This is a genomic window from Streptomyces sp. HD (assembly GCF_028369295.1).
In the GTDB taxonomy this organism is placed as follows: Bacteria; Actinomycetota; Actinomycetes; order Streptomycetales; family Streptomycetaceae; genus Streptomyces.
In genome coordinates this window covers 114,675-172,345 of sequence record NZ_JAQMYP010000014.1, presented here as the reverse complement: position 1 = coordinate 172,345, position 57,671 = coordinate 114,675, and the positions used below count along the sequence as shown (strand labels likewise).

The following is a 57,671-nucleotide window of genomic DNA, read 5'->3' as shown; positions in this document are numbered from 1 at the left end:
TACTGACGGGCTTCTGATGGATCCGGGCGTCCGGGACGCTCAGCCGCCGTACTCGATCGCCACGCCGCCGACGCCGGTGCTCCACGGGGCGCCGCAGCCGATACCGATACTGCTGCTCGTGCCCGGCGTCACATATACCCAGTTCGAGTAAGCGTCGGCGGACCAGCCGCAGATGGCGCGTACGGAGAACGCGTGCAGCTGCGTCCCGGGGTTGTAGCAGTTGCCGTAGGCGACATTGTCCGCGATCCAGGTGTTGCACTGCAGCACGTTGCCCTCCGCGGCCGCCGCGGGTGAGGCGGTCGCGAGACCGACTCCGCCGGCGAGAGCGATCCCCGCTGTTCCGGTGACGAGTGCGCGCTTCCAGAGGCTCTTCATGGCCTGCCCTTCTTCTGCTCCGGCCCGTGCCGAGGCGTTTGGATCAGTGAAGGCCACGAGAGCTCCGGCGGGTACCTGAGACGTCCGAGGGTGCCGGTACTGAGGATGCCGGTACCGGGACCGCCCACCTGACCTGGCCCGCGCCGGTTGATGTCACCCGGTGACGTCAAAGGCCCCCAACCATGACCGGTTGGGGGCCTTCTCGATGTGGGGCTAACAGGATTTGAACCTGTGGCCTCATCCTTATCAGGGATGCGCTCTAACCAACTGAGCTATAGCCCCGCCGCGCTCTGCGGTGTGTGTCCCGCGCGCTGACTCCTGAAGATTAGCGCACGAGGTGGGCAGTCCCAAAATCGGTTGTCGGAGCTCCGTCAGGGGAGGTTTGAAACCGCCATGGGGCGGCTACGGTCACTCGTCCTCCGCGAGCGTCAGCTCGACGCCGCCCACGAAGCCGGCGGACAGGTTGTAGATGAACGCGCCGAGTGTCGCCAGCGCCGTGGCGAGGACGACGTCGATGACGGCGATGATCGACGTGAACATCAGCACGTGCGGCAGCGACAGGAAGGACTGCAGGTCGAAGCCGTTCGACTCGTTCGAGCCGGTCGCCTCGGAGATCGTGCCGCCGACCGTCGAGAAGACGCCCATCGCGTCCATGACCATCCACAGGACGGCCGAGGCGACGATGGTGCAGATGCCGAGCGCGATGGAGAGCAGGAAGCTGACCTTCATCACCGACCACGGGTCGGCCTTGGCCACCCGCAGGCGCGCCTTGCGGGTGCGGGGCGCCGTACGCGCCCCTGTGCGCGGCTTGCGCGTCGTGCTCGCCGGAGCGGGCGTCTGGTAGGCCTGCGGCGGGTGGTAGGGCCCGGCGGCCTGCTGCGACTGCCGTTCCCCGGGCAGCGGCGACGTCGACGGCGCGTGGGCCGGCGGCTGCGCCACCGCGGGCTGGGGCTGGGCGCCCGGAGCCGCGCCGGCCGCATACTGCTGGGTCTGCGAGCCTCGGGTGTCCGTCACGGTTCCCCCCTGGGATCCAGGTGCGTCGGGCGAGGGCGAGTTCTTCGCAGGCGGCTTGACCGCTTTCAGCTGGGTGGTGTGCGTGTCCGCAGCCTGCGCGGCGGAGCCACGGCCGCCGCCGTCCGTGTCCTTACCGGCCGTAGGACCGGTCGAGGTACCGGACGATCCGGCGCCCGTGGCTCCGCTCACGATCACTCTCTCCTCGCGCTACTCGGACGAGGGTGCCGCACCCTCGTCCGTGCCGGTGGCCGCGGCATCGTCAGCGGTCTCGTCGACGGCCACGTCACCGTCGACCTCCTCCGCCTCGCGCCCCGCCTCGGCGTTACGTGCGATGCCGACCACGGCATCGCGCTTGCCCAGGTTGATCAGTTGGACGCCCATGGTGTCACGGCCCGTCTCCCTGACCTCGTTGACTCGCGTACGAATCACACCGCCGCCCAGCGTGATGGCGAGGATCTCGTCGGTCTCCTCGACCACCAGCGCACCGACGAGTGATCCGCGGTCCTCCACGATCTTGGCGGCCTTGATTCCGAGGCCACCGCGACCCTGGACGCGGTACTCGTCGACGGGGGTCCGCTTCGCGTACCCGCCGTCGGTGGCAGTGAACACGAACGTACCGGTTCGAACAACATTCATCGAGAGCAGCTCGTCTCCCTCACGGAAGCTCATGCCCTTGACACCGGACGTGGCGCGGCCCATGGGACGCAGCGACTCGTCCGTGGCCGTGAACCTGATCGACTGCGCCTTCTTGCTGATCAGAAGCAGATCGTCGTCGGCCGAGACCAGTTCGGCGCCGATCAGTTCGTCGTCGGAACCGTCCTCGCGCTCACGCAGGTTGATCGCGATCACACCGCCGGAGCGGGGCGAATCGTAATCCTTCAGCGAGGTCTTCTTCACAAGTCCGGCCTTCGTGGCGAGCACCAGGTACGGCGCCGCATCGTAGTCGCGGATGGCGAGGATCTCGGCGATGGCCTCGTCCGGCTGGAAGGCCAGCAGGTTGGCGACGTGCTGTCCACGCGCGTCACGGCCGGCGTCCGGGAGCTCGTACGCCTTCGCCCGGTACACGCGGCCCTTGTTGGTGAAGAACAGCAGCCAGTGGTGCGTGGTCGAGACGAAGAAGTGGTCGACGATGTCGTCTTCCTTCAGCTTCGTGCCGCGTACGCCCTTGCCGCCGCGCTTCTGCGCCCGGTAGTCGACGGTCTTGGTGCGCTTGACGTAACCGCCGCGCGAGACCGTGACGACGATGTCCTCCTCGGCGATCAGGTCCTCGATGGACATGTCACCGTCGTAGGGCACCAGCATGGTCTTGCGGTCGTCGCCGTACTTCTCGACGATCGCGGCGAGTTCGGAGCTGACGATGCCACGCTGGCGGACCGGCGAGGCCAGGATCTCGTTGTACTCGGTGATCTTCGCCTGGAGCTCGTCGTGCTCCTGGATGATCTTCTGGCGCTCCAGGGCGGCCAGTCGGCGCAGCTGCATCTCAAGGATGGCGTTGGCCTGGATCTCGTCGATCTCCAGGAGCTCCATCAGGCCCCCGCGCGCGATCTCGACGGTGTCACTGCGCCGGATCAGCGCGATGACCTCGTCGATGGCGTCCAGGGCCTTCAGCAGGCCGCGCAGGATGTGCGCCCGCTCCTCGGCCTTGCGCAGCCGGAACTTCGTACGGCGGACGATGACCTCGATCTGGTGCGTCACCCAGTGCCGGATGAACGCGTCCAGGGAGAGGGTGCGCGGGACGCCGTCGACGAGCGCCAGCATGTTGGCGCCGAAGTTCGTCTGCAGGTCCGTGTGCTTGTAGAGGTTGTTGAGTACGACCTTGGCGACCGCGTCCCTCTTGAGCACGATGACGAGGCGCTGACCGGTGCGGGACGACGTCTCGTCACGGACGTCCGCGATGCCGCCGATCTTGCCGTCCTTCACCAGGTCGGCGATCTTCTGCGCGAGGTTGTCGGGGTTGACCTGGTAGGGCAGCTCCGTGACCACCAGGCACTGGCGGTTCTGGATCTCCTCGACCTCGACGACCGCGCGCATGGTGATCGAACCGCGGCCGGTGCGGTACGCCTCCTCGATGCCCTTACGGCCCACCACAAGGGCGCCCGTCGGGAAGTCGGGGCCCTTGATGCGCTCGATGAGGGCATCCAGGAGCTCCTCGTGCGAGGCCTCCGGGTTCTCCAGGTACCACTGGGCGCCGGCCGCGACCTCACGCAGGTTGTGCGGCGGGATGTTGGTGGCCATGCCGACCGCGATACCGGCCGAGCCGTTGATCAGCAGGTTCGGGAAGCGGGCCGGCAGGACGGTCGGCTCCTGGGAGCGGCCGTCGTAGTTGTCCGTGAAGTCGACGGTCTCCTCGTCGATGTCACGGACCATCTCCATCGACAGCGGCGCCATCTTGCACTCGGTGTAGCGCATGGCCGCCGCCGGGTCGTTGCCCGGAGAGCCGAAGTTGCCGTTGGAGTCGACGAGCGGCATGCGCATCGACCACGGCTGGGCGAGACGGACCAGGGCGTCGTAGATCGAGGAGTCGCCGTGCGGGTGGTAGTTGCCCATGACGTCGCCGACCACGCGCGCGCACTTGTAGAAGCCACGCTCGGGGCGGTAGCCGCCGTCGTACATGGCGTACAGGACGCGGCGGTGGACGGGCTTGAGGCCGTCACGGACGTCGGGCAGCGCGCGGGACACGATGACGGACATCGCGTAGTCCAGGTACGAGCGCTGCATCTCCGTCTCAAGCCCGACGGGCTCGACACGCAGGGTCTGTCCCTCGTCAGGCGTGACAGGAGTGTTCTCGTCGGTCATTGCTGGTGAAGGTCCTTCCTGGTGCGGTCAGCTGAGACCGACTCAGATGTCGAGGAAGCGGACGTCCTTGGCGTTGCGCTGGATGAACTGGCGCCGGGCCTCGACGTCCTCGCCCATGAGGACCGAGAACAGGTCGTCGGCCTGGGCGGCGTCGTCGAGGGTGACCTGGCCGAGGACGCGGTGCTCCTGGTCCATGGTCGTGATGCGCAGTTCCTCGGCGTTCATCTCGCCGAGACCCTTGAAGCGCTGGATCGAGTCCTCGCGGACGCGCTTGCCGCGCTGACGGCCCATCTCCAGAAGCGCGTCGCGCTCGCGGTCGGAGTACGCGTACTCGACCTCGTCCCGGCCCCACTTGATCTTGTAGAGCGGGGGACGGGACAGGAACACGTGCCCGGCCTCGACCAGCGGCCGCATGAAGCGGAACAGGAAGGTCAGCAGCAGGGTGTTGATGTGCTGGCCGTCGACGTCGGCGTCCGCCATCAGGATGATCTTGTGATAGCGCAGCTTCTCGATGCCGAAGTCCTCGTGGACTCCGGTGCCGAAGGCCGAGATCAGCGCCTGGATCTCCTGGTTCTGCAGGATCTTGTCGATCCGCGCCTTCTCGACGTTGAGGATCTTTCCTCGGATCGGGAGGATCGCCTGGTACTCCGGGTTGCGGCCGGACTTGGCCGAGCCGCCGGCGGAGTCACCCTCGACGATGAAGATCTCGCACTTGATGGGGTCGTTCGACTGGCAGTCGGAGAGCTTGCCCGGCAGGGACGCCGTCTCCAGCAGACCCTTGCGACGCGTCAGGTCACGGGCCTTGCGGGCCGCCACGCGCGCGGTGGCCGCCTGGATGCCCTTGCGGATGATGTCCGCCGCCTCGTTCGGGTTGCGGTCCAGCCAGTCCGCGAGGTGCTCGTAGACGACCTTCTGTACGAAGGTCTTCACCTCGGTGTTGCCCAGCTTGGTCTTCGTCTGGCCCTCGAACTGCGGCTCGCTCAGCTTCACCGAGATGATCGCGGTCAGACCCTCGCGGATGTCGTCACCCGTGAGGTTGTCGTCCTTCTCACGCAGCAGCTTCTTGTCGCGCGCGTACTTGTTGATCAGCGAGGTCAGCGCGGCACGGAAGCCCTCTTCGTGCGTACCGCCCTCGTGGGTGTGGATGATGTTGGCGAAGGAGTAGACGCCCTCGGTGTAGCTGCTGTTCCACTGCATCGCCACTTCGAGGGAGAGGCTCCGCTCCTTGTCCTCGGCCTCAAGGTCGACGACGGTGGGGTGCACCACGTCTCCCTTGCGGGAGTTGAGGTACTTCACGAAGTCGACGATGCCGCCCTCGTAGTGGTAGTCGACCGACCTGACCTCGGCCTTCTCGTCGGCACCCGCCTCGTCCGCCCCCGACGTCGCCTTGGCCGACTCGCGTTCGTCAGTGAGTTTGATCCGCAAACCCTTGTTGAGGAACGCCATCTCCTGGAAGCGCCGCGAGAGCGTCTCGAAGGAGTAGTCGGTGGTCTCGAAGATGTCCGGGTCGGCCCAGAAGGTGACCGAGGTGCCGTGCTCCTCGGTGGCCTCGTGCTGGGCGAGCGGGGCGGTCGGGACACCGAGCTTGTAGTCCTGCGTCCAGCGGTAGCCGTCGGTCTTGACCTCGACGGCGACCTTCGTCGACAGGGCGTTCACCACGGACACGCCGACGCCGTGCAGACCGCCGGAGACCGCGTAGCCGCCGCCGCCGAACTTGCCACCCGCGTGCAGCACGGTCAGCACGACCTCGACGGCCGGCTTGCCCTCGGACGGCACGATGCCCACCGGGATGCCACGGCCGTTGTCGACGACCCGGACGCCGCCGTCGGCGAGGATCGTCACGTCGATCGTGTCCGCGTGCCCGGCCAGCGCCTCGTCGACGGAGTTGTCGACGACCTCCTGCACGAGGTGGTGCAGTCCGCGCTCGCCGGTCGAACCGATGTACATACCGGGTCGCTTGCGAACCGCGTCCAGACCCTCAAGGACGGTGATGGCGCTGGCGTCGTACGAGGCGGTGACCTCGCCATTCGACGAGGTCACCGCGCCGTCGGCGCCGGCGTCGGTGGACGGGATGTTCTCGTTGGGGTTGCCGGAATCGGCCACGAAGCGCCCTTTCTGGCACAGCACTAGCCAGGCTCGCCGGCGGGTTGCCGGAGCGGCTGCGGCATGTTGCGTTGGTAAGCCTTGATCAGCGTTGCTCAGCTTTTCCCGGACGGTCCCCACGTTTGGGGCGGGATTGGCCTCCAGTCTACCGGTAGCGCCGACAGTGATGGGGGTTTGCCGGTACCTGAGTCCGCATGTGCCGCCCTGAACCCGGCTCGGCCGACTCCCGATATGCGGATGGGGTCTCCGAGAGGCTCACGGAGCCACTCAGCGCTTCCGGCCGTCAACCCTTGGCTACTTCGGAGTCAGGTCACGATTCGCCACCGCGTGCGGCCGTACGACGAGGAGGCCGCCGGCGGTATGTCGTGACCGCGGACGACGATTGATGTGATGTCGGTCACCTGTGGCTGACGGGGCCGTCAGGACTGCTGTGACGAGGGTTTCGGGGTAGCCGGAGGGCGCGGTTCACCGGCCCTCGCGGGGTCCTCGCAGCCGGGTCCGGCCGGTCCGATCAGCCGTAGGTGTCGCCGGGCCCCGTGCTGCCCGGAGCGCGCAGCGGGCCGTACCGGCGGGCGGGGCCACCGGGACCCTGCACCTTGATCTGGCGCACCGCGCCATGGCCCAGGTCCTCGTTGAGGCGGGCGACCAGCGTCGGGGCGAGCAGCCGCAGGTTCGTCGCCCAGGCCGTCGAGTCACAGCGCACGACCAGGATCCGCTCGTCCTCGTCGTACTTCTCCGGCACACAGTGCTTGGCGACGTCCTCGCCGACGATCTGCGGCCAGCGGCCCATCACCCCGCCCACCGCGGCCGGAGTCTCCCAACCCCGCTCGGTGATCAGCCGGTTGATGGCAGCGCCGAGCGCCAGAGGGTCGCGTCCGTCGGCCCGCGCGCCGGAACGCAGGCCGCCCCCGCGCCGCGCCTGTTTCGTCTGCCGAGCCGCGTCCCCACGCGCGCGTGCCTGCTCCTTGGCCGCCCTGAGCGCCACGCGCGCGAGGTCGACGCCGGAGGGTTCAGGGGCCTTCTTGGGAGCGTCGGGTGCGTCCCCGGACGGGTTCTCGGACGGGTTCTCGCTCATACGCGCTCCACCGTCCCCTCGGACACCGCGTACCGCGCCCCTGCCAGCACATGCGGTACGTCGTCGTCGACCGCGGCCGTGACCAGCACCTGCTCACCGGGGGCCACCAGCTCGGCCAGACGCTCGCGGCGCCGGGCGTCCAGCTCGGCGAAGACATCGTCCAGGACCAGCACCGGCTCGTTCCCCTCGGCCCTCAACAGGTCGTAGGACGCCAGGCGCAGCGCCAGCGCGTAGGACCAGGACTCGCCGTGCGAGGCGTATCCCTTGGCGGGCAACTGACCGAGTTTGAGAATCAAATCGTCCCGATGAGGGCCTACGAGCGTCACGCCACGCTCGATCTCCTGCTTGCGTGCCTCGGCGAGCGCCGCCATCAGCTGCTCGAAGAGATCCTCACGCGTGTGTGCCTCGCCGGGAGCCGACGGCTTGTAGTCCAGGGCGACAGGGCCGCCGCCGGGGGCCAGCTGCTCGTACGCCTTGTCGGCCAGCGGCTGGATCGTCGCGATCAGGTCCAGGCGCTGGGCGAGCAACTCGGCACCCACGCGCGCGAGGTGCTGGTCCCAGACGTCGAGCGTGGACAGGTCCATCGTGCGGCCGCCATGACGGCGGGCCAGCGCGGCCGTCTTGAGAAGGGTGTTGCGCTGCTTGAGCACCCGCTCGTAGTCGGAGCGCACGCCCGCCATGCGCGGGGAGCGCGCGGTGATCAGCTCGTCGAGGAAACGGCGCCGCTCCCCGGGGTCGCCCTTGACCAGGGCGAGATCCTCCGGGGCGAACAGGACAGTCCGCACGATGCCGAGCACGTCGCGGGGTCTGACCTGCGAGGACCTGTTGATACGGGCCCGGTTGGCCTTGCCGGGGTTCAGCTCCAGCTCGACCAGCTGCTGCCGTTCGCCCTGCCGTACCTGCGCCCGGATGACCGCCCGGTCGGCGCCCATGCGGACGAGGGGGGCGTCGGAGGCGACACGATGGCTGCCGAGGGTGGCCAGATAGCCGACGGCCTCGACGAGGTTCGTCTTGCCCTGGCCGTTGGGGCCGACGAAGGCGGTGACGCCCGGATCGAGCGGAACCTCGACCCGGGGGTACGAGCGGAAGTCGGCCAGCGACAGATGCGTGACGTGCATGGTCGTTCGCCGACCTCCCCCAACGTGGTACTTCGGGCTCCCCCGGCTCATCCACGGCCTGTGGACAACCGGGCCACCCCCGAGGGTGCCAGGTCGGCATCCCCAGGGTGTGGATTACTTCCTCCCGGGCTCTTCGCGCTCCCGGGCCTTTCTCGGACTACCTCTTCTCGACCGCGTGGCCGCCGAACTGGTTCCGCAGCGCCGCGATCATCTTCATCTGCGGCGAGTCCTCCTGACGGGAGGAGAACCGCGCGAACAGCGACGCGGTGATCGCCGGCAGCGGCACCGCATGGTCGATGGCGGCTTCCACAGTCCAGCGTCCCTCACCGGAGTCCTGTGCAAAACCCTTCAGCCTGTCCAGGTGCTCGTCCTCGTCGAGGGCGTTCACCGTCAGGTCCAGCAGCCAGGAACGGATGACCGTGCCCTCCTGCCAGGAGCGGAAGACCTCCCGGACGTCGGTCACGGAGTCGACCTTTTCCAGCAGCTCCCAGCCCTCGGCGTAGGCCTGCATCATGGCGTACTCGATGCCGTTGTGGACCATCTTGGCGAAGTGCCCCGCGCCGACCTTGCCGGCGTGCACCGCACCGAAGTCGCCCTTCGGCTTCAGGGCGTCGAAGACCGGCTGCACCTTGGCGACGTTCTCCGCATCGCCGCCGTACATCAGCGCATAGCCGTTCTCCAGGCCCCAGACGCCGCCGGAGACACCGCAGTCCACGAAGCCGATGCCCTTGGCCGCCAGCTCCTCGGCGTGCCGCTCGTCATCCGTCCAGCGCGAGTTGCCGCCGTCCACGACGACGTCACCGGGCTCCAGCAGTTCGGCCAGCTCGTCGATGGTCGACTGGGTCGGCGCGCCCGCCGGGACCATCACCCAGACCACGCGCGGGCCCGAAAGCTTGCCCACAAGTTCTTCCAGGCTGTGGACATCCGCGAGGTCCGCGTTGCGGTCGTATCCGACGACGGTGTGGCCTGCGCGGCGGATCCGCTCGCGCATGTTGCCGCCCATCTTGCCGAGGCCGACGAGACCGAGCTCCATCAGTTGTTTTCCTTAGGTCGCTGTGTGGCGTGCGGGGTGCCCTCGCACCCCTGGGGCACCTGCGTACCCCGGTCCGAGCCTAAACCCGGACGCACGCGCACATCCGTGGGCATACGCGCTCAGACGTACGCCCTCACCTGCGGATTTCCCCACAGGCCGGGACCGCTCCGGCCACAACCTGTGGACAACGCCCGGTCGGACCGCGACCGCTCAGCCGCTCAGCCGCACCGGCATGATCAGGTACTTGTAGGCCTCGTCCGCCTCGGCGTCCAGCGCGGGCTTGCCGCTCAGCAGCGCCGGCTTCGTGGACGTCGTGAACGACAGCTGGGCCACCGGGGAGTCGATGGCGCTCAGGCCGTCCAGCAGGAACGTCGGGTTGAAGGCGATCGAGATGTCGTCGCCCTCCAGCTGCGCGTCGACCCTTTCCACAGCCTGTGCGTCATCGCTGGAGCCGGCCTCCAGGATCAGCACGCCCTGCTCGAAACTGAGCCGCACCGGGGTGTTGCGCTCGGCGACCAGGGCCACACGCTTGACAGCCTCCACGAAGGGGGCGGTCTCGATCACGGCGACGGAGTTGAACTCGGTCGGGAACAGCGTGCGGTACTTCGGGAGGTCGCCCTCCAGCAGACGGGTCGTCGTACGGCGGCCCGCGCCCTCGAAACCGATCAGGCCCTCACCCGAGCCCGAGCCGGACAGCGCCAGAGTCACACTGTCACCGCTGGTCAGCGCCTTGGCGGTGTCCAGGAGCGTCTTGGCGGGCACCAGGGCGACCGCGGAGGCCTCCGGGTTCTCCGGCTTCCACAGGAACTCCCGGACCGCGAAGCGGTAGCGGTCGGTGGAGGCCAGCGTCACCGTGTCGCCCTCGATCTCGATGCGCACACCGGTCAGGACGGGCAGCGTGTCGTCACGGCCGGCGGCGATGGCCACCTGGGCGGCCGCGGAGGCGAAGACCTCGCCGGGGACGGTGCCCGTGGCGTTCGGCATCTGCGGCAGGGCCGGGTACTCCTCCACAGGCAGTGTGTGGAGTGTGAACCGCGAGGAGCCACAGACCACGGTCGCCCGTACACCGTCTGTGGAAATCTCCACCGGGCGGTTGGGGAGAGCGCGGCAGATGTCGGCGAGCAGTCGGCCGGAGACGAGGACCGTGCCCTCCTCCTCGACCTCCGCTTCGACCGACACGCGCGCGGAGACCTCGTAGTCGAATCCGGAGAGGCTCAGCGCACCCTCCTCGGCCTTCAGCAGGAGGCCGGCGAGGACCGGCGCCGGCGGACGGGCCGGGAGGCTGCGCGCCGCCCAGGCCACTGCCTCCGCGAGTACGTCGCGTTCCACCCGGATCTTCACTGTTGCCGCCTCCTGCTGTTGCCGGCGCTTCTCGGCCTGCCTGGCTTCGTCGTCTGTCTCGGTGTCGTCCGCCCCAGTGAGGGGAAGGACACCGGGAACAGTCTGACGCACCCCACTGACAGTAGGTGCCTCTCGGGGTCAAGTCGTGACGAGGGGCAGCCGGGAGCCGGACAGCGAGTTGTGCACAGGACCCTCTTCGAAACGAATTCCCAGCTCTCTCTAGTTGGGAGTAGTAGTAGGGCCTGTGGATACCGTGGATAACCACGTTTGCCCAGCTCAGAGCCGAGATTTTGTCCACCGGGCCTGTGGGTGACGGCAGTGGACAACTGGGTGTCTCTGTGGAGAACGGAAAGTTCTGCACACCCCATGCACAGCCTGAGGCGACTTCTCCCCAGCGCCGTCCCCAGCTTTACCCACCTTTCCCACAGCCCAACCTGGCAACTTCATGTGACGGCTTTCACTCGACTCGGTGAGGAGGCGCGTCGGGTTGCCGAACAGTGGACAGCGATGTGGAGAAGCCGCCGATCACTGGGGACAACCGGCCCCAACCTGTGGGTTGCCCGTGGACAACTTGATGCACAGCCTGTGGATCTCCGCTCTGTCCACAGTCTGTGGAGATCGTTCGTCCACGAATCCACACCCGGGTGACCTGGTCTGATGGTCTTTCAACAGGCATCCCTGTGGACACAGTCTGGACAACTTCCCAGTCCCCAGGGTGTGGACGGGAAAAACTCACCGAATCTGTGGAGAGTGGCCGTAACTCGGCAGCTATTCGAACAGCCGACGAGCGTGGCATGACGAAGGGCGCCCCCGGAATCTCCTCCGGGGGCGCCCTCGGCGTCGTACGCAGCCTCGTCCGGCCGTCTGTGGGCTGTCTGCGGGACGTCTGCAGACCGGCTCAGTCAGCCGTTCTTGATGCGGTTCGTCAGCTCGGTGACCTGGTTGTAGATGGAGCGCCGCTCGGCCATCAGATTGCGGATCTTCCGGTCGGCGTGCATCACCGTGGTGTGGTCGCGGCCGCCGAACAGCGCGCCGATCTTCGGCAGCGAGAGGTCCGTCAGCTCACGGCAGAGGTACATGGCGATCTGGCGGGCCGTGACCAGCTGGCGGCCGCGGGAGCTGCCGCAGAGGTCCTCGACGGTGAGACCGAAGTAGTCGGCGGTGGCGCTCATGATGGCCGTCGAGGTGATCTCCGGCGTCGCGTCGTCGCCGCCGGGGATCAGGTCCTTCAGGACGATCTCCGTCAGGCCGAGGTCCACCGGCTGCCGGTTGAGCGACGCGAACGCCGTCACCCGGATCAGCGCGCCCTCCAGCTCGCGGATGTTGCGCGAGATGCGGGAGGCGATGAACTCCAGGACCTCCGGCGGGGCGTTGAGCTGCTCCTGGACCGCCTTCTTGCGCAGGATCGCGATACGCGTCTCCAGCTCGGGCGGCTGGACGTCGGTGATCAGGCCCCACTCGAAACGGTTCCGCAGCCGGTCCTCCAGCGTGACCAGCTGCTTGGGCGGCCGGTCGCTGGAGAGGACGATCTGCTTGTTGGCGTTGTGGAGCGTGTTGAACGTGTGGAAGAACTCCTCCTGCGTCGACTCCTTGTCCGCCAGGAACTGGATGTCGTCGACGAGCAGGATGTCCATCTCGCGGTAGCGCTTGCGGAAGCTGTCGCCCTTGCCGTCGCGGATGGAGTTGATGAACTCGTTGGTGAACTCCTCCGAGCTCACGTACCGCACGCGCGTGCCCGGGTAGAGGCTGCGCGCGTAGTGCCCGATCGCGTGCAGCAGGTGGGTCTTGCCGAGGCCCGACTCCCCGTAGATGAAGAGGGGGTTGTACGCCTTCGCCGGTGCCTCGGCGACGGCGACCGCGGCCGCGTGGGCGAAGCGGTTGGAGGCGCCGATGACGAATGTGTCGAAGAGGTACTTCGGGTTCAGTCGCGCGGTGGGCTCACCGGGTCCGGGCGCCGGCGCGGGCTGCGCGGCGAGCGGACCGGGGGCGCCGGTGGTGGGCAGGTTGGCGCCGACCGGTCCGCCGCGGTGCACATGGCCGGAGCCGGAGGGCGGCTCGGGCAGGTCGCGGCGGCTGTCACGGTCGTAGTCGGGGCGCGGCTGGTCGTAGTCGGGCCGCTGCTGCTCGTAGTCGGGGCGGTGGCCGTCGTAGGAAGGCCGCTCCATCGGCTGCGGGCGGTAGTCCTGGGAGGGCGGGCCGTAGGACTCCTGTGAGTAGGAGTCCTGTGCGTAGGAGTCCTGCGACGGCGATGCGTACGGGTCCCGTTCCGGGAAGCCGAGTCGCTGCTGCTGCCAGCCGTACTCGTCCTGCGTGGGGCGGGGCCAGCTGCCGGGTCCGGGCTCGGGGCGCTGGTACTCGCTCGGGTAGGCCGGGCGGGCGGTGGGCAGCGGGTCGGCGGGGGCGCCGGGCCTGTGGTCGTCGTTGCGACGGCGGCCGTAGCTGTCGTAGGAGGGGAGCTCGGGCTCCTCGTAGCGCGGCTGGGGCGGCGCGGGGGGTACCGGCGGGGCCGGGGGTTCGCCGGCGGTGTCGTCGACGGTGATGGCGATGCGGATGGGACGCCCGCATTCGCGGCTCAGGGTCTCGCTGACGATCGGGGCCAGGCGGCCCTCCAGTACGCCCTTCGCGAACTCGTTCGGTACGGCGAGCAGAGCGGTGTCGGCGACCAGCGCAAGCGGCTGGCAGCGCCGGATCCAGTGCTCGTCCTTGCCTTCCACACCTTGCCCGCGGCCCTCACCGAGAAGCTGCTCCAGTACTCGTGGCCACACTGCGGCAAGATCGGCAGGTACGTCAGCCACAGGGCACGCTCTCTCACGGGTCCCACGAACGTGTGATTGTGGGACGGGTCGGGATTCAATCGGATGGAGCCAGAATCAAGGGGACAAGGGAACGAATTGGAGTCCAGCCACGGTAGTCAGGGCGGCGGGTGCGGTTCAAGTTGTTGTCCCCAGCCTGTGGATAGTGTCTCCCCGTGCCCCCTGGTTTGACCGGATGGCGTAGCCGCGCGTACCGTAACCAGGTCGAGTTGTCGATGGCTGCTGCCGCCTGCCTCCGATGGGCACAGATCGCGTAAAGGTGATCGGTAAGCGGTGCACTCGGGCGTAACGCGAGCTTCTCGTGGGCGCACGGTGACAGCCAGGACGGCACCCGCAAACCCCGATTTATTTCTGGAGCCCCCGAGTGAGCAAGCGCACCTTCCAGCCGAACAACCGTCGTCGCGCGAAGACCCACGGCTTCCGCCTGCGGATGCGTACCCGTGCCGGCCGCGCGATTCTCGCGAACCGCCGTAGCAAGGGTCGCGCCAGCCTGTCCGCCTGATTCTGATCAGGTCATGACGTCGTGCTGCCTACCGAGCATCGGCTGAGGCGGCGCGAAGACTTCGCGACCGCGGTACGACGAGGACGCCGGGCAGGACGCCAGCACCTCGTCGTCCACCTTCGTAGCGGTGCCACGGACCCGCACGCGCCTGGGGAGAGCGCTCCCCCGACGCGTGCGGGTTTCGTCGTGAGCAAGGCAGTGGGCGGCGCGGTCGTCCGCAACAAGGTGAAGCGCAGGCTTCGCCATCTGATGCGCGACCGAGTCGACCGGCTGCCCCCCGGTAGCCTGGTAGTCGTACGAGCGCTGCCCGGTGCGGGCGACGCCGACCATGCACAGCTGGCCCAAGACCTGGATGCCGCTCTGCAGCGGCTGCTGGGAGGGGGCGCGCGATGAAGTACCCACTGCTGGCTCTGATCAAGCTGTACCAGTGGACGATCAGTCCGCTGCTCGGGCCGGTGTGCAAGTACTACCCGTCGTGTTCGCACTACGGCTATACGGCCGTCGACCGGCACGGTGCGATCAAGGGCACGGCGCTCACTGCCTGGCGCATCCTGCGGTGCAACCCGTGGTCGCTGGGCGGTGTGGACCATGTCCCGCCGCGCAAGCGCCCGCGGTGGCACGAGATGCTGCGCAACGCGTGGCGCGCACGCAAGGGCGGGCCCTCCGCCGCCGAAACGGCCACCGAAGGACATAGTCCTTCGAGCCCGGCCGCAGAGACACCGTCCCATGCCCAAGGAGCATGATTAGTGGACACGATTGCCAGCCTCTTCAGCTTCATCACGACACCTGTCTCCTGGGTCATCGTCCAGTTCCACACGGTGTACGGCGCCATCTTCGGCCCCGACACCGGGTGGGCCTGGGGCCTGTCCATCGTGTCCCTGGTGATTCTGATCCGTATCTGCCTGATCCCGCTCTTCGTGAAGCAGATCAAGGCGACGCGGGCGATGCAGACGCTCCAGCCTGAGATGAAGAAGATCCAGGAGCGCTACAAGAACGACAAGCAGCGTCAGTCCGAAGAGATGATGAAGCTGTACAAGGAGACGGGCACCAACCCGCTCTCCTCGTGCCTTCCCATCCTGGCGCAGTCACCGTTCTTCTTCGCCCTGTACCACGTGCTCAACAGCATCGCGAACAACGACACCATCGGTGTCATCAACGAGAGCTTGCTGAAGAGTGCGCAGGAGGCGCATATCTTCGGGGCCCCGTTGGCCGCGAAGTTCACCGACAGCGCTGCCGATGTCGCCGCGCTCAACGCCTCGCTGACCACCGTCCGCATCGTCACCGCGGTCATGATCGTCCTGATGTCGGCGTCGCAGTTCTACACGCAGCGTCAGCTGATGACGAAGAACGTCGACACCACGGTGAAGACGCCGTTCATGCAGCAGCAGAAGATGCTGATGTACGTCTTCCCGGTCATGTTCGCCGTCTTCGGCATCAACTTCCCGGTCGGTGTCCTCGTCTACTGGCTGACCACCAACGTGTGGACCATGGGCCAGCAGATGTACGTGATCCACAACAACCCGACCCCGGGTTCCAAGGCGCAGGCCGCCTACCTGGAGCGCTTGACCAAGCACGTCACGAACCACGGCAAGACCCGCAGCCGTGGCGAGCGCGCCATCGTCAAGGCCATCGTCGCCAAGGGCCGCGACCGCAACGAGCACGAGCGCAAGTTCATCAACGGCCTGAGCAAGGCCGGTCTCGCCGCGCAGGCCGATGGCACCGTGGTGAAGAGCGAGGGCGCCGTCGCCACCGTGGCCGAGGACGGTACGCCGACCACCGCCGCGACTCCCAAGCGGCAGCAGCCCAAGCGGCAGTCCAAGGCCCAGCGTCAGTCCGGCACCTCGAAGGCTGCCGACGAGCCGATGTCGCTGGAGAAGTCCGAGGAGCCCGAGGACGCCAAGCCTGGAGCTGCCAAGAAGACCGCGCAGAAGCCCGGCAGCGGTGGCCGCAGCAAGGCCCAGTCCGGGCAGCGCAAGGGCGGCCCGCAGCGCCCCAAGTCCCCGTCCAAGAAGTAAGAAGGAGCCCATCCCGTGACGGAAGGCACCACCTCCGCCGCTGCCGAGGGTGTAGACACCCTGACTCGCCTGGAGCAGGAAGGCGAGATCGCGGCGGACTACCTCGAAGGTCTGCTCGACATCGCCGATCTCGACGGCGACATCGACATGGACGTCGAGGCCGATCGCGCCGCTGTCTCGATCATCAGCGACGCGGGCGGCCGAGACCTGCAGAAGCTGGTCGGGCGGGACGGCGAGGTGCTGGAGGCGCTCCAGGAGCTCACGCGCCTGGCGGTGCATCGGGAGACCGGGGACCGCAGCCGGCTGATGCTGGACATCGCGGGCTACCGGGCCAAGAAGCGTGCCGAGCTCTCCGAGCTGGGTGCCAAGGCCGCCGCCGAGGTGAAGAGCTCCGGTGAGCCTGTGAAGCTGAAGCCGATGACGCCGTTCGAGCGCAAAGTCGTGCACGACGCGGTCAAGGCCGCGGGGCTGCGTAGCGAGTCGGAGGGCGAGGAACCGCAGCGGTTCGTCGTTGTGCTTCCCGCCTGATCGGCTCGTACGTTCTCCCGGCCCCGTCTGCCCGCAGGCGGGGCCGAACTTTGTCAGCCTGATAGTTCTGGTGGTTCTGACGTCGGCGCCCGGTGCGTCGGCGCGGTACGGAAGGACGGTCCCCCGTGACGGAGGCAGCGGAGCTTCCCCCTGCTCCTGAGCAGGCACGTGAGGTGTTCGGCGATCGCTTCGCTGATGCGGTCCGGTACGCCGAACTGCTCGCCGAGGCAGGTGTACAGCGCGGTCTGATCGGCCCGCGTGAGGTGCCCCGCCTGTGGGAGCGGCATCTGCTGAACTGTGCGGTGCTCTCCGAGGTCGTTCCCGAGAGTGTGATGGTGTGCGATGTGGGCTCGGGTGCCGGCCTGCCCGGCATTCCCCTGGCGCTTGTCAGGGAGGACTTGAAGATCACGCTGTTGGAGCCCTTGCTGAGGCGTACGAACTTCCTGACGGAGGTCGTGGAGCTGCTGGGGCTGGACCATGTGACCGTGGTGAGAGGGCGTGCCGAGGAAGTCATGGGGAAGCTGCCGCCGGTGCATGTCGTGACCGCGCGTGCGGTGGCCCCGCTGGACCGGCTGGCCACCTGGGGCATCCCGCTGCTGCGCCCCTATGGCGAGATGCTCGCTCTCAAGGGAGACACCGCCGAGGAGGAGCTGAAGAGCGCATCCACCGCTCTGAGCAAGCTCGGCGCTGTCGAGACCTCGATCCTCCATGTCGGCGAGGGCGTGGTGGATCCTCTGTCGACGGTCGTGCGGGTCGAGGTGGGCGAGAGCCCCGGCGGTGTGCGCTTCGCGGCGAAGCGAGCCAAGGCGGCTCGCACGGGGCGGGCACGCCGCCGACGCTGATCCGTCCTGACGACGAGACGTACTCCACACAAGCTGCCAAACCTATGCGTGCCGGAGTGTCGCGGCAGTTCAGCCAGGGCCGCTGTGCATCGTGTTTCACGTGAAACGTCGCTCACTGCTGCACGGCATCATCAGTCGCGGCCGCGCCGCCGAACCTCGCGACCGAAAGCCCCTAGGTTCTCTAGGAGAGGGGCCTCCCGATGACACTCCGTCCCCCTTGCGGGGCACGGAGTTGTCCACAGAGGTGGATTTCTCCACAGAACAACAGGCCTCACTGGTTCACCACCCCGAAGGCATGGGAGGCTCTGTTCATTGCGAGCCTGAAGTCGAGGAGAGTGAATCCTTGCGGTCCGACGCCAACATCGCGGGACCGATGACCGATCCGGTCCCCGGTCCCCGTACCGAGTCGATGGGGGAGGATGTTTCACGTGAAACACCGCCCCCGATGGACGACACTCCCATCGGTCGTGCTGCCCAACTGGCGGTGGAGGCTCTAGGCCGCGCCGGCGAGGGCCTGCCGCGGCCCGAGCAGACCCGTGTCATGGTGGTCGCCAACCAGAAGGGGGGCGTGGGCAAGACGACGACGACCGTCAACCTTGCCGCGTCATTGGCCCTTCATGGTGGCCGTGTGCTGGTCATCGATCTCGACCCGCAGGGCAACGCGTCCACTGCCTTGGGGATCGACCATCACGCGGAAGTTCCTTCCATCTATGACGTGTTGGTCGAGAGCAGGCCGCTCTCGGAAGTCGTCCAGCCGGTCCCGGATGTCGAGGGTCTCTTCTGCGCCCCCGCCACGATCGATCTCGCCGGTGCGGAGATCGAGCTGGTGTCTCTGGTGGCACGCGAGAGCCGGTTGCAGCGGGCGATCCAGGCCTACGAGCAGCCGCTGGACTACATCCTCATCGACTGTCCGCCCTCGCTCGGCCTGCTGACCGTCAATGCGCTGGTGGCCGGCCAGGAGGTCCTGATCCCGATCCAGTGCGAGTACTACGCGCTGGAGGGCCTGGGGCAGCTGCTGCGCAACGTCGATCTGGTGCGGGGGCATCTCAACCCCTCGCTGCATGTATCGACGATCCTGCTCACCATGTACGACGGCCGAACGCGTCTCGCGTCTCAGGTCGCGGACGAGGTGCGCAGCCACTTCGGCGAGGAGGTGCTGCGAACGAGCATTCCCCGCTCGGTCCGTATCTCCGAGGCGCCGAGCTATGGACAGACGGTGCTGACCTACGATCCGGGGTCGAGCGGTGCCCTGTCCTATCTTGAGGCGGCACGAGAAATCGCGCTGAAGGGTGTCGGTGTCAGTTACGACCCGACGCATGCCCATATCGGCGCCCAGAGCAACCCGAGCATGGTGGAGGGGATCCAGTGAGCGAGCGACGGAGGGGTTTGGGCCGTGGTCTAGGCGCACTGATCCCTGCAGCGGCGACAGAGGCGACAGTGGCTTCGCCTGGGGTGGGGAACGCTGCTTCCGCGTCCCCGGCAGCTGTGCCGCTGCTGAACGACCGCGGGGTGGCCGCGGCGAAGGTGGCCACGCTGCCGCCTGTTTCACGTGAAACCGAGGAGCTCTCGCCGATCGGAGGCGCGGAGGTTCCTGCCCCTCCCATGGGCGCCCACTTCGCCGAGATCCCTCTCGACACCATCACGCCGAACCCGCGCCAGCCGCGTGAGGTCTTCGACGAGGATGCGTTGCAGGAGCTGGTCACCTCCATCCAGGAGGTCGGTCTCCTCCAGCCCGTCGTCGTACGACAGGTCGGTCCCGCCCGCTACGAACTCATCATGGGTGAGCGTCGCTGGAGGGCCTGCCGCGAGGCCGGGCTCGACGCGATCCCGGCGATCGTGCGGGCCACGGACGACGAGAAGCTTCTCCTGGACGCGCTCTTGGAGAACCTGCACCGCGCTCAGCTGAACCCGATCGAAGAGGCCGCTGCCTACGATCAACTGCTGAAGGACTTCAACTGCACGCACGACCAGCTGGCGGACCGCATTGGGCGTTCCCGGCCGCAGGTCTCCAACACTCTGCGTCTGCTGAAGCTCTCGCCCAAGGTCCAGAACCGGGTGGCCGCCGGTGTCCTCTCCGCCGGACATGCGCGGGCGCTCCTCTCCGTCGAAGACCCGGAGGAGCAGGAGCGGCTGGCCTACCGCGTGGTGGCCGAGGGGCTGTCGGTCCGGTCAGTGGAAGAGATCGTGACCCTGATGGGCTCACGCCCGCAGAAGACCCAGCGCTCCAGGGGGCCGCGGGCCGGCTCTGTTCCCTCCCCGGCGCTGTCCGACCTCGCCACCCGGCTCTCGGATCGCTTCGAGACGCGAGTGAAGGTCGAGCTGGGGCAGAAGAAGGGCAAGATCACCGTCGAGTTCGCCTCTCCGGACGACCTTGAGCGGATCCTCAGCACACTCGCTCCCGGCGAGAAGCTGGCCCTCCAGCAGAGCCTTCTGGAGGCTGACGCCGAGGAATTCGAGGACTGAGCCCTGGTGGGTCCGGGAGATACTTCCCGGCCTCATCGCCACGCGGGTCGTGTCCGGTGTGTCCGGACACGGCCCGCTCTTTGCTTCCTGGCGGTATCGATGGAATCACATCGTGGATACGATGCGTTCGGGTATGGCGCATCTACCTGGCAGACCTCTTAGGGGAGGCGGGGGCCATGCGAACGGTGAGCCGCACCGGACTGGTGAGCGCGGGTCTTGGGCTGGGCGCGGTCGGCGGATTCGTCGGCAGCCTGCTCAGGGAACGCAGCGCCCTGACAGCCGCTCGTGATGCCGCGGGCGAAGGAAGCGAGGAACAGCCTTCATGGGGCGTCGGCTCGTACCGCTCACGCTGGACAACCTTCCGGACCTTCCCAAGCGCTGCCGCGCGTGTGTCTTCTGGGAGTTGGACCCGGTCAGCGGTGAAGCCTCGGTAAGAGCGGGGACACCCGCCCTGGAGAAGGAAGCCTGGATCTCCGCTGTCCTGTTGGACTGGGGCTCCTGCGGCCGGGTCGTCTACGTCGACGATGTACCGGTGGGCTACGTGCTGTACGCGCCCCCGGCTTACGTGCCCCGCTCGACGGCGTTCCCCACGAGCCCCGTGTCGCCGGACGCGGTGCAGCTGATGACCGCGTTCATCATGCCGGGCTACCAGGGTCAGGGACTGGGGCGGGTGATGGTGCAGACGGTCGCCAAGGATCTGCTGCGGCGCGGCTTCAAAGCGATCGAGGCCTTCGGCGACGCTCGTTGGAAAGAGCCGGCGTGTGTGCTGCCCGCGGATCATCTCCTGGCCGTGGGCTTCAAGACGGTTCGCCCGCACCCCACCTCTCCGCGTCTGCGACTGGAGCTGCGAACGACGCTGTCGTGGAAGGAAGACGTGGAGATGGCGATCGACCGGCTGCTGGGGGCTGTACAGAAGGAACCGGCGCTGAGACCTCTCTGAGGCACGCTGTCGCTCTAAAGCGAATGGGCCAACCCTCTGGGGTTGGCCCATTCGTGTTTCACGTGAAACGTCACTCGGCGATGAAGTCCTCAAGGTCGCGGAGGATCGCGGCCTTCGGCTTCGCACCGACGATGGTCTTGGCGACCTCACCGTTGTGGTACACGTTCAGCGTCGGAATGGACATGACGCCGTACTTGGCGGCCGTACCCGGGTTCTCGTCAATGTTGAGCTTGACGATCTCGATCTTGTCACCGTGCTCGGCGGCGATCGCTTCGAGGGACGGCGCGATCTGGCGGCACGGGCCGCACCAGGCGGCCCAGAAGTCCACCAGGACGGGCTTGTCGCTCTTGAGGACGTCCTGCTCGAAGGAGTCGTCAGTCACATTCTTCAGGGTGCCGGCCACGGCGGGCTCCTTAACTGTTTGGTGCGTGGGGCGGGTGGGGGTCAGACAGAGGTCTTCTCGGGCTCGGCCTGCTCCTCGTCCGCGAGGGCGGCGAGGAAACGCTCGGAGTCGAGGGCGGCGGAGCAGCCGGTGCCGGCCGCGGTGATCGCCTGGCGGTAGGTGTGGTCGACCACGTCGCCGGCAGCGAAGACACCGGTCACGTTGGTGCGTGTGGAGGGGGCGTCGACCTTGAGGTAGCCCTCCTCGTCCAGCTCCAGCTGGCCCTTGAACAGCTCGGTGCGCGGGTCGTGGCCGATCGCGATGAACAGGCCGGTGACCGCCAGGTCCGAGAGCTCGCCGGTCTTGACGTTGCGCAGCTTCAGGCCGGAGAGCTTCTGCTCGCCCTGGACCTCGGCAACCTCGCTGTCCCAGACGAACTTGATCTTCGGGTCGGCGAAGGCGCGGTCCTGCATGGCCTTCGAGGCGCGCAGCGTGTCACGGCGGTGGACGATCGTCACGGACTTGGCGAAGCGTGAGAGGAAGGTGGCCTCCTCCATCGCGGTGTCACCGCCGCCGATCACGGCAATGTCCTGGTCCTTGAAGAAGAACCCGTCACAGGTGGCGCACCAGGAGACGCCGCGGCCGGAGAGAGCGTCCTCGTTCGGCAGACCCAGCTTGCGGTGCTGAGAGCCGGTGGCGACGATGACGGCCTTCGCCCGGTGGACCGTGCCTGCGGTGTCGGTGACGGTCTTGATCTCACCGGCGAGGTCGACGTTGACGATGTCGTCGGGGATGAGCTCGGCGCCGAAACGCTCGGCCTGGCCGCGCATGTTGTCCATGAGCTCGGGGCCCATGATGCCGTCCTGGAAGCCGGGGAAGTTCTCCACCTCGGTGGTGTTCATCAGCGCGCCACCGGCGGTGACGGCGCCCTCGAACACCAGCGGCTTCAGCGACGCGCGCGCAGTGTAGAGCGCCGCCGTGTAGCCGGCGGGCCCGGAGCCGATGATGATCACGTTACGGACGTCGCTCACGGCTTGATTCCTCGTCTCTGGAATACGTCGTCGGACCGGTGGGAGACCCTTTGAGGACTCTCACCCCACCCAACGGATCCTAAGGGGCGCGCATTCCCACTGTGTCCGGGCACACGGTGAGGCCACACCGCAGAGGCTGCCAGGCCGGCGGAGACGAACCCGCCGGAATATCAGGAACGCGGGTAGGTGTCCTTCAGGAGGACTTCGGCCGCGGTGGAAGAATGCTGGTTCACACAGGTCGCGTCCATGAGGTAGACGGTGACCCGGCTGTCGTCAGAGGCAGCGGGCAGCACGACGAGCAGTGCGTCCCTGCCCTTGTAGACGCCCTTCTCAGCGGCGAGTGCCGCGTTGGTGCGACCGATTCCCTTCCGGACGCATTCGGGCACCGTGATGTCGCGCAGCATCTTGGTGTCGGGCCCGCCCCTGACGCCTACGCTGCCGTCCGGAGTGCGGGCGCCGCCTGTCGCGCTCTCGTTCTTGGCGAGGAGATCAACGACGTGCTTCTCCAGCTTCGCCGCGGAGAAGGTGTCGGCGGCGGTGGCGCCCCCGTCGGCGGACGGGCCGGCCCCTCCACCACCCATCAGCGACGTCAGCAGCACCGAGCCGAGTCCCAGAGCGGCGGCCGTGAAGGCAGCGCTCAGTACAGCGACCTTGCGTCGTCCTGCCTTTTTGCGGTCCTTCCGGCCGGGGCCAGTCGTCGAGGAGCGCGCGCGGCCTGCCGGACGGTCTGCCGCTGGCGACGTTTCACGTGAAACATGAACGCCGCCGTCCGCGCCGGAGACCGGGCGGGCGTCGCCGGTCTGCGTCGGTGCGTCGACGTCGTCGGGCGCCGTGGCGTTCAGCAGAGCCTCGGCGGCGAGAGCGGCATCGATCCGCCCCGCGACATCGGCGGGCATCCGCGGCGGGCCGGTAACGCTGCCGAGCAGTCCCCGGATCTCCTCCAGCGAGGCGTGGACGTCCGCGCACAGCACACACTCGTCCAGATGCCGCCGTACGTCGGCGGTCCTGGACGGGGGGAGAAGGCCCTCGGTGAGGTCGGAGATCTCGGCGACGTCCGGGTGCCCGGCCGTGTCAGTCGTGGATGTCACGCTCGCCCACCTCCGCCCTTCACTGCAGCTGAATCACTCGGCCCTGTGTCGCGTGGCTCCGTGCCCTGTTCTGTGACACGTGGACCCGCTGCCGGTGGGACGGATGTCCCCTGGGTCCGGTTCCGCCTCTCGCCGGAGTCCTTGCCGTCACTGGCGCTTTCCGGCCGTAGATGGGTGACGAGAGGCAGGAGTCTGGCTCTGCCGCGCGCACATCGGCTCTTGACCGTGCCGGTCGGCACATCCAGGACCCGGGCCGCCTCCGCGACCGGATAGCCCTGCATGTCCACCAGGACGAGCGCCGCACGCTGGTCGGGTGGGAGAGTGCCGAGAGCCTCCAGCAGCTGGCGGTGGAGATCGTTGCGTTCTGCGGGCGCCGAGGCGGACTCGTGCGGCTCAAGCAGCTGCTCAAGGCGCTCGGTGTCGTCGACGGGGGAGGTCTTCCGGGAGGCCGCCTTGCGGGCGCGGTCCAGACAGGCGTTCACGGTGATCCGGTGCAGCCACGTCGTGACGGCCGACTGGCCCCGGAAGGTGTGGGCGGCCCGGTAAGCGGAGACGAGGGCGTCCTGGACGGCGTCAGCGGCCTCCTCGCGGTCGCCGAGCGTCCGTAGCGCCACCGCCCAGAGCCGGTCACGGTGGCGCCGCACAAGCTCACCGAAGGCGTCGGGGTCACCCTCTACATGCTGGGCGAGAAGGTCCTGATCGCTTGTGTCGCCGTATGCGCTGCCATCTGCCATCGGACCCCCTCCCCCTCACTCTCAGCTGTTGACCTTGACGTCCATGATCCTGCCGCGGAACTGACCGTCGTCGGCCTGTCGCGGCAGATCGGTCAGCCAGACCAGAAGATAGCGGGCCTTGGTGGTCTCGCCGGGCTTGAGTGTCACGCTTGAGCCGGACCCTTCGGCCACCTTGGCGTAGCTCTCCAGGCTCGTCGGTTCGCTACCGGTGTCACCCGAGGCGGCGCGCAGTTCCACGGAGGTGTCGCCGACGAAGGTGATGGCCACCTTGCCGACCTGCTGGACCTTGCCGAGATCGAGGATGACTCCGACGCCCGACTTCAACCGTCCGAAGTCGGAGCTGGTGTAGAAGCTCGTCTGCCAGTACGTGTCCGGAGCGGTGTCGTAGATCTTGTCTATGTCTCTCGGGTTCTCGGAGCCGTCCGAGCCGAGCGGATCGAAGTCGCGGACACCCTGGATGGCGATCGGCTTGCTGACCGGCTTCGCCTGGCCCTTGTCGTCGTCTTCCGACGTCTGCGTCTGATTGGGGTCCTCGGACTTGCCGCCCTGGTCCATGAGCGCGTCCGCCAGCTGCCAGCTGCCCAGACCCAGCGCGGCGATCAGGAGCGCCGAGACGGCCCACTTCAGGGCCTTGCCGGTACGGCTCTGCAGCGGGGCAGGCGGCGTCGGTACCGGCTGGGTGGCGCCAGGATGCTGCGACTGACGGCCGTACGTGCCCTGCTGGTACGTCGTGCGCTGATAGTCGGGCGGGGCGGTGAACGAGGGCTCCGGCGGGCGGATGCGGGGCATCTCGCCGATCGCCTTCACCAGCTCTTCCGGCGTCGTGCACGCGGACTCGTGCCGGGAAGCGGTCGCGCCGTTGTTGGCCAGCGCGCGCATGGTGAGCTCGGACAGGCCGCGGTGAACGCCGGCACGCACCTGGTCGGGGGCGATCAGACCGACGTCCTTGGGCAGCCCGGACAGACCGTAGGCGTCGCTCTCGTACGGCCAGCGCTGGGTGAGCGCGGCGTACAGCAGGGCGCCGATGGCCTCGGTGTCGGTGCGCTGCGGGGTGTCGGAGCTGATGCCGCGCAGCGCGGCGTTCACGGCCAGGCCGCGGATGCGCCACTGCCCGGAGGAGGTGCGCAGCACGGCGTTCGGGTTGAGCCGGAGATGGGCCAGCCCCTCACGGTGGGCGGCGGCCATCGCGGCGGACACCTGAGTGACCATCTGGTACGCCTCGTAGACCTCCAGCGGTCCGGGGGCGAGGAGGGTGGTCAGCTCGGTGGCGTCGGGGAGCCACTCATGAACGACGTAGACCAGGTCGTTCTCCTCGACGGCGTCGAGGACCTGGACGAAGCGGGGGTCGCCCAGCAGCGCGGACGAGCGGGCCGAGGCCAGGACGGAGCGGGCCCGCGTGTGGTCAGCGGGCAGGATGTGAACGCCGACGGCGCGACGGAGTTTCTCGTCGACCGCACGCCAGCTGCTGAAACCGTCCAGACGGGTGACGCACTCCTCAAGGCGGTAGCGTCTGGCGAGCTTGTGGCCGCTGTGCAGCTCCGGTGGTGAGGCTTTCCCGGGACCCTCGGTCCCGCCGCTCCCCTGTGCCTCGTCGGTGTCCGTGTCCCGCTCCCGATTCTTGGCCACCCCGTCGGCCGTGGACTGGTCCGCTTGTGCGGTCAGCGGCTCGTCGCCGCTGTTGTCTGCCACGTCGACGGCAGCCGTGCTCCGTTCCGCCACCGTCGTTCCTGCCTCCCCATCCGTTGCGCGCCGTCCGACAACCGTGCGCGCCGTCCGACGCCGAAACCAATTGTGCCCACAGTCCGCCGCTATGCACGACACACGGTGGCGGACGATGGTTGTGCGCGTACCCCCCGTTTCAGCGACCCAGGCGTCCGCGAACCATGCCGACCAGTGAGTTCAGCTCCTCGATACGCATCCTGCGAGCGGCGATGAAGAAGACCCCGAGCAGCACGGCTCCGCCGCCCAGCAGCGCCGCGAAGGAGCCGAGGACGCCCTGACCGAGGGTCTTGGCGATCCCGTAGCAGGCCGCACCGCTGAGCAGCACCGCGGGCACCGAGGCGATGCAGAGCCTGGCGTACGTCCGCATCACCCGTGCACCGTCCAGGTCGCCGCCGAGCTTCTTGCGCAGCCGGCCCCAGGCGACGCCGACGCCGATCGCGTAGGCCAGGCCGTACGAGGCGGCCATGCCGACCACGGCCCAGCGGGCCGGGAGAACGAAGTAGCAGACGGCGGACGCTGCGGCGTTGCCTGCCGCCACGATCACCGTGTTGTAGAAGGGGGTGCGGGTGTCCTCGTACGCGTAGAAGGCGCGCAGGACGACGTACTGCACGGAGTACGGGATCAGGCCGAGGCCGAAGGCCATCAGCATGTAGCCCATGTTGGTGGCCTCGCTCGTGCCCGAGGAGCCGAACATCAGCGTGCACATCGGGATGCCGAGTGCCAGGAAGCCGAACGCGAGTGGCACGATCGCCACCGCTGTCGTGCGCAGGCCCTGGGAGATGTCGTCGCGTACGGCGCCCGGGTCGTCCTCGGCGGCCGAGCGGGAGATGCGGGGCAGCAGGGCGGCCATCAGAGAGACGGTGATGATGGCCTGCGGAAGGCCCCAGATGAGCTGGGCGTTGGCGTAGGCGCTGAAACCGGTGCCGGCGACGCCGGAGTCCGTGATGGCTGCTGTCGCCAGCTGCGTGACGACTAGGGCGCCGGCCTGGTTGGCGAGGACGAAAAGGATCGTCCACTTGGCGAGCATCGCGGCCTTGCCAAGGCCGTGGCCCTTCCAGTCGAACCGGAGCCGCAGCCTGAACCCGGTCTCGCGCAGGTAAGGGATCATCGCCAGGGCTTGGACGACGAGGCCGAGGAGGACGCCGACGCCGAGCAACTGAACGCCCTCGGGCGGAATGGTGGTGACCTTCATGCCGGAGTGCTCGGCGGTGCCGTACACCCACAGGAACGCGCCGAGCGTCACGATGATGACGATGTTGTTCAGGACCGGCGTCCACATCATCGCGCCGAAACGTCCACGGGCGTTCAGGATCTGCCCCATCACCACGTGAACGCCCATGAAGAAGATCGAGGGCAGGAAGTACCGGGTGAGGGTGACAGCCGTCTCGTTGGCCGCAGGATCGTTGGCCAGCGGGGTGGACAGTGCACGGACCAGGAGCGGCGCACCGAACCACGCCAGAGCGGTGAGCGCGGCCAGAGCCACCATCACCACTGTCAGCAGACGGTTCGCGTACGCCTCTCCGCCGTCCTCGTCGTCCTTCATGGCGCGCACGAGCTGGGGCACGAAGACGGAGTTGAGGCCGCCGCCTACGGTCAGGATGTAGATCATCGTCGGCAACTGGTACGCCACTTGGAACGATTCGCCCAACAGCCCGAGGCCCAGTGCCGAGACGATCATCGCGGACCGGACGAACCCGGTGAGCCGGGAGACCATCGTGCCGGCCGCCATCACGGCGCTCGACTTCATCAGTCCGCCGACGCGCCCGCCCTTCTTCGCGGCAGGCGCCTGAGCAGGTGCCTGCTCAGGCGCGGGGGCGGATGCCGGCACGCCGGGCGCTGCCACGGGAGGCGGCGTCGGCCCCTGGTGCGGGGGCTCGCCGGGTGCCGATGAGGGGCCGGGGACCGTGGGCGGCTGGTAGTGGGGGTGGCCGCCCTGCTGCTGGTCGCGGAAGAGGTGCGCGAAGGCGTCGTGCTCGTGCCGCTCCTCGGTGGAGTGCGTGACGAGGTCGTCGACACCCACGTACTGGGTCGTGCGGGGGTCGTCGCCGTACGGCAGGTACTGGCTCGGGCTCTCCGGCTCGGGAGCCGGTGTCTGGGCCCACACGTTCGGGTCGGGGGCGTACGGCGACTGGGGCGGCTGGGAGTACAGCGGCTGCTGGGGCTCGTAGGTGCCCGGCGGGGGCGGCGGGTGGGCGGCACGGTCGTAGAGCGCTTCGGCGACCGGGTCCTGGGTGGAGAGGTCCTGTGCTCGGTAGGGGTCCTGGTCGTAGGCGCCCTGGAGGTACATGTCCGCGGGGTGCTGCGGCGGCACCTGGCCCGGCTCGGGCGGCGGGCCCTCGGGGTGCCCCGAGCTGCCCGCGGCCTGGCCGCGGTCACCGTCGTACGGCGCGTTCATGGTTACCCCACCTCATCGTCCCGGGCCCACCGGCCACGACATCGCTCAACGGTCCACTCTCTCACCCGTGCCGGACGGGTCGGCGCTTTCCGCTGCGGTGTCCGGTGTCGGGTCACTCGGCTGCTCCGGGGCGTCTGCCCGGGTTCCGGTGACGGACTCCTCCTCAAGATGGCTCTCGGGCGTGAGACGGTCCTCGGGGCCTTCCGGGTCGCCGTCGGTCTCGCTCGTCTCCTGGACGCCGTCCTCCTCGGCTTCTCGGGCCGCCGCGCGCTTGCGCTGCGTGTACATACGGAATCCGGCGAGGACGAGAAGCAGGAAGCCGCCGCCGATGACCAGCATCACGGTGGCCGTGAACTCGGTGACCTTCACGTCGAACCTGACGGGTGCGCCGTACGCCTGGCCGTCCTCCGTGTACAGCTGGGCGATCACCTCGGCCTGGCCGTTGGCCTGAGCCGACGTGGGGAACTTCACCGTCTGGCTGTGCCCGCCGGAGACCGTGACCCGCTGTTCGGAGTAGGCCTCACCATCGATCTCAAGGCGCCTCGGGCTGGTCGAGGTGAGCCGCAGTACCAGGTGATCGACGCCCTGCACGAGGTTGTTCTGCACGGTGACGGGGATCGTGGCGCTGCGTCCGGAGAGCTTGGTGTCGGACTTCTCGATCAGCGTCACCTGGTCGACCAGCGAGTTGATGTACGCCTCGACGGTGTTGCGGTAGTCGGCCGCGTCCGCGGAACGGCCGCGCCACGACGTGGACATCTCGCGGTTCATGGCCCGCCCGAAGGGGGTCACGACCCGGGACTCACGGGTGAGGATCACCTTGAACTTGTCGAGCTTGTCCTGCGTGTTCTCGGTCTGCTCGAAGGCCGCCCGCGGCAGCTCCTGCTTGCGCAGCGAGGAGGGGTAACTGGACGCCGCCGGCACCTTGGTGGTGGCTCCGGAGTCCGGCTTGGCCGTGGCGGCGGCCGTGAGTTCCTGGGACTGGGACCAGGTGCCGCCCTGGAGCGCCGTCACCGCCGCGGCCATCGCCTGGGCCTGGCTGGCCGTAGGCATCCGCTGCGGGGCGACGACGATGCTGCGCTGCCTGTCCGCCTGGTGGTTGAGGGCCAGGCTCTGGGCCAGGAACCTCTGCACGGCGAGCGTCGAGCTCGACGCCCTCGTCAGGTTGCCCTGGAACACCGTCGACATCCGCGCGTCCGAGACGACCGCCGTCGTGCCGCCGCCGATGGGGCGGGCCGCGGAGGGTGTGTACGGCAAGCCGCCCGTCTCCACCAGGCTGTCACTGCGGGCGATCACCTTGTCCGCGCCGGCGGAGGTGGCGACCTTGACGATGGACGGGTCGACGGCGCCGTTCACGGGCCAGGCGAAGTCGGTGATCGCCTCCACGTGCAGGATCGAGTCGACCGTGTCAGCGGCGACGTCGGTGGCCTCCTTGAGGTGGCTCAGCGAGCCGGTGACGTTCGTGCCGTTGTGGGCGACGGAGGCGAGGTCGGGGTCGCCGAAGGGCAGGGCCACGACCTCCTTGTCCTGCACCGCCTCCTGGAGCTCGGCCAGCCACTGGTTGGCGACCCCCTGATGGGTGCCCGCCGTGGTCGTGTCGCCCTCGCCCTGGAGGCGGTAGCTCTCGGTCATCGCGTCCACGGAGGCCAGCAGATCCGGGTCGATCACCCAGGTGACGTCGAGTTCCTTGCCCAGCGACACCAGCTGCTGCAGCCGGCCGCCCGGGGCGATCTCCTTGGCGAGGTCGTCGTCGTGGAAGACGGGCGTCTGTGATTCGTCCGAGCCCGTCTGGGCCGTCATGCGCGCGGTGGAGACGAGCGGCCACAGGATGGTCGTCCGGGTCTTCGGGTTGGCCTCGTCGGGCTGCCACGGCAGGAAGGTCCGCTGGATGCCGAGCACCTTCTCCCACGGCTGCGCGGACGTCTCGCCGGACAGGGATACGGCGAACTGGTAGACGCCGTTCCCGCCGAGGTCCAGCTTGTCGACCGGCACGGAGATGCTGAAGCGCTGGGCGACACCCGGAGTGAGCTTGGTGAACTCCTTGACGTACTTCCCGCCCACCGGGGCGCCGTCGAGGCCGTCCTGGTAGTCGCCGCGGTTGGAGGCCGCGTCGACGTCGGAGCGCGTGTTCAGCGCCGGCCCCAGACGCAGGTCCACATGGGCGTCCGTGACGGCCTGCTTGCCCTCGTTGGTCACCGTGCCGGACACGGTCAGTGTGTCGCCCTCACCGGGGACGGCCGGGGTGAGCGAGTCCACGGCGACGGATACGGGGTCCGAGCCGGCAGCGGCCTTCAGGGAGCCCTGCCCGGCGGCGTGCACAGGGGCCGCACCGGGCAGCTGGAGCAGGCCCGCCAGCAGAGGCGCTGCGGCAAGGAGGGTTCCTGTCCGCCGCAGCCACCGGCGGGCAGGTGAGGCACTCGTCCCCTGGAAGTCTGCCGCCTCGGCCACGCGCTCGCCCGTCCCTCGTCGTCGTCAGTGGTCGTCGGAATGTGCGTCCACGCATGGTAACGATGCGCGCTGAGGGGAAGTGCCGCGGTGTGCTCCACAAGATCGGGCCGCACCCATCGGACTGTCCCGTATGTGCAGGTATAAAGAGGAGCGTTTCCCTGTGCCTCAAGAGCAGTCCTTGTGCACGTATGGATAGAGGTGTCCGTGCACGCGGTGTGCACGTTTAATGGAGGCGCTCGTGGCCGCCGTGGCCACGTACCCTCTTCTGTTGTGCCGAACGCCAACGAAGACAAGCCCAGTGCCCTGAGTCAGGTGCAGCACCGCGCGGTGAGCGAACTGCTGCGGGTCGCCCCTGTCGCCGACGACCTCGCCCGCCGATTCCAGGATGCCGGGTTCTCACTCGCCCTGGTCGGCGGATCGGTCCGGGACGCGCTGCTCGGCCGGCTCGGCAACGACCTGGACTTCACGACCGACGCCCGCCCCGAGGACGTACTGAAGATCGTCCGTCCATGGGCCGACGCGGTGTGGGACGTCGGGATCGCCTTCGGCACGGTCGGTGCCCAGAAGAACGCCCGCGTCGGAGACGTTGATCGATGCTTTGAGATCGAGGTGACGACCTACCGCTCGGAGGCGTACGACCGGACCTCGCGCAAGCCCGAGGTGTCGTATGGCGACTCCATCGAGGAGGACCTCGTCCGGCGCGACTTCACGGTCAACGCGATGGCCGTCGCGCTGCCGGAGAAGGAGTTCGTCGACCCGCACGGCGGGCTGGAGGACCTCGCGGAGCGTGTGCTGCGCACGCCGGGCACCCCGGAGGAGTCGTTCTCGGACGACCCGCTGCGCATGATGCGGGCGGCACGCTTCGCGGCGCAGCTCGACTTCGAGGTGGCTCCCGAGGTGGTGACGGCCATGACGGAGATGGCCGGGCGTATCGAGATCGTCTCGGCGGAGCGGGTTCGGGAGGAGCTGAACAAGCTCGTTCTCTCCGCTCACCCGCGCAAGGGCCTGACGCTGCTGGTCGACACCGGGCTCGCCGAACATGTGCTGCCCGAGCTGCCGGCCCTCCGGCTGGAGCGTGACGAGCACCACCGGCACAAGGACGTCTACGAGCACACGCTGATCGTCCTGGAGCAGGCGATGGCTCTGGAGGAGAACGGTCCCGATCTGACTCTCCGGCTGGCCGCGCTGCTGCACGACATCGGCAAGCCGCGTACCCGTCGCTTCGAGAATGACGGCCGGGTCTCGTTCCATCACCACGAGGTGGTCGGCGCGAAGATGACCAAGAAGCGCATGACGGCGCTCAAGTACTCCAACGAGCTGGTGAGGGACGTCTCACGTCTGGTCGAGCTTCACCTGCGTTTCCACGGCTACGGCACGGGAGAGTGGACGGACTCCGCTGTCCGCCGCTACGTCCGTGACGCCGGTCCGCTCCTTGACCGACTCCACAAGCTGACCCGCTCCGACTGCACCACGCGGAACAAGCGCAAGGCGGCCACGCTGTCCCGCGCTTACGACGGCCTGGAGGAGCGGATCGCCCAGCTCCAGGAGCAGGAGGAACTGGACTCCATCCGCCCCGACCTCGACGGCAACCAGATCATGGAGGTTCTCGGCATCGGTCCTGGCCCGGTCATCGGTCGTGCGTACAAGCACATGCTTGAGCTGCGGCTGGAGAACGGGCCGATGGAACATGACGAGGCGGTGGCCGCGCTCAAGGAGTGGTGGGCCGAGCAGAGCTGAAGCGGTCGTGGAACGGGGTCATGTTTCACGTGAAACATGACCCCGATTACATAGAGAGCGGTACGCATCGAGGGCTGTGTTTCACGTGAAACACAGCCCTCGATGCGCGGAGAGGTCAGATCAGACAGCCGAGAGGCACAGCAGGAAGTTGTCGCCGTCGCCGGTCTGGGCGTAGAAGCTGGTGGCGCCACTGACCTTGCGGCACTCGCTCTCGGCGGTGATCGAGGTGTAGGTTCCGTCGATCTTCTTGAGCACCTTGGCCTCGGCCTCGGAGGAGGAGCAGTCCACGACCTCCATACGGGGCTTCGAGGCCGTCGCCGTTGAGGCGGACTTCAGGCAGTCGCCCACCGCGGCGTTCTCGGCATCGTCCAGGCTGATTATGTAGCCGACGATCATCATGATGCCGGCGATCACGACGATGGCGATGTTCTTGATCTTCTTGAAGCTGAACCTGCGGCCAGGCTGCTGCGGCGGAACCGGGGCATACGGCGCCCCGCCCTGCGGCGGGAATCCCGGCTGGCCCGGCTGCTGCGGGTAGCCGCCCTGGGGCGGGTACGGGGCCTGGCCCTGGGGCTGGCCGTAGGGCTGCTGCCCCTGTCCGTACGGGTTCTGGCCCTGGGCGAACGGGTTGCCCTGGGGCGGCGGAGTTGTCACTTGGGGGTCCCCCTAGAACATGGCTGTGTGATCGCGAACATTGGCGCGAAATAAGACCCACGTAAGCTACCGGGCCCCACTGACAACTCCTCACCCGGGAGTGGCTCTGTGTCATTGATGTGACACAGAGCGGTACTCAAAGCGGGCCATAGCCACCGCAACTACCGCGTAGATAACGGCGACCGTGACCACGAGCGGTCCCGAGCGGCCGTCCGGCGGCAGTACCAGCGCGGCCACTCCGGCAGCACTGACGAACGCGACGTTGAACAGCACGTCGTAGACGGAGAAGATCCGGCCGCGGAAGCCGTCCTCGACCGAGGTCTGCACGATCGTGTCCGTCGCGATTTTCGCCCCCTGTGTCATCAGGCCGAGGACGAATGCCGCCACCAGCATGGGAGTTGTGGCGAACGGGAGACCCAGCGCCGGCACGAGGATCGCCGCTGCCGCCGCGCACACCACGATCCAGCGGCCGGCGCCAAGCCGCCCCGCCGACCAGGGGGTTGCCACTGCAGCGGCGAAGAATCCGGCGCCGGAGACGGCCAACGCCAGCCCCAGCAGGGCGAGTCCGTCATCGGCGTTGGAGGAGAAGGCGTAGCGGCAGAGCATCAGCAGCATGACCAGCAGGGCGCCGTAGCAGAAGCGCATCAGAGTCATGGAGAACAGCGCCCAGGCGGCCTCCCGGCGCTGCGGAGCGGCGAGATGCCGCACCCCCGCCGCCAGATCGCGCGCGGTGCCGGAGAGGGCCGCCGCGAGGCGCGGTTGCACCAAGTCGCGATCGGGGCCGAGTAGTTCCGGTGTCATGCGCAGCGACGCCAGGCCCGCGCACAGGTACAGGACGGCTCCGAGGAGGACCACGGCGGCATCGGAGTCCCAGACCACGAGCCGTACGAGGAAGGCCAGGCCGGCGCCCACGATCGCGGCGAGTGTGCCGGCGGTCGGGGAGAGGGAGTTGGCGATGACGAGCCGCTCCTCGTCGACCACGCGGGGCAGTGCGGCGGACAGGCCGGACAGAACGAAGCGGTTGACGGCGGTGACGCACAGGGCGGACACGTAGAAGAGCCAGTCCGGAACCTGGGTGACGATCAGGGCGGCGGTCGCCGAGGCCAGGACGGTGCGCAGCAGACTGCCGTACAGAAGGACCTGGCGGCGGCGCCAGCGGTCCAGCAGGACGCCGGAGAAGGGGCCCACCAGGGAGTACGGCAGGAGGAGCACCGCCATCGCGGAGGCGATCGCGGTGGCCGAGGTCTGTTTCTCCGGGGAGAAGACGACGTACGTGGCGAGCGCGGTCTGGTAGACGCCGTCGGCGCCCTGTGAGAGCAGGCGTACGACGAGCAGGCGCCGGAAGTTCCGGAAGCGCAGCAGGACCCGCAGGTCGCGTACGACGGACATGGGGCACAGCCTCACACACGGGAAGGGTCCCCGGGCGGTACAACCCGGGGACCCTCGGCAGCTCTGGCAGGAGCGTTCTGGTGCGGCGCTTCGTGCTCGGTGCGCGGCAACTGGTCTTGCTAGCGCTCGACTTCGCCCTTGATGAACTTCTCGACGTTCTCGCGGGCCACGTCGTCGAAGTACTGGACCGGCGGGGACTTCATGAAGTAGGAGGACGCGGACAGGATCGGGCCGCCGATGCCGCGGTCCTTGGCGATCTTCGCGGCGCGCAGGGCGTCGATGATGACGCCTGCGGAGTTCGGGGAGTCCCAGACCTCAAGCTTGTACTCCAGGTTCAGCGGGACGTCGCCGAAGGCGCGGCCTTCGAGGCGGACGTAGGCCCACTTGCGGTCGTCGAGCCAGGCGACGTAGTCGGACGGGCCGATGTGGACGTTCTTCTCGCCGAGCTCGCGGTCGGGGATCTGGGACGTGACGGCCTGCGTCTTGGAGATCTTCTTGGACTCCAGGCGGTCGCGCTCCAGCATGTTCTTGAAGTCCATGTTGCCGCCGACGTTCAGCTGCATCGTGCGGTCCAGGATGACGCCGCGGTCCTCGAACAGCTTCGCCATGACGCGGTGCGTGATGGTGGCGCCGACCTGGGACTTAATGTCGTCGCCGACGATCGGGACGCCCGCCTCGGTGAACTTGTCCGCCCACTCCTTCGTACCGGCGATGAAGACCGGCAGGGCGTTGACGAAGGCGACCTTGGCGTCGATGGCGCACTGGGCGTAGAACTTCGCCGCGTCCTCGGAGCCGACGGGCAGGTAGCAGACGAGGACGTCGACCTGCTTGTCCTTGAGGATCTGGACGACGTCGACCGGGGCCTCGGCGGACTCCTCGATGGTCTCGCGGTAGTACTTGCCGAGGCCGTCGAGGGTGTGGCCGCGCTGGACGGTCACGCCGGTGCGCGGCACATCGCAGATCTTGATGGTGTTGTTCTCGCTGGCGCCGATGGCGTCGGCGAGGTCGAGGCCGACCTTCTTCGCGTCGACATCGAAGGCGGCGACGAACTCGACGTCCCGGACGTGGTACTCGCCGAACTGCACGTGCATGAGGCCGGGGACCTTCGACGCCGGGTCGGCGTCCTTGTAGTACTCGACTCCCTGAACCAGCGACGCGGCGCAGTTGCCCACGCCTACGACGGCTACGCGAACCGAACCCATTCCGGTTGCTCCCTGTGTGTACGAGTGAGGCCCTGAGTGGGCGCTCACGTGGCGGTGTCGTCGGGCGTATCCGGCCGGGGGGCGTCCCCCGGCCGGGGCAGGCCGCCCGGCGCTCCAGATGTGGTGTCCCGCGAGTCGGACCCCCCGGAGGCGGAACCCTTCAGGTCCCGCCCGGCCCGCTCGCTCTCGATGAGCTCGTTCAGCCAGCGCACTTCGCGCTCCACGGACTCCATCCCGTGGCGCTGGAGCTCAAGCGTGTAGTCGTCGAGGCGCTCCCGGGTGCGAGCCAGGGAGGCGCGCATCTTCTCCAGGCGCTCCTCCAGCCGGCTGCGACGGCCCTCCAGCACGCGCATACGTACGTCCTGTGGCGTGCGTCCGAAGAAAGCAAATCGGGCAGCGAAGTGCTCGTCCTCGTACGCGTCGGGCCCCGTCTGCGAGAGCAGCTCCTCGAAGTGCTCCTTACCTTCTGCCGTCAACCGGTAGACGATTTTGGCGCGACGCCCCGCGAGTGGTGCGGCAAGAGCGTCCTCGGTGGTGTTCCCCGGTTCCTCGATCAACCAGCCGTTGGCGACCAGCGTCTTGAGGCAGGGATAGAGCGTGCCGTAGCTGAATGCACGGAACACGCCGAGCGATGTATTGAGTCGTTTGCGCAGCTCGTAGCCGTGCATCGGGGACTCGCGCAGCAGTCCGAGAACGGCGAACTCAAGGATCCCGGAACGTCGGCTCATCCCCTCGCCTCCTCGTCGTATGCCGCGCTGATGTATCGACTCGATACATCACGACGATAGAACGACCTTCCGGACGCGACAAGTGGGGGAACGGTGAACGGGATCACATCAACGATTCATGTGGAGCGGGTTGCCCGATTTGGGGTGAAGTTCGGGGCTCGGTGCACTTTGACGGTGCGTAGTCTGTGCGCCATGCACATCACCGGGAACCGAGCGGCCCATGAGGGCGTCGTTGTCCTTGGTGCAGTACGGGTGAATGCGGAACCGACCGCATCCGTACTTCGGGGGGACCGGAAAACAGCCGCCGTTGCCAGGCGCGCAGGGGTGCGCCGGCCCGAGGAGTAGTCGTTCGATGAGCGAGCACCGTCGCAAACCGCCGCAGCCGCAGGGAGGCGGACGTGCCGCGGCCCGACGCGGCCAGTCCGGCTCGTCCTCCGGCCGCCGAGCGGCACCGCGAGGCGCCACCGGATCTCCTTCCGACTCGTATGGGTCGGGACCCGCCGGTTCGGGAGGCGAGGAACGTCAGTACGGCGGCCGCGCCGAGGCACGACGCGCGGCCCAGAGAAGTGGGGGCCGCCGTAGAGCGGCCGAACCGGGCCGGAGCGGCCAGCGTGGCGCTCCGGGCGGGCCCCACGGTCCCGGGAGGGGCCGTGGGCGGACCGCTCCCCCTGGGAAGAAGCGCTTCATCGACTATCCGCGCGCCGGCAAGTACGGCGTCAGGCGCTGGGTGCCGTCGTGGAAGCTCGTGTCGGGCCTCTTCCTCGCCTTCCTGGGGAGCCTGGTGGCCGTGGCCGGTATCGGTTACGCCATGGTGGGTGTCCCTCAGATCGACGAGACCGCCAAGGCGCAGAACAACGTCTACTACTGGTCCGACAAGTCCGAGATGGTCTCCACCGGCGGTGAGACGAACCGGCAGATCGTGAACCTGTCGCAGATCCCCAAGGCGATGCAGAACGCCGTGATCTCGCAGGAGAACAAGACCTTCTACTCCGACAGCGGCATCGACCCCAAGGGCATCGCCCGCGCCGTGTTCAACATGGCCACCGGTGGCGAGACGCAGGGTGGCTCCACCATCACCCAGCAGTACGTGAAGAACGCGAGGCTGGGAGACCAGTCGCAGACGATCTCGCGTAAGTTCAAGGAGATCTTCATCTCGGTCAAGGTGGGCACCACGGTGTCGAAGGACGACATCATGGCCGGCTACCTGAACTCCGCCTATTACGGGCGTAACGCATACGGGATCCAGGCCGCCGCACGGGCGTACTTCAACAAGGACGCCATCAAGCTCAACGAGGGCGAGTGCGCCTTCCTGGCGGCCATGCTCAAGGGCGCCACGTACTACGACCCGGCGGGTTCCCCCTCCATCGACGCGAAGGCCAGTGCCCAGGCCAACAGCAAGCGGGCCCTGGTTCAGATGCAGGACACCCTTGACAAGATGGTCGAGTACGGGCATCTGAGCCCCGACGTGCGAGCCAAATACACCAAGCTGCCCAACTGGAAGAACCCGCGCTTCAACACCGCTCTCAGCGGCCAGGTCGGTTATCTCGTTGACCTTGCCAACAGCTACCTGGTCAACAACAGCAAGGACACCGGGATCACCGAGCAGAAGCTGCGGGACGGCGGCCTCTCGATCTACACGACCTTCGACAAGAAGAAGGTCAATGAGCTTGAGAAGGCGGTGAAGAAGGTCCAGAAGGCGAGTATCAAGCCCAAGGAGCGCCCGGAGACGGACACCCACGTCCAGTTCGGCGGGGCTTCGGTGAGTCCGGCAACAGGAGCCATCGAGGCCATCTACGGCGGTGAGGACGCGACGAAGCACTTCACCAACAACGCCAACGAGACGGGTGCTCAGGTCGGTTCGACGTTCAAGCCATTCGTGCTCGCGGCGGCGATGAAGTGGGGTGTGCGGGACAAGAACCTCGGTCCGGACCAGGCTCAGGACGAACGCACCAAGGTCTCCCCGAAGAGCCTGTACAGCGGCAAGAACAAGCTCAAGATCAGGGACTACAAGGGCGACATCTGGCGCAACGAGAAGGGGGAGGAGTGGAACCAGGTCAATGACGGCGATCAGTCACTCGGCAGTCCCCCGCAGTACAAGATCGACCTTCGTGAGGCGATGAGGGAGTCGGTGAACTCCGCCTTCGTGCAGCTCGGCATGGACGTCGGGCTGGACAAGGTGAAGGAGGCGGCCGTGGACGCCGGCGTCCTGGAGAGCAGCCTGACCGGTACCGACTACCCGTCCTTCTCCATCGGTACGTCTCAGCCCAGTGCCATCCGTATGGCGGGTGCGTACGCCACCTTCGCCACCAGCGGAAAGCAGCGCTCCCCGTTCTCGGTCGAGAAGGTCACCGACAAGGACGGCGAGGTCTACACCCACGAGACCGTGACCAAGAATGCCTTCACCGCACAGGTGGCCGACAACGTCACGGACGTCCTGAAGACTGTGGTCGAGCGGGGTACGGGTACCAACGCCCAGCTCACCGGCCGGGAGGTGGCCGGCAAGACCGGTACGACCGACGGCAACCGCTCCGCCTGGTTCGTGGGCTACACCCCGCAGCTGTCCACTGCGATCTCGATGTTCAGGCTGGACGACAACGAGAAGAACCAGAACCGCGAGTTCCTGGAGATGTACGGCACGGGCGGCCAGAAGAAGATCCACGGTGCCTCGTTCCCGTCCCTGATCTGGCACGACTACATGGAGCAGGCGCTGAAGGGCAAGAAGCCGGAGCCGTTCCCGGTCCCGGAGCCCATCGGCGAGATCATCAACGACATCCCGACCCCGACGGCTGCTCCTACGCCGACCGAGACCGAGGAGTCCAGCCCGTCTCCGAGCCCGACGCCGAGCGAGTCGCTGACCTCGCCGACGCCCACGCCGACCGAGACCTGTTTCGGCTTCCAGTGCAATGACATCGGAGGCTCGGACAACGGCGGCACGGACGGAGGCGTGACCTCGTCGCCGACGCCCACGGAAACATCCACGGACGGCAACAGCAACGGCAATGCCAACGGCAACGGAGGCATCTTCGGCGGACCGTCAGGCTGATCAACGGCTTATTCGCTGCGCGAAGGCCGGTGGCCGGCACCCAAGAAGCGGGGTGTCGGCCACCGGCCTTTCGTCGTCTCGGATGGCGGCGTGTTTCACGTGAAACGTCGGTTTCACGTGAAACACACAGCTGTCGCAGTCACCTCGTCCTGGCACCGTTCTCAGACACGTACGGCAGGATGTGCCCCATGCCCAGTGCAGAGACGACGCCCACGAGCGTGCACGAGCCGGACCCGGTGCGGCCGACCAAGGACGACGAGGTCGCTGCGAGCGGGAGTGAGCTGATCGGTGGTCCCATCGGACGGCGCGCCCTGCTCGGCACGTCCTGGTGGACCCCCGTGCGCATCGTCGCGCTCGTGGCGATCGGTATGTTCGCCCTCGGTCTGGTTCAGAAGGCCCCCTGCTACAACGGCGCCTGGTTCTTCGGCGCCAGCTCGCAGTACACGCATGCCTGCTACTCGGACATTCCGCACCTCTACCAGGGGCGTGGCTTCGCCGATGGGCTTGTGCCGTACTTCGACAAGCTCGCCGGTGACATGGAGTACCTCGAATACCCGGTACTGACCGGTGTGTTCATGGAGGTCGCGTCCTGGCTCACACCGGGCAGCGGCAGCATCCAGGACCAGGAGCAGTGGTACTGGATGGTCAACGCCGGGATGCTGATGGTGTGCGCGGCCGTCATCGCCGTCTGTGTGTCCCGTACGCACGCCAGGCGCCCCTGGGACGGCCTGCTGGTCGCCCTGGCCCCCGCCGTCGCGCTGACCGCGACCATCAACTGGGACCTGCTGGCCGTCGCCCTGACGGCCGCGGCGATGCTGATGTGGTCGCGCGGCCGCTCGGTCGCCTTCGGTGTCCTGCTGGGGCTGGCAACGGCCGCGAAGCTCTATCCGGTCTTCCTGCTCGGCCCGCTGTTCGTGCTGTGCTGGCGCGCGGGCAAGTGGCGGGACTTCGGCAAGGCACTGGGCGGCACCGTGCTTGCCTGGCTGGTCGTGAACATTCCGGTGATGCTGCTGGCCTGGGACGGGTGGTCGCAGTTCTACCGGTTCAGTCAGGAGCGGGGCGTCGACTTCGGATCCTTCTGGCTGATCCTGGCTCAGAACTCAAGCGACCCGTTGAGCACGGAGACCGTCAACACGCTCGCCACGCTGCTGATGCTGCTGTGCTGTGCCGGCGTCGCCGCGCTCACGCTCACCGCGCCGAGGCGTCCACGCTTCGCTCAGCTGGCCTTCCTGATCGTCGCGGCGTTCATCCTGACCAACAAGGTCTACTCGCCGCAGTACGTCCTGTGGCTGGTGCCCCTTGCCGTGCTGGCCCGGCCGCGCTGGCGGGACTTCCTCATCTGGCAGGCCTGCGAGGTGGCGTACTTCCTGGGGATCTGGCTGTACCTCGCGTACACGACCAGCGGGGACGCCCACAAGGGACTGCCGCCCGACGGCTACCACTGGGCCATCGGCGTGCACCTGCTGGGGACGCTGTACCTGTGCGCCGTCGTCGTACGGGACATCCTCATGCCGGAGCGGGATCCGGTGCGCAGGGCCGGCGGCGACGACCCCTCGGGCGGGGTGCTCGACGGGGCCGAGGACGTGTTCGTGTTCGGCTCAGCGGCCCATCCACCGCGGCACGCGGCCCACTTCGACGGACCGCAGGTGGCGTGGGGCAAGCAGGAGGCGAGGGATAGTTCGCTCTGAGCGAACAGGGTGTAGGAAGCGCACGTAAAAGGCCGTACACGGAGGGATCCGTGTACGGCCTTTTACGGCTGCGGCGTTGCCGAGCGGTGGTTCTTCAGCTGCCGAAGGGCAGTGGTTCAGCGGTCGAGGAGCCGGTCGAACTGCGTGGTGGTGTGCCGCAGATGGGCTACCAGCTCGTCGCCGACCTTCGGCTCAGGGGCGTCCGACGGGACGAACAGGATCGAGACCTGCATGTGCGGTGGCTCCGCGAACCAGCGCTGCTTGCCGCCCCAGACGAACGGAGAAAGGTTCCGGTTGACCGTGGCGAGGCCGGCCCGGGCGACGCCCTTGGCACGCGGCATGACGCCGTGCAGGGCCTTGGGAGCCTCCAGGCCCACCCCGTGCGACGTACCGCCCGCGACGACCACCAGGAAGCCGTCCGAGGCCGCCTTCTGCTGCCGGTAGCCGAAGCGGTCGCCCTTGGAGACGTGCGTGACGTCCAGGACCGCGCCGCGGTACTCGGTGGCCTCGTGGTCCCCCAGCCACAGCCGGGTGCCGATGCGGGCGCGGAAGCGGGTCTGCGGGAACTGCTGCTGCAGGCGTGCGAGTTCCTCGGCCTTGAGGTGGCTGACGAACATCGTGTGCAGCGGCAGCCGGGCCGCACGCAGCCGGTCCATCCAGCCGATGACCTCCTCGACGGCGTCCGAGCCGTCGGTGCGGTCCAGCGGCAGATGGATGGCGAAGCCCTCCAGCCGGACATTCTCTATGGCGGCGTGCAGCTGGGGCAGGTCGCGCTCGTTCACGCCGTGCCGCTTCATCGAGGACATCACCTCGATGACGACCCGGGCGCCGACGAGGCCGTACACCCCGTCCACCGACGACACCGAGCGGATGACGCGATCGGGCAGCGGCACCGGCTCCTCGCCGCGCCGGTACGGCGTCAGCACCAGCAGGTCACCGCCGAAGTAGTCCTTGATGCGTGCGGCCTCGTACGTCGTGCCGACGGCGAGGACGTCCGAGCCCAGCCGCGTGGCCTCCTCCGCCAGCCGCTCGTGCCCGAACCCGTAGCCGTTGCCCTTGCAGACCGGGACGAGTCCTGGGAACTGCTCCTGCACGTGCTTGTGGTGCGCCCGCCAGCGCGCGGTGTCGACGTAGAGCGTGAGCGCCATGGCCGGACCTGGAACCTTTCTCGTGGCTGCGGTGTATCAGAGGTATGGAAGCTATTGCCGATGCAGCTGTTGACGGTATCGAAGCAGGGAAAGCGTGGTCAGCGACGCGACATGTAGATGTCGAGCGCCTTGTGGAGCAGTTTGTTCAGCGGGAAGTCCCACTCGCCGAGGTACTCCGCGGCCTGACCGCCCGTGCCCACCTTGAACTGGATCAGACCGAAGAGGTGGTCTGTCTCGTCCAGCGAGTCGGAGATGCCACGCAGGTCGTAGACGGTCGCGCCGAGTGCGTAGGCGTCGCGCAGCATCCGCCACTGCATCGCGTTCGAGGGCCTGACCTCACGGCCGATGTTGTCGGAGGCGCCGTAGGAGTACCAGACGTGGCCGCCGACGATCAGCATCGTCGCCGCCGACAGGTTCACACCCTCATGGCGGGCGAAGTACAGCCGCATGCGGTTCGGGTCCTCGTTGTTGAGGGCCGTCCACATGCGCTGGAAGTACGACAGCGGGCGCGGCCGGAAGTGGTCGCGCACGGCCGTGATCTCGTACAGCCGCTGCCACTCCTCAAGGTCCTGGTAGCCGCCCTGGACGACCTCGACGCCGGCCTTCTCGGCCTTCTTGATGTTGCGCCGCCACAGCTGGTTGAAGTTCTTGTGGACCTCTTCCAGGGAGCGGTTCGCCAGCGGCACCTGGTAGACGTAGCGCGGCTGGACGTCGCCGAAGCCGGCGCCACCGTCCTCGCCCTGCTGCCAGCCCATACGGCGCAGCTTGTCGGCCACCTCGAAGGCGCGCGGCTCGATGAAGTCGGCCTCGACGTCGCGCAGTCGCTTCACGTCCGGGTTCTGGATGCCCGCCTTGATGGAGGTGGCCTCCCAGCGCCGGATGATCACCGGCGGGCCCATCTTCACGGAGAAGGCACCCTGGTTCTTCAGATGCGCCAGCATCGGTTCCAGCCAGTCGGTCAGGTTTGGCGCGAACCAGTTGATGACCGGGCCCTCGGGCAGATAGGCGAGATAGCGCTTGATCTTGGGAAGCTGCCGGTAGAGGACGAGACCCGCGCCGACCAGCTCACCCGACTTGTCGAACCAACCGAGGCTCTCCGAGCGCCACTCCGCCTTCACGTCGGCCCAGGCCGGAACCTGCATGTGGCTCGCCGCTGGCAGGCTCTGGATGTACGCCAGATGCTGCTCGCGACTGATCGTCCTCAGGGTCAGGCTCATTCGGGGCGCTCCTCGGGCTGGTGTGTCCCCATGGGTACAGGGGCTCCGGCTCTCGCGCCGAAGCCTACTGCGCCTGCGGAGCGCCCCGGCTGGGCGTACAGCAGCTTCGCCCCGGCCTGTGGGCCGCCGAGGCGTTCGACGGTGTTCTATGTGCTGTTCTACCGGTGTGCGGAGGACAGCCTCCGAGGCCGGCTTGGGGAGGACGGTGCCCTTGGCGTCAGAAGACCCCGCCGAAGAGACCTCCGTGCGCCATGCCCAGGAAGAAGCCGACCGCCGAGGCGCCGAGACCGATGATCAGTCCGAAGCGCTCGCGGGTCGTCTCCGAGATCCACTGGCCGTACGCGCCGGTGAGGATGCCCACCAGGCCGGTCCAGGAGCTGAGCAGATGCAGGCTGTGGAACATAGCCGTGACGAAAGATGTGATGCCCAGCACCAGGGTCACCGCGAGCAGGGTGTCCTGGAGAGGGTGGGGCTTTCCGTCCGTGGCGAAGAGGCCTCCGACGGTGTTGGGTCGCAATGCTTGTGCCATAGGGCACCTCCTGCGAAAAGCGGCGCATCGTAGCGCCATACACACCCGATGTGTACAGATTGACGGGCTCCGTGGGCTGATTTCAACCGGAAGCACGTGTGCAGGTACTCTGTACCGTCTGCACCGGTGTCTGCCCAGGCCATGCCAGGGAGTTCGTCCAGTTCACGCAGGGGAACCGCCAGCCGGCCCCCGATTGTCAGTGGCGGCCGATACCGTTGCGTACGCATCACGACCCTCCTGCCACGGAACGACCGTGGCCGCTGAGTCCAAAGGAGGTGGGTTCCACATGCGTCACTACGAGGTGATGGTCATCCTCGACCCCGATCTGGAGGAGCGCGCTGTCGCCCCCCTGATCGAGAACTTCCTCTCCGTCGTCCGTGAGGGCAACGGCAAGGTCGAGAAGGTCGACACCTGGGGCCGTCGTCGTCTCTCGTACGAGATCAAGAAGAAGCCTGAGGGCATCTACTCGGTCATCGACCTGCAGGCCGAGCCTGCGGTCGTCAAGGAGCTCGACCGCCAGATGAACCTGAACGAGTCGGTCCTCCGGACCAAGGTCCTCCGCCCCGAGACCCACTGAGCGCCTCCGCTCAGCTGATCTCGGGATTCGAGTAGCAGCAACCAAGCAGCCAGAGCAAACCCGCCGAGAGGTTCCCCATGGCAGGCGAGACCGTCATCACGGTCGTCGGCAATCTTGTCGACGACCCCGAGCTGCGCTTCACCCCCTCCGGTGCGGCGGTCGCGAAGTTCCGTGTCGCGTCCACTCCCCGCACCTTCGACCGTCAGACGAATGAGTGGAAGGACGGCGAGAGCCTGTTCCTGACCTGCTCGGTCTGGCGTCAGGCGGCGGAGAACGTCGCCGAATCGCTCCAGCGAGGCATGCGCGTCATCGTGCAGGGCCGGCTGAAGCAGCGGTCCTACGAGGACCGTGAGGGCGTCAAGCGCACGGTCTACGAGCTGGACGTCGAGGAAGTCGGCGCCAGCCTGCGCAACGCCACGGCCAAGGTCACCAAGACCGCCGGCCGAGGTGGCCAGGGCGGTTACAGCGGCGGTGGCGGCCAGGGTGGTGGCGGCTGGGGTGGAAACTCCGGCGGCGGCCAGCAGGGCGGCGGTGCTCCTGCCGACGACCCGTGGGCGACCGGCGCTCCCGCCGGTGGCCAGCAGGGCGGCGGTGGCGGTGGCGGCGGCTGGGGTGGAAACTCCGGCGGCGGCCAGCAGGGCGGCGGCTACTCGGACGAGCCCCCCTTCTAGGCCTTCGGGCCCGGCCTCCGGGCCGGTCCGGGTCAAAGGGCGGGTCGTACCCAAACTTCTTGATCACACAGGAGAAACACCATGGCGAAGCCGCCTGTGCGCAAGCCGAAGAAAAAGGTCTGCGCTTTCTGCAAGGACAAGGTCACGTACGTGGACTACAAGGACACGAACATGCTGCGGAAGTTCATTTCCGACCGCGGCAAGATCCGTGCCCGCCGCGTGACCGGCAACTGCACGCAGCACCAGCGTGACGTCGCCACGGCCGTCAAGAACAGCCGTGAGATGGCGCTGCTGCCCTACACCTCCACCGCGCGATAAGGGAAGGGTGACCGACACATGAAGATCATCCTCACCCACGAGGTCTCCGGCCTCGGCGCCGCGGGCGACGTCGTGGACGTCAAGGACGGTTACGCTCGCAACTACCTCATCCCGCGGAAGTTCGCTATCCGCTGGACCAAGGGTGGCGAGAAGGACGTCGAGCAGATCCGTCGTGCTCGCAAGATCCACGAGATCCAGACCATCGAGCAGGCCAACGCTGTCAAGGCCCAGCTTGAGGGTGTGAAGGTCCGCCTGGCCGTCCGCTCCGGCGACGCCGGTCGTCTCTTCGGTTCCGTCACCCCGGCCGACATCGCCTCCGCGATCAAGGCTGCCGGTGGCCCCGAGGTCGACAAGCGCCGCATCGAGCTCGGCACGCCGATCAAGACCCTGGGCGCCCACGAGACGTCCGTGCGTCTGCACCCCGAGGTTGCCGCCAAGGTCAACATCGAGGTCATCGCGGCCTGATCGCCGCATCCGGCTTGAACAGCTGAACGAAGGGGCCGTACCCGCTGAGGTACGGCCCCTTCGCTGTGCAACCTGTGCAGAGGACGGATCGCGCCCGTTTCACGTGAAACAGCGTGTTTCACGTGAAACAGTCAGCGCGTCGCCCCCGTGACGATCCAGCGGCCCGAGCGAGAGCGTAGCCAGAGCGTCAGCATGCGCACCGCCATCATCAGTGTCATGGCCGCCCAGAGAGCGGTGAGGCCGCCGCCGAGCATGGGGACAAGTAGCGCGACCGGAGTGAACACTGCCAGGGTGAGGACCATCGCCCAGGCGAGGTAGGGCCCGTCGCCCGCTCCCATCAGAACGCCGTCCAGGACGAAGACGACGCCGCAGATCGGCTGGGAGAGTGCCACCACAAGGAGGGCGGGGAAGGCAGCGTCCTTGACGACTGAATCGCTGGTGAACAGCGGCAGGAAGAGGGGCCGGGCGATCACTACAAGCAGGCCGAGTACGACGCCCGCCGCGATGCCCCATTCCACCATGCGGCGGCAGGCTGCTCTGGCGCCCTCGGCGTCGTCGGCACCGAGATATCTGCCGATGATGGCTTGCCCAGCGATGGCGATGGCGTCCAGTGCGAAGGCGAGCAGGCTCCACAGCGACAGGATGATCTGGTGTGCGGCGATATCGGCGTCCCCGAGGCGGGCCGCGACGGCCGTGGCGATCATCAGGATCGCCCGCAGCGAGAGGGTGCGGACCAGCAGGGGTGCTCCGGCCTGTGCCGAGGCCCTTATTCCGGCGGCGTCAGGGCGCAGGGAGGCACCGTGCTTTCGGGCGCCCCTGACGACGACCACGAGATAGACCGAGGCCATGCCGCACTGGGCGATGACGGTGCCCCAGGCGGAACCCGCGATCCCGAGGTCGGCACCGTAGACGAGACCCACGTTGAGGACGGCGTTGGCGATGAAGCCGGCGATGGCGACATAGAGAGGTGTCTTGGTGTCCTGCAGGCCGCGAAGAACACCTGTGGCGGCGAGCACGATGAGCATGGCCGGTATGCCGAGCGCCGAGATTCGCAGATAGGTGGTTGCGTACGGGGCGGCGGTGTCCGAGGCGCCGAAGAGTTCGACGAGGGCCGGTGCGGTGGGCAGGACGACCGCGACGACGGTGGCGCCGAGGAGGAGGGCCAGCCAGATGCCGTCCATGCCTTGGCGGATGGCGGCTTGGAGGTCGCCGGCACCAACTCGTCGGGCTACGGCTGCCGTGGTGGCGTAGGCGAGGAAGACGAAGACGCTTACGGCCGTCATGAGAAGGGCCGAGGCGACTCCGAGACCGGCGAGCTGTGCGGTGCCGAGATGGCCGACGATGGCGCTGTCGGCCATGACGAAGAGGGGCTCGGCGACGAGTGCGCCGAAGGCCGGGACGGCCAGTGCCACGATCTCTCGGTCGTGCTGTCGTCGGGCGGCCTTGGGGGTCGCGGGAGCCTGTGTCATGGCCACCAATCTAATCGTCCACAGGTAAGAGATGCAATCGCGTTGTGACCCTTACCTATCGTCTCTTGGTGTGCGCTTCTGTGCACCGTTCGAAGCGATCTTGGTCCGACTGAGGAAGTTTTTCTTCTACACAGCCGGTGGATGGTAGATGCGCAGGTCAAAGGCGGTGTCCGCGAATTGCGTGATGCTTGTTCACAGGGCTGTCCACCGTGTCGTGCACAGGTTTTGCGGAGTTCTCCACAGCATCAGGGCCGTCGTCCACATGGCCTGTGGATAACCAGATTGGCTGACGGTGCCCGCGGGCCTACCGTGGTCCGGCGCCCACTCCGTCTGTCGGCCGTGAAAGCGTCACAAAGCCGACGTGCCAGAACCGGAGTTGGGCCTCTTATTTGTCAGTGGCGTGCCGTAGAACTGAGGGGCACGGCGAAGGTCCGCTCGGCGGACGGGAGGAGGTGGCTCGGTGAGTATTTCCGAGCCCTTGGACGACCCGTGGGCCGACAGTGGTCCCAGTGATCGTCTGCCTGCCTCCCGCCGACGTGGCGACGGTGGCCGGGGCCGTGACGAGCAGCATGATCGCGGCCGGGACAACGGGGAGTGGGAAGGCGGCGGTTCGGCCTTCGAGCGGGTACCCCCGCAGGACCTCGACGCCGAGCAGTCCGTCCTCGGCGGCATGCTGCTGTCCAAGGACGCCATCGCCGATGTCGTCGAGGTCATCAAGGGCCACGACTTCTACAAGCCCGCGCACGAGACGATCTTCCAGGCGATCCTAGACGTCTACGCCAAGGGCGAGCCGGCCGACCCCATCACCATTGCCGCCGAGCTCACCAAGCGCGGCGAGATCAACAAGGTCGGCGGCGCCTCGTATCTCCACACCCTCGTTCAGACGGTGCCGACGGCGGCGAACGCCGAGTACTACGCCGAGATCGTCCACGAGCGCGCGGTGCTGCGCCGCCTGGTTGAGGCCGGCACCCGCATCACTCAGATGGGATACGCGGCCGACGACGACGTCGACGAGATCGTCAACCGTGCCCAAGCCGAGATTTACGCGGTCACTGAGCAGCGCACCAGCGAGGACTATCTGCCGCTCGGCGACATCATGGAGGGCGCGCTCGACGAGATCGAGGCGATCGGCTCCCGCTCCGGCGAGATGACCGGTGTCCCCACGGGGTTCACCGACTTCGACTCGCTCACCAACGGCCTGCACCCGGGTCAGATGATCGTCATTGCCGCCCGTCCCGCGATGGGTAAGTCCACGCTCGCGCTGGACTTCGCCCGGGCCGCGTCGATCAAGCACAACCTTCCGAGCGTCATCTTCTCCCTCGAAATGGGGCGCAACGAGATCGCGATGCGTCTGCTGTCGGCTGAGGCTCGCGTGGCCCTGCACCACATGCGTTCCGGCACCATGACGGACGAGGACTGGACGCGTCTGGCGCGGCGGATGCCCGAGGTCTCGGCGGCGCCGCTCTACATCGACGACTCCCCGAACCTGTCGATGATGGAGATCCGAGCGAAATGCCGTCGGCTGAAGCAGCGCAATGACATCAAGCTCGTGATCATCGACTATCTGCAGCTGATGCAGGCCGGTGGTTCGAAGCGTTCCGAGAGCCGTCAGCAGGAGGTCTCGGACATGTCCCGTAACCTCAAGCTCCTGGCGAAGGAGCTTGAGGTCCCGGTCATCGCGCTTTCGCAGCTCAACCGTGGTCCCGAGCAGCGTACGGACAAGAAGCCGATGGTGTCCGACCTGCGTGAGTCGGGCTCCATCGAGCAGGACGCCGACATGGTCATCCTGCTGCACCGCGAGGACGCCTACGAGAAGGAGTCGCCCCGCGCGGGCGAGGCGGACATCATCGTGGGCAAGCACCGTAATGGCCCGACGGCGACGATCACGGTCGCTTTCCAGGGCCACTACTCACGATTCGTGGACATGGCGCAGACCTGATCCGCCTTCTCGGGGGATATGCGCTCGACTCCTGAGAGGCCGCCGGGGTGGACTGGGGGCATGACGACATCTCAGGATGAGCTGCTTCCCACCACACGCCGGGCGCTGCTGCACCGGATCGCCGTGGCCCAGGCCGAAGGGCGCGCGCCCTCTCTGGTTGCCGCAGTCGTGCGGGGCGGGCGGGCCGTGTGGCACGGCTCGCGCACTTCGGTGGACGGGCATGGGCCGGACGAGCATGTGCAGTACCGGATCGGCTCGATCACCAAGACCTTCACCGCTGTTCTCGTCCTGCGGCTGCGGGACGAGGGCCTGCTCGACCTTGGCGACCCGCTGGAGAAGCACCTGCCGGAGACCGGCGTGGGGGAGGCGACCATCGCCGAACTGCTTGCGCACACCAGTGGGTTGGCGGCGGAGTCGCCCGCGCCGTGGTGGGAGCGGAGCCCCGCGTCACTGCGGCCCGAGCTCTCCGATGTCCTGGGCGACCAGCCCTTCCTGCATCCCTCCGGCCGACGGTTCCACTACTCGAACCCCGGTTACACACTGCTGGGTGCGCTGGTGGAGAAGCTGCGTGGGGCTCCATGGGAGGACGTACTCCGGCGTGAAGTGCTCGAACCCCTGGGCCTGAAGCGTACGAGTTCACGACCACAGGCGCCGCACGCCGGAGGCTGGGCGGTGCATCCCTGGGCCGATGCGATGCTCCCCGAGTCGGTCGAGGATCTCGGACTGATGGCGCCGGCCGGTCAACTGTGGTCGACGACAGGTGACTTGGCGCGGTTCGCTGTCTTCCTGGCGCAGGGAGACGACCGGGTGCTGAGTCCGGCAACCGTACGGGAGATGCGTACACCTGCGGCGCCGCCCGAGGCGGCCGATGTGGTGGACGGTGCGGCGTACGGCCTCGGCATGCAGGTCCAGCGTCGGGACGGACGGCTTCTCGTGGGGCACGGTGGGTCGCTGCCGGGCTTCCTGGCGAGTCTGACCATCAGCGTGGAGGACGATGTGGCCGCCGTGGTGCTGGCCAACTGCACCTCCGGTCTGCTGGTCTCCCTGGTCGCTGCCGACCTCGTCCGCATCGTCGCGGAGGCCGAGCCACGGATCCCCGAACCCTGGCGACCGATGACCGAAGTCGACCCGGCGGTCCTTGAGCTGGCGGGCCAGTGGTACTGGGGGACGCACGCATTCGCCCTGCGGCTGACCGCAGATGGACTCGTCTCGCTGGAGCCGCTGTCCGGGAAGGGGCGCCGCTCGCGGTTCCGAGCAAACGGCGACGGCACATGGACCGGCTTGGAGGGCTACTACGCGGGCGAGCTCCTGAAGGCCGTACGACGCCCGGACGGAGCCGTGGACCATCTGGACCTCGGGTCGTTCGTCTTCACGCGTCAGCCGTACGAGGAGGGGGCTGCTGTGCCGGGCGGTGTGGATCCCGACGGGTGGCGGGGCAGCGGTTCGTTCTGACGGTGCGACGGGCGCTGTTTCACGTGAAACAGCGCCCGCTGTGTCACAGCGGGAGCTTGAAGCCCACGTGCGAGGCCGTGAAGCCGAGCCGCTCATAGAAGCGGTGGGCATCCGTACGTGTCTTGTCGGAGGTCAGCTGTACCAATTGGCAGTTCTGGCGCTTGGATTCGGCGATCGCCCACTCGATGAGTTGGGTACCGAGCCCGCTGCCTCGTTCGTCGGCGTGAACGCGTACGGCTTCGATGATCGACCTGGTGGAGCCCTGTCGGGACAGCCCGGGAATGACCGTGAGCTGGAGTGTGCCGACGACGCGGCCCTCGCGGACTGCGACGACCAGGTGCTGGTTCGGGTCGCTGCTGAGCCGCTTGAGCGCGGCCAGGTAGGGGGTCAGGTCGTTCAGTGACTCACGCTGGGCGCCCAATGGATCGTCCGCGAGCATGGCGACGATCGCGGGAATGTCATCGGCGATGGCGGGTCGTACTTCAAGATCTCCCATGTCGGCACTCTATGTGGACGCCGGAAGTGACTCCACGACCCGTACCAGTGGGGCCAGCTCCGGACTCTTGGCTGCCGTGTCGAGGGCCTCACGCAGGGCCGTGTCGTTGGTGGGGCGTGCCTCTGTGAGGAGCTTCAGGCCTGCTTCGGTGACGTTGGTGTAGATGCCGCGGCGGTCGGTGGGGCACAGGTAGCGGGCGAGCAGGCCGCGGTCCTCCAGGCGCGTGACGAGCCGGGTGGTGGCGCTCTGGCTGAGGACGACCGCGTCGGCGACCTGCTTCATCTGCAGGTGGCCGCCCTCGCCGTCGTGCTGTCGGCTGAGCACGTCCAGCAGCGAGTACTCGCGCACGCTCAGGTCGTGCCCGGCCTGCAGAGCGCGCTCGATGTGCGCCTCGATCCTGCCGTGCAGCAGGGAGAGGGCGCACCAGCCCTGGGCGAGGGCGGTGAGTGCGGGGTCCGTGGCGGTCATCTTGTTCCTCCGTCCCGGAGCAGCTGGAAGTCAGGGTAGAGCAGGATCGCAATAGACCTCGCTTGCAAGTATCACGCGTCTGCAAGTATTGTCTTCGAATGTAAAGCGCTCCTGCAATCTTTTGGAAGGTGTCCCCCTCCATGCCTCTCGCGCTTCTGGCCCTCGCGATCGGGGCCTTCGGAATCGGAACGACCGAGTTCGTGATCATGGGCCTGCTGCCCGAGGTCGCGGGCGACTTCGGCGTCTCCATCCCCACCGCCGGGCTGCTGGTGACCGGCTACGCACTCGGCGTGGTCCTCGGCGCACCCCTGATGACCGTGCTCGGCACCAAGGTGTCCCGCAAGCGGATGCTGATGCTGCTGATGGGACTCTTCATCGTCGGCAACCTGCTGTCCGCCCTCGCCCCCACGTTCGCCGCCATGCTGATCGGCCGTGTCGTCGCCTCGCTCGCCCACGGTGCCTTCTTCGGCATCGGCTCGGTCGTGGCGGCCGACCTGGTCGCTCCGGACAAGAAGGCCGGAGCCATCGCGATGATGTTCACCGGGCTGACGGTCGCCAACGTCGTCGGCGTCCCGCTGGGTACGTTCGTCGGGCAGTCCGCCGGCTGGCGCGTCACCTTCGGCATCGTCGCCGCCCTCGGCGTCGTCGGCCTGGTCGGCATCGCCAAGCTCGTCCCCGACATGCCCAGGGCTGAAGGCGCACGGCTGCGCCATGAGCTGGCCGCGTTCAAGAACGCCCAGGTCCTGCTCGCCATGGCGATGACAGTCCTCGGCTTCGGCGGCGTCTTCGCGGCCATCACCTACATCGCGCCGATGATGACCCATGTCGCCGGCTTCGCCGACGGCTCCGTGACTTGGCTGCTGGTCCTCTTCGGGCTCGGCATGGTCGGCGGCAACCTGATCGGCGGCAAGTACGCCGACCGCGCGCTGATGCCCATGCTGTACGTCTCCCTGGGCGCCCTGGCCGTTGTGCTCGCGCTCTTCACGTTCACCGCGCACAACAAGCTCCTCGCGGCCGTCACCATCGCGCTGATCGGCGCCCTGGGCTTCGCCACCGTCCCTCCGCTGCAGAAGCGTGTCCTCGACCAGGCACACGGCGCCCCGACGCTGGCCTCGGCCGTGAACATCGGCGCCTTCAACCTGGGCAACGCCCTCTCGGCCTGGCTCGGCGGCCTCGTCATCGCGGCCGGCTTCGGCTACACCTCCCCCAACTGGGTCGGCGCCGCCCTCGCCGCGGCCGCGCTGCTGCTCGCGTTCCTGTCGGCCGTACTGGAGCGCCGCGACGGAGCAGCCCCCGGCACCGTCGTCACGGGCACAGCGTCAGTCGAGCAGCGAGCCGCCGTACACCACTGAGCCAACCCAGGTGCGGGGTCAGGGCCGCCCTCGGCACAAGCCGCCCCGTGATAGCCCCTCTCAGCACCCACACCGTTCCACCTCAGCACCACGCCGCAAGGAGACCCCCTCATGAGCACCACCAACGCCGTCGCCCCGCTGACCACGCAGGATGCCGACGTACTCGTCGCAGCTGCCCACCAGGCCGCCGAGGCCGCCGGAGTGGACGTCAGCGTCACGGTCCTGGATGCCGGAGGCCATCTGCTCGCCTTCCGGCGCGACGACCGCGCGGTCCTGATCGCCGGGGAGACCAGCACCCGCAAGGCGTACACGGCACTCCAGCTCGACGCCCCTACCGCCGAGCTCGTCGACGCCGTACAGCCTGGTGGCCCCTTCCACACCCTGCCCACCGCGCTCGACCGACCGCTGCTCTTCATCGCAGGGGGCGTGCCGGTCCATCGGGACGGTCGGCTGATCGGGGCGATCGGGGTCGGCGGCGGCGCGCCGGAGCAGGATCACCAGTTCGCTACCGCCGCGATCGATGCTCTCGTCTGACAGCGCCTCCCTGTCGACGACGAAACGCCGGTTCCCAAAGGGGGACCGGCGTTACCCATGGGTGTCGCGACCCGTAGCTGAGTGCCTCAGCCGGCTGCCACCGTCAGTGGAGCGAAACGCCGGGTCCAGTCGCCCGGCAGTTCCGAGATGCCGTACGTCATGACCGCGTTGAAGGCGATGGAGGCCAGGCCGCGCTCCTTCGCCCAGGCGAGAAGCTCCTCATGGCGCACGTCGATGTCGGTGCGCAACGGGCGGTCGGTGTGGGCGGCGAGGGAGGTGATGAGGGCCTTCGCGGTCTCCGTGTCACGGGCGATCAGCGGGCCCACGACCTGCGTACTCATGTTGGGCCAGGCACCCGCGTATCCGATGATCCTGCCGTTCTCCTCGGCGACGCGCAGCTGGTCGGTGAATGCGGGCAACCGCGTGATGATGTGCGTGCGGTCGGCGCCGAACACCTCTTCATCCAGCCGGAGGATCGTGGTGAGGTCCTCGGCGGTGGCTGCCCGTGTGGAGACCTCGGGTGTCGATGCGCCGGGCTTGAAGTGCCCGCTCAGCATCTCTGCCCGGCCGGTGGCCTTGAAGCCGAGTTCCTCGTAGAGAGGGCGCCCCTTCGGCGTCGCGTGCAGTGTCAGCGGGGTCGTCCCCATCGCGGAGATGACGTGGTGCATCAGTCGGCGTCCGATCCCTCGGCGGGCATGCCGCTCGGCCACCAGGACCATGCCGATGGCCCCGAAGTCGGGTCGGTCCAGAGGCCCGTAGGTCGTGACAACGCAGGCGCTGACCAGGCCGCCGTCGGGGTCGTCGATGCCGTAGCCCTTCCCGGCTGTGAGGAGGAATCCCCACTTGTGTTCCTCGCGGGGCCAACCCCGGTCCTCGGACAAGTCGGCGCAGGCGGTGAGGTCGCGAACCGTCAGACGGCGGATGGGCAGAGCGGCGAGGAAAGGAGTCGGCACGCAGGTCAGGCTGTCTGACGACTGCCCTGGTCGTCCAGCTGTTTCCGGGGAGACGTACGAGCTTTTGGCCATGTCATGGCCGACCGCACAGCGTGCCGAGTGACGCCGGGTGTTTCACGTGAAACGTGGACGAACGGCGGGCGTCCGTCAGGAGAGCGTCCATCGGTGGCCGCGAAGGGAGTTCGGCGAGCGTTCGCCGAGCCAAATGGCATTCGCCGAGACAAGTGGCGCTCGCCGAGATAAGTGACGTTCGCCCGACCATGTGGCGATCACGGAGGCATGGGGGCTCCGCCGATTTCCTTCGATCGACGCCCGGCCCAGTGGTTCCCGATCTCCGCCCAAGGGAGCGACAGTGCCTCGCATTAGCCTCATGCCTCATGGCGAGACTTCATCTCTTCGACCTCGACGGCACGCTCCTGCACGGAACATCCGCCCCCGTGGAGATATCACGGCAACTCGGGCTGGAAGCGGAGACCGTGGCACTCGACCGGGAGATCTCGGCGGGGTTGATCGGGCCTCCGGAGTATGCGACGCGGGTGCACGCACTCTGGGCGGATCTCACCGAGGCCCATGTGACGACCGCTTTCGAGGGTGCTCCCTGGCTGGCCCGGATCCGTGACGTCTGGGAGGAGATCAGGGGACAGGGCGACTACTGCGCCGTCGTATCGCTCTCGCCCTCCTTCTTCGTGGAGCGGCTGACGGCTTGGGGCGCGCATGCGGCGTACGGTTCCCGTTTTCCAGCCGTGCCGTTCACGGAGCCCGTCGACCCGGCGGGAGTGCTCAGTGCCCCGGCCAAGGTCCGCATCGCCGACCGGCTCTGCGATGAGTTCGGGGTGACCCGTGCCGACTGTGTCGCCTATGGCGACTCGCTGTCGGACAAGGACCTGTTCGGTGCCGTCCCCGTTTCCGTCGCGGTCAACGCGGACCGTCATCTGGCCGGACTCGCGACCCACTCTTATATGGGGATGGATCTGTGGGAAGCCTATGAATTGGTGTGCAGCAGTCGGTAATCGAAGGAATTGCCCGTTCGCCTCCTCGCCCCATTAGTGAGAGAGCCAGGGGGGACTTGTGATCGGGGCGTCGGCCGGTAGGGTCGACTCCGGTTCGTGTCCGAGCTGTGATGCAGGCTCCCGGCGTGGAGCGAACGCAAGGCAACGCAGCCTAACGGGACGGAGAGATCGAAGACCCGCATTCTCGGGTATGGGGCCGAGGCGCCCATGCGCGGTGGGATGCTGCGGTGAGGGTGCTGCGGCCAATGTCACACTCTCGCCTTACTTGTCCGTACTGGGTACGAATGCGGGTTGAATGTGGCCTCCTTGGCCACGGCAACGAACGGGGAAAACAAGCCGCGCGGGGGAAGCAGGCACCTTCCGACTGAGGAAGTGCGCAGACCGACCGAAAGATGTTCGAGGCGAGGCACACCATGGACGCTCCGACCACCACGTCGGCCGACAACGGCACTTCCGGCGGCGGGGGCGGCTGGTTCATCCCGCGCAAGAAGCCGGCGACCGCCACTCCGGGCACCGAACAGGAGACGGCCGAGGGCCGCCGACTGACCGCGATGCGCCCGGTCGGCAGGACGGCGACGGGCACCGGCACGGCCCCGTCGGCCCAGGGGGACAGCACACAGACCGCCACGACGGACGGCCCGGCAGAGACGAACCTCGCGGACGACGGCTCCGGCCCCGGACCCGCCACATCGCATCCCGCCGCCCACCCCGCCCCGGAACCAGGCGCACCAGCAGCGATAGCGCCCCCCGCTCCGCCTGCCCCGAGTCACGTGGTTCCACCGTCGGCTCCTGCCCCGCCTGCCCCGAGTCACGTGGCTCCACCCCCGGCTCCCGCCCCGCCCGCCCCCAGCCACATGGCGCCTCCGCCGCCCCCCACCCCCGCTCCAGGCCAAGAGCTTCCCGCCTTCGCCGAGATACCGAGCCAGGAGCCCCTGGCCACGGCCCAGGCCACCACCGCGCGCCCCGCGATGTCGGGCCTCGCCTCGATGCCCCCGCCGTCCCCCCAACTGAGCGTTCCGGCCCAGCGCCCCGCCCCGGCCCAGCCCGCCTCCCCGGACGCCATGCTGATCCGCCGGACGATGGCCGAGGTCGGCCCCGTGGCCGACAAGGTCACCTCGTACTTCTACGCGCTGCTCTTCGTACGCCATCCCGACCTGCGCTCCCTGTTCCCGGCCGCGATGGACACCCAGCGCGACCGGCTGCTCAAGGCCCTGCTCACCGCCGCCGAGCACATCGACAACAAGCCCGTCCTTGTCGAGTACCTGCAGAACCTCGGCCGCGGCCACCGCAAGTACGGCACGCGGGCCGAGCACTACCCGGCCGTCGGTGAATGCCTCATCGGCTCGCTGAGCAAGTACGCCGCCGGCGTCTGGGACGGGGAGATGGAAGCCGCCTGGGTCCGGGCGTACACGACGATCTCGCAGGTCATGATCGACGCTGCCGCGGCGGACGAACTGCGCGCCCCCGCCTGGTGGTACGCGGAGGTCGTGTCGCACGAACTCAGGACCTCGGACATCGCGGTCCTCACCGTCCGCCCCGACCAGCCCTACCCCTTCCTCGCCGGGCAGTACACGAGCCTGGAGACGCCCTGGTGGCCCAGGATCTGGCGGCACTACTCCTTCGCCTCCGCGCCCCGCTCGGACGGCCTGCTGACGTTCCATGTGAAGGCCGTGCCCGCGGGCTGGGTCTCCAACGCGCTGGTGCACCGCGCCCGGCCGGGGGACATCGTCCGGCTCGGCCCGCCGGCCGGTTCGATGACCGTCGACCACACCACGGACAGCGGTCTGCTCTGCCTGGGCGGAGGCACCGGTATAGCGCCCATCAAGGCACTGGTCGAGGACGTCGCCGAGCACGGTGAACGGCGGCCGGTCGAGGTC

Annotated in this window: 49 protein-coding genes and 1 tRNA gene (1 of these 50 only partly in view); 22 read left to right on the top strand and 28 right to left on the bottom strand. The window is 67.8% G+C overall.

The genetic code is table 11. The features are described 5' to 3' along the window. Positions 1 to 39 precede the first annotated feature (39 nt). From POF73_RS16525 to dnaA, 10 genes are all read right to left on the bottom strand, one after another. A complete protein-coding gene (locus tag POF73_RS16525) occupies positions 40 to 375 on the bottom strand; it encodes a hypothetical protein (protein WP_051868088.1) in 336 nt (111 codons plus the stop codon). A gap of 208 nt (positions 376 to 583) precedes the next feature. Then, positions 584 to 657 (bottom strand) — tRNA-Ile (locus tag POF73_RS16520). A 126-nt stretch (positions 658 to 783) separates the two neighbouring features. Continuing rightward, positions 784 to 1,578 carry a DUF3566 domain-containing protein gene (locus POF73_RS16515; protein ID WP_272115813.1) on the bottom strand — a complete coding sequence of 265 codons (795 nt, stop codon included), beginning with the start codon at positions 1,576 to 1,578 and terminating at the stop codon, positions 784 to 786. 18 nt (positions 1,579 to 1,596) lie between these two features. Beyond that, positions 1,597 to 4,185, bottom strand: a complete 2,589-nt coding sequence (gyrA, locus tag POF73_RS16510; protein ID WP_272115811.1) for a DNA gyrase subunit A — start codon at positions 4,183 to 4,185, stop codon at positions 1,597 to 1,599. Between the two features lie 42 nt (positions 4,186 to 4,227). Beyond that, on the bottom strand, positions 4,228 to 6,312 hold the full coding sequence (gyrB, locus tag POF73_RS16505; RefSeq protein WP_272115809.1) for a DNA topoisomerase (ATP-hydrolyzing) subunit B: 2,085 nt from the start codon (positions 6,310 to 6,312) through the stop codon (positions 4,228 to 4,230). Positions 6,313 to 6,799: 487 nt separating this feature from the next. After that, positions 6,800 to 7,363: a DUF721 domain-containing protein gene (locus tag POF73_RS16500; RefSeq protein ID WP_272115807.1), complete on the bottom strand. Its 564-nt coding sequence runs from the start codon at positions 7,361 to 7,363 to the stop codon at positions 6,800 to 6,802. Then, a complete protein-coding gene (recF, locus tag POF73_RS16495) occupies positions 7,360 to 8,481 on the bottom strand; it encodes a DNA replication/repair protein RecF (protein WP_272115805.1) in 1,122 nt (373 codons plus the stop codon). The genes POF73_RS16500 and recF overlap by 4 nt, the downstream gene beginning before the upstream one ends. A gap of 157 nt (positions 8,482 to 8,638) precedes the next feature. Beyond that, positions 8,639 to 9,514, bottom strand: coding sequence for a phosphogluconate dehydrogenase (NAD(+)-dependent, decarboxylating) (gene gnd, locus POF73_RS16490; protein ID WP_272115803.1), 876 nt, complete (start codon positions 9,512 to 9,514; stop codon positions 8,639 to 8,641). Between the two features lie 210 nt (positions 9,515 to 9,724). Further along, entirely contained in the window at positions 9,725 to 10,855 is a 1,131-nt protein-coding gene (dnaN, locus tag POF73_RS16485) for a DNA polymerase III subunit beta (protein WP_272115852.1), read from the bottom strand. A 902-nt stretch (positions 10,856 to 11,757) separates the two neighbouring features. Further along, on the bottom strand, positions 11,758 to 13,650 hold the full coding sequence (dnaA, locus tag POF73_RS16480; protein WP_272115800.1) for a chromosomal replication initiator protein DnaA: 1,893 nt from the start codon (positions 13,648 to 13,650) through the stop codon (positions 11,758 to 11,760). A gap of 382 nt (positions 13,651 to 14,032) precedes the next feature. Here dnaA and rpmH point away from each other — a divergent pair, with 382 nt between their 5' ends. The 9 genes from rpmH to POF73_RS16435 all read left to right on the top strand — a co-directional run bounded on the left by rpmH (position 14,033) and on the right by POF73_RS16435 (position 20,958). Continuing rightward, positions 14,033 to 14,170 carry a 50S ribosomal protein L34 gene (gene rpmH / locus POF73_RS16475; protein ID WP_005482975.1) on the top strand — a complete coding sequence of 46 codons (138 nt, stop codon included), beginning with the start codon at positions 14,033 to 14,035 and terminating at the stop codon, positions 14,168 to 14,170. A 21-nt stretch (positions 14,171 to 14,191) separates the two neighbouring features. Further along, positions 14,192 to 14,563, top strand: a complete 372-nt coding sequence (gene rnpA, locus POF73_RS16470; RefSeq protein ID WP_272115794.1) for a ribonuclease P protein component — start codon at positions 14,192 to 14,194, stop codon at positions 14,561 to 14,563. Next, on the top strand, positions 14,560 to 14,913 hold the full coding sequence (gene yidD / locus POF73_RS16465) for a membrane protein insertion efficiency factor YidD (RefSeq protein WP_272115792.1): 354 nt from the start codon (positions 14,560 to 14,562) through the stop codon (positions 14,911 to 14,913). The genes rnpA and yidD overlap by 4 nt, the downstream gene beginning before the upstream one ends. Positions 14,914 to 14,916: 3 nt before the next feature. Then, the gene (yidC, locus tag POF73_RS16460; RefSeq protein ID WP_272115790.1) at positions 14,917 to 16,185 is read left to right on the top strand and encodes a membrane protein insertase YidC; all 1,269 of its coding nucleotides are present in this window, start codon (positions 14,917 to 14,919) and stop codon (positions 16,183 to 16,185) included. 15 nt (positions 16,186 to 16,200) lie between these two features. After that, entirely contained in the window at positions 16,201 to 16,713 is a 513-nt protein-coding gene (locus POF73_RS16455; protein ID WP_272115788.1) for a Jag family protein, read from the top strand. Between the two features lie 125 nt (positions 16,714 to 16,838). After that, positions 16,839 to 17,555, top strand: a complete 717-nt coding sequence (gene rsmG, locus POF73_RS16450) for a 16S rRNA (guanine(527)-N(7))-methyltransferase RsmG (protein ID WP_272115786.1) — start codon at positions 16,839 to 16,841, stop codon at positions 17,553 to 17,555. Between the two features lie 295 nt (positions 17,556 to 17,850). After that, positions 17,851 to 18,924 carry a ParA family protein gene (locus tag POF73_RS16445; RefSeq protein ID WP_272115851.1) on the top strand — a complete coding sequence of 358 codons (1,074 nt, stop codon included), beginning with the start codon at positions 17,851 to 17,853 and terminating at the stop codon, positions 18,922 to 18,924. Next, on the top strand, positions 18,921 to 20,018 hold the full coding sequence (locus POF73_RS16440; RefSeq protein WP_272115784.1) for a ParB/RepB/Spo0J family partition protein: 1,098 nt from the start codon (positions 18,921 to 18,923) through the stop codon (positions 20,016 to 20,018). Before POF73_RS16445 ends, POF73_RS16440 begins: the two co-directional genes overlap by 4 nt. A gap of 322 nt (positions 20,019 to 20,340) precedes the next feature. Beyond that, positions 20,341 to 20,958, top strand: coding sequence for a GNAT family N-acetyltransferase (locus POF73_RS16435; protein ID WP_272115782.1), 618 nt, complete (start codon positions 20,341 to 20,343; stop codon positions 20,956 to 20,958). A gap of 70 nt (positions 20,959 to 21,028) precedes the next feature. Here POF73_RS16435 and trxA read toward each other — a convergent pair whose 3' ends face one another. From trxA to POF73_RS16400, 7 genes are all read right to left on the bottom strand, one after another. Then, entirely contained in the window at positions 21,029 to 21,361 is a 333-nt protein-coding gene (gene trxA, locus POF73_RS16430) for a thioredoxin (RefSeq protein ID WP_031484651.1), read from the bottom strand. A gap of 41 nt (positions 21,362 to 21,402) precedes the next feature. Next, entirely contained in the window at positions 21,403 to 22,371 is a 969-nt protein-coding gene (trxB, locus tag POF73_RS16425) for a thioredoxin-disulfide reductase (protein ID WP_272115778.1), read from the bottom strand. A 170-nt stretch (positions 22,372 to 22,541) separates the two neighbouring features. Next, entirely contained in the window at positions 22,542 to 23,459 is a 918-nt protein-coding gene (locus tag POF73_RS16420) for a hypothetical protein (RefSeq protein WP_272115776.1), read from the bottom strand. After that, positions 23,456 to 24,193, bottom strand: a complete 738-nt coding sequence (sigM, locus tag POF73_RS16415; RefSeq protein WP_272115774.1) for an RNA polymerase sigma factor SigM — start codon at positions 24,191 to 24,193, stop codon at positions 23,456 to 23,458. Before sigM ends, POF73_RS16420 begins: the two co-directional genes overlap by 4 nt. Positions 24,194 to 24,214: 21 nt before the next feature. Continuing rightward, a complete protein-coding gene (locus POF73_RS16410; RefSeq protein WP_272115772.1) occupies positions 24,215 to 25,912 on the bottom strand; it encodes a protein kinase family protein in 1,698 nt (565 codons plus the stop codon). A gap of 139 nt (positions 25,913 to 26,051) precedes the next feature. Beyond that, positions 26,052 to 28,310: a murein biosynthesis integral membrane protein MurJ gene (gene murJ / locus POF73_RS16405; RefSeq protein WP_272115770.1), complete on the bottom strand. Its 2,259-nt coding sequence runs from the start codon at positions 28,308 to 28,310 to the stop codon at positions 26,052 to 26,054. A 45-nt stretch (positions 28,311 to 28,355) separates the two neighbouring features. Further along, positions 28,356 to 30,755 carry a DUF6049 family protein gene (locus POF73_RS16400; RefSeq protein WP_272115768.1) on the bottom strand — a complete coding sequence of 800 codons (2,400 nt, stop codon included), beginning with the start codon at positions 30,753 to 30,755 and terminating at the stop codon, positions 28,356 to 28,358. 270 nt (positions 30,756 to 31,025) lie between these two features. Between POF73_RS16400 and POF73_RS16395 the strand changes: the two genes are divergently transcribed. Next, a complete protein-coding gene (locus POF73_RS16395; protein ID WP_272115766.1) occupies positions 31,026 to 32,492 on the top strand; it encodes a CCA tRNA nucleotidyltransferase in 1,467 nt (488 codons plus the stop codon). A gap of 120 nt (positions 32,493 to 32,612) precedes the next feature. On the opposite strand, the gene POF73_RS16390 is transcribed toward POF73_RS16395, so the two are convergent. From POF73_RS16390 to POF73_RS16375, 4 genes are all read right to left on the bottom strand, one after another. Beyond that, on the bottom strand, positions 32,613 to 33,146 hold the full coding sequence (locus POF73_RS16390; RefSeq protein ID WP_272115765.1) for an LppU/SCO3897 family protein: 534 nt from the start codon (positions 33,144 to 33,146) through the stop codon (positions 32,613 to 32,615). A 111-nt stretch (positions 33,147 to 33,257) separates the two neighbouring features. Further along, on the bottom strand, positions 33,258 to 34,535 hold the full coding sequence (locus POF73_RS16385) for an MFS transporter (RefSeq protein WP_272115764.1): 1,278 nt from the start codon (positions 34,533 to 34,535) through the stop codon (positions 33,258 to 33,260). A gap of 119 nt (positions 34,536 to 34,654) precedes the next feature. Further along, entirely contained in the window at positions 34,655 to 35,737 is a 1,083-nt protein-coding gene (locus POF73_RS16380) for an inositol-3-phosphate synthase (RefSeq protein ID WP_272115762.1), read from the bottom strand. A gap of 44 nt (positions 35,738 to 35,781) precedes the next feature. After that, the gene (locus POF73_RS16375) at positions 35,782 to 36,465 is read right to left on the bottom strand and encodes a PadR family transcriptional regulator (protein WP_272115760.1); all 684 of its coding nucleotides are present in this window, start codon (positions 36,463 to 36,465) and stop codon (positions 35,782 to 35,784) included. Positions 36,466 to 36,817: 352 nt separating this feature from the next. Here POF73_RS16375 and POF73_RS16370 point away from each other — a divergent pair, with 352 nt between their 5' ends. Both POF73_RS16370 and POF73_RS16365 read left to right on the top strand, forming a co-directional pair. Beyond that, the gene (locus POF73_RS16370; protein WP_272115758.1) at positions 36,818 to 39,508 is read left to right on the top strand and encodes a transglycosylase domain-containing protein; all 2,691 of its coding nucleotides are present in this window, start codon (positions 36,818 to 36,820) and stop codon (positions 39,506 to 39,508) included. A gap of 188 nt (positions 39,509 to 39,696) precedes the next feature. After that, positions 39,697 to 41,196, top strand: a complete 1,500-nt coding sequence (locus POF73_RS16365; RefSeq protein WP_272115756.1) for a glycosyltransferase family 87 protein — start codon at positions 39,697 to 39,699, stop codon at positions 41,194 to 41,196. 116 nt (positions 41,197 to 41,312) lie between these two features. Here the strand turns inward: POF73_RS16365 and POF73_RS16360 are convergent, their stop codons facing one another. The 3 genes from POF73_RS16360 to POF73_RS16350 form a co-directional block, all read right to left on the bottom strand. Further along, the gene (locus POF73_RS16360) at positions 41,313 to 42,344 is read right to left on the bottom strand and encodes an alanine racemase (RefSeq protein ID WP_272115754.1); all 1,032 of its coding nucleotides are present in this window, start codon (positions 42,342 to 42,344) and stop codon (positions 41,313 to 41,315) included. Between the two features lie 98 nt (positions 42,345 to 42,442). Next, the gene (gene femX / locus POF73_RS16355; protein WP_272115752.1) at positions 42,443 to 43,561 is read right to left on the bottom strand and encodes a peptidoglycan bridge formation glycyltransferase FemX; all 1,119 of its coding nucleotides are present in this window, start codon (positions 43,559 to 43,561) and stop codon (positions 42,443 to 42,445) included. Positions 43,562 to 43,778: 217 nt separating this feature from the next. Further along, on the bottom strand, positions 43,779 to 44,090 hold the full coding sequence (locus POF73_RS16350) for a hypothetical protein (RefSeq protein WP_272115749.1): 312 nt from the start codon (positions 44,088 to 44,090) through the stop codon (positions 43,779 to 43,781). Positions 44,091 to 44,376: 286 nt separating this feature from the next. Here POF73_RS16350 and rpsF point away from each other — a divergent pair, with 286 nt between their 5' ends. From rpsF to rplI, 4 genes are all read left to right on the top strand, one after another. Beyond that, complete coding sequence (gene rpsF, locus POF73_RS16345) at positions 44,377 to 44,667, top strand: 30S ribosomal protein S6 (RefSeq protein ID WP_005482942.1); 291 nt, start codon at positions 44,377 to 44,379, stop codon at positions 44,665 to 44,667. A 77-nt stretch (positions 44,668 to 44,744) separates the two neighbouring features. Beyond that, positions 44,745 to 45,338 (top strand): single-stranded DNA-binding protein, encoded by a 594-nt coding sequence (locus POF73_RS16340; protein WP_272115739.1) that lies wholly within the window; start codon positions 44,745 to 44,747, stop codon positions 45,336 to 45,338. A gap of 81 nt (positions 45,339 to 45,419) precedes the next feature. Next, positions 45,420 to 45,656, top strand: coding sequence for a 30S ribosomal protein S18 (gene rpsR, locus POF73_RS16335; protein ID WP_003949403.1), 237 nt, complete (start codon positions 45,420 to 45,422; stop codon positions 45,654 to 45,656). 18 nt (positions 45,657 to 45,674) lie between these two features. Further along, positions 45,675 to 46,121: a 50S ribosomal protein L9 gene (gene rplI, locus POF73_RS16330; RefSeq protein ID WP_272115611.1), complete on the top strand. Its 447-nt coding sequence runs from the start codon at positions 45,675 to 45,677 to the stop codon at positions 46,119 to 46,121. Positions 46,122 to 46,252: 131 nt separating this feature from the next. Here rplI and POF73_RS16325 read toward each other — a convergent pair whose 3' ends face one another. Next, positions 46,253 to 47,599 carry an MATE family efflux transporter gene (locus POF73_RS16325; RefSeq protein WP_443049527.1) on the bottom strand — a complete coding sequence of 449 codons (1,347 nt, stop codon included), beginning with the start codon at positions 47,597 to 47,599 and terminating at the stop codon, positions 46,253 to 46,255. A 451-nt stretch (positions 47,600 to 48,050) separates the two neighbouring features. On the opposite strand from POF73_RS16325, the gene dnaB reads away from it, so the two are divergent. After that, positions 48,051 to 49,529, top strand: coding sequence for a replicative DNA helicase (gene dnaB, locus POF73_RS16320; RefSeq protein WP_272115608.1), 1,479 nt, complete (start codon positions 48,051 to 48,053; stop codon positions 49,527 to 49,529). Positions 49,530 to 49,589: 60 nt separating this feature from the next. Continuing rightward, positions 49,590 to 50,981: a serine hydrolase domain-containing protein gene (locus tag POF73_RS16315; RefSeq protein ID WP_272115606.1), complete on the top strand. Its 1,392-nt coding sequence runs from the start codon at positions 49,590 to 49,592 to the stop codon at positions 50,979 to 50,981. Between the two features lie 43 nt (positions 50,982 to 51,024). On the opposite strand, the gene POF73_RS16310 is transcribed toward POF73_RS16315, so the two are convergent. After that, positions 51,025 to 51,477, bottom strand: coding sequence for a GNAT family N-acetyltransferase (locus POF73_RS16310; protein WP_272115604.1), 453 nt, complete (start codon positions 51,475 to 51,477; stop codon positions 51,025 to 51,027). Positions 51,478 to 51,486: 9 nt separating this feature from the next. Further along, positions 51,487 to 51,945: a MarR family winged helix-turn-helix transcriptional regulator gene (locus POF73_RS16305; RefSeq protein ID WP_272115602.1), complete on the bottom strand. Its 459-nt coding sequence runs from the start codon at positions 51,943 to 51,945 to the stop codon at positions 51,487 to 51,489. A 140-nt stretch (positions 51,946 to 52,085) separates the two neighbouring features. Here POF73_RS16305 and POF73_RS16300 point away from each other — a divergent pair, with 140 nt between their 5' ends. Together POF73_RS16300 and POF73_RS16295 are read left to right on the top strand one after the other, a co-directional pair. Next, positions 52,086 to 53,297 (top strand): MFS transporter, encoded by a 1,212-nt coding sequence (locus POF73_RS16300; RefSeq protein ID WP_272115600.1) that lies wholly within the window; start codon positions 52,086 to 52,088, stop codon positions 53,295 to 53,297. Positions 53,298 to 53,408: 111 nt separating this feature from the next. After that, positions 53,409 to 53,831: a GlcG/HbpS family heme-binding protein gene (locus POF73_RS16295; RefSeq protein ID WP_272115598.1), complete on the top strand. Its 423-nt coding sequence runs from the start codon at positions 53,409 to 53,411 to the stop codon at positions 53,829 to 53,831. 86 nt (positions 53,832 to 53,917) lie between these two features. Here the strand turns inward: POF73_RS16295 and POF73_RS16290 are convergent, their stop codons facing one another. Beyond that, positions 53,918 to 54,784, bottom strand: a complete 867-nt coding sequence (locus POF73_RS16290) for a GNAT family N-acetyltransferase (RefSeq protein ID WP_272115596.1) — start codon at positions 54,782 to 54,784, stop codon at positions 53,918 to 53,920. Between the two features lie 377 nt (positions 54,785 to 55,161). On the opposite strand from POF73_RS16290, the gene POF73_RS16285 reads away from it, so the two are divergent. Further along, complete coding sequence (locus tag POF73_RS16285) at positions 55,162 to 55,794, top strand: HAD family hydrolase (protein WP_272115594.1); 633 nt, start codon at positions 55,162 to 55,164, stop codon at positions 55,792 to 55,794. Positions 55,795 to 56,207: 413 nt separating this feature from the next. Beyond that, positions 56,208 to 57,671 carry the 5' portion of a globin domain-containing protein gene (locus POF73_RS16280; protein ID WP_272115592.1) on the top strand. Its footprint extends 285 nt past the window's final position, so 1,464 of the gene's 1,749 nt are visible here — the first part of the coding sequence; its start codon is at positions 56,208 to 56,210; its stop codon lies beyond the right edge, outside the window.

Bases quoted from the DNA above. Each gene is read 5' to 3' on its own strand.
- POF73_RS16525 (WP_051868088.1), bottom strand. From the start codon at position 375: ATGAAGAGCCTCTGGAAGCGCGCACTCGTCACCGGAACAGCGGGGATC.
- gyrA (WP_272115811.1), bottom strand. From the start codon at position 4,185: ATGACCGACGAGAACACTCCTGTCACGCCTGACGAGGGACAGACCCTG.
- POF73_RS16500 (WP_272115807.1), bottom strand. From the start codon at position 7,363: ATGAGCGAGAACCCGTCCGAGAACCCGTCCGGGGACGCACCCGACGCT.
- recF (WP_272115805.1), bottom strand. From the start codon at position 8,481: ATGCACGTCACGCATCTGTCGCTGGCCGACTTCCGCTCGTACCCCCGG.
- gnd (WP_272115803.1), bottom strand. From the start codon at position 9,514: ATGGAGCTCGGTCTCGTCGGCCTCGGCAAGATGGGCGGCAACATGCGC.
- yidD (WP_272115792.1), top strand. From the start codon at position 14,560: ATGAAGTACCCACTGCTGGCTCTGATCAAGCTGTACCAGTGGACGATC.
- POF73_RS16445 (WP_272115851.1), top strand. From the start codon at position 17,851: ATGGGAGGCTCTGTTCATTGCGAGCCTGAAGTCGAGGAGAGTGAATCC.
- POF73_RS16435 (WP_272115782.1), top strand. From the start codon at position 20,341: ATGGGGCGTCGGCTCGTACCGCTCACGCTGGACAACCTTCCGGACCTT.
- sigM (WP_272115774.1), bottom strand. From the start codon at position 24,193: ATGGCAGATGGCAGCGCATACGGCGACACAAGCGATCAGGACCTTCTC.
- murJ (WP_272115770.1), bottom strand. From the start codon at position 28,310: ATGAACGCGCCGTACGACGGTGACCGCGGCCAGGCCGCGGGCAGCTCG.
- POF73_RS16385 (WP_272115764.1), bottom strand. From the start codon at position 34,535: ATGTCCGTCGTACGCGACCTGCGGGTCCTGCTGCGCTTCCGGAACTTC.
- POF73_RS16380 (WP_272115762.1), bottom strand. From the start codon at position 35,737: ATGGGTTCGGTTCGCGTAGCCGTCGTAGGCGTGGGCAACTGCGCCGCG.
- POF73_RS16375 (WP_272115760.1), bottom strand. From the start codon at position 36,465: ATGAGCCGACGTTCCGGGATCCTTGAGTTCGCCGTTCTCGGACTGCTG.
- POF73_RS16370 (WP_272115758.1), top strand. From the start codon at position 36,818: ATGAGCGAGCACCGTCGCAAACCGCCGCAGCCGCAGGGAGGCGGACGT.
- POF73_RS16365 (WP_272115756.1), top strand. From the start codon at position 39,697: ATGCCCAGTGCAGAGACGACGCCCACGAGCGTGCACGAGCCGGACCCG.
- POF73_RS16360 (WP_272115754.1), bottom strand. From the start codon at position 42,344: ATGGCGCTCACGCTCTACGTCGACACCGCGCGCTGGCGGGCGCACCAC.
- femX (WP_272115752.1), bottom strand. From the start codon at position 43,561: ATGAGCCTGACCCTGAGGACGATCAGTCGCGAGCAGCATCTGGCGTAC.
- POF73_RS16350 (WP_272115749.1), bottom strand. From the start codon at position 44,090: ATGGCACAAGCATTGCGACCCAACACCGTCGGAGGCCTCTTCGCCACG.
- rpsF (WP_005482942.1), top strand. From the start codon at position 44,377: ATGCGTCACTACGAGGTGATGGTCATCCTCGACCCCGATCTGGAGGAG.
- POF73_RS16340 (WP_272115739.1), top strand. From the start codon at position 44,745: ATGGCAGGCGAGACCGTCATCACGGTCGTCGGCAATCTTGTCGACGAC.
- rpsR (WP_003949403.1), top strand. From the start codon at position 45,420: ATGGCGAAGCCGCCTGTGCGCAAGCCGAAGAAAAAGGTCTGCGCTTTC.
- rplI (WP_272115611.1), top strand. From the start codon at position 45,675: ATGAAGATCATCCTCACCCACGAGGTCTCCGGCCTCGGCGCCGCGGGC.
- POF73_RS16315 (WP_272115606.1), top strand. From the start codon at position 49,590: ATGACGACATCTCAGGATGAGCTGCTTCCCACCACACGCCGGGCGCTG.
- POF73_RS16310 (WP_272115604.1), bottom strand. From the start codon at position 51,477: ATGGGAGATCTTGAAGTACGACCCGCCATCGCCGATGACATTCCCGCG.
- POF73_RS16305 (WP_272115602.1), bottom strand. From the start codon at position 51,945: ATGACCGCCACGGACCCCGCACTCACCGCCCTCGCCCAGGGCTGGTGC.
- POF73_RS16300 (WP_272115600.1), top strand. From the start codon at position 52,086: ATGCCTCTCGCGCTTCTGGCCCTCGCGATCGGGGCCTTCGGAATCGGA.
- POF73_RS16295 (WP_272115598.1), top strand. From the start codon at position 53,409: ATGAGCACCACCAACGCCGTCGCCCCGCTGACCACGCAGGATGCCGAC.
- POF73_RS16285 (WP_272115594.1), top strand. From the start codon at position 55,162: ATGGCGAGACTTCATCTCTTCGACCTCGACGGCACGCTCCTGCACGGA.